Source organism: Pseudomonas antarctica (assembly GCF_001647715.1).
In the GTDB taxonomy this organism is placed as follows: domain Bacteria; phylum Pseudomonadota; class Gammaproteobacteria; order Pseudomonadales; family Pseudomonadaceae; genus Aquipseudomonas; species Aquipseudomonas antarctica_A.
In genome coordinates this window covers 2,502,866-2,558,961 of record NZ_CP015600.1, presented here as the reverse complement: position 1 = coordinate 2,558,961, position 56,096 = coordinate 2,502,866, and the positions used below count along the sequence as shown (strand labels likewise).

53 protein-coding genes and 2 pseudogenes (2 of these 55 running past the window's edge) are annotated in these 56,096 nt (G+C 60.5%); 28 read left to right on the top strand and 27 right to left on the bottom strand.

Annotated elements, in window-relative coordinates; all coding sequences use genetic code 11:
* On the bottom strand, positions 1-141 hold the start of the coding sequence (gene rpiB / locus A7J50_RS11880; protein ID WP_016969738.1) for a ribose 5-phosphate isomerase B. It extends 321 nt beyond the left edge of the window; 141 of the gene's 462 nt are visible here — the first part of the coding sequence; it begins with the start codon at positions 139-141; the stop codon falls past the left edge of the window.
* Positions 142-424: 283 nt separating this feature from the next.
* On the opposite strand from rpiB, the gene A7J50_RS11875 reads away from it, so the two are divergent.
* From A7J50_RS11875 to dhaL, 7 genes are all read left to right on the top strand, one after another.
* A complete protein-coding gene (locus tag A7J50_RS11875; RefSeq protein WP_064451961.1) occupies positions 425-1,912 on the top strand; it encodes a sugar ABC transporter ATP-binding protein in 1,488 nt (495 codons plus the stop codon).
* Entirely contained in the window at positions 1,909-2,886 is a 978-nt protein-coding gene (locus A7J50_RS11870) for an ABC transporter permease (RefSeq protein ID WP_064451960.1), read from the top strand. The genes A7J50_RS11875 and A7J50_RS11870 overlap by 4 nt, the downstream gene beginning before the upstream one ends.
* Before the next feature lie 58 nt (positions 2,887-2,944).
* Positions 2,945-3,952 (top strand): substrate-binding domain-containing protein, encoded by a 1,008-nt coding sequence (locus A7J50_RS11865; protein ID WP_064451959.1) that lies wholly within the window; start codon positions 2,945-2,947, stop codon positions 3,950-3,952.
* A gap of 146 nt (positions 3,953-4,098) precedes the next feature.
* Positions 4,099-4,854 carry an SDR family oxidoreductase gene (locus A7J50_RS11860; RefSeq protein WP_064451958.1) on the top strand — a complete coding sequence of 252 codons (756 nt, stop codon included), beginning with the start codon at positions 4,099-4,101 and terminating at the stop codon, positions 4,852-4,854.
* A 26-nt stretch (positions 4,855-4,880) separates the two neighbouring features.
* The gene (locus A7J50_RS11855; protein ID WP_064451957.1) at positions 4,881-5,996 is read left to right on the top strand and encodes an MDR/zinc-dependent alcohol dehydrogenase-like family protein; all 1,116 of its coding nucleotides are present in this window, start codon (positions 4,881-4,883) and stop codon (positions 5,994-5,996) included.
* 156 nt (positions 5,997-6,152) lie between these two features.
* Positions 6,153-7,154: a dihydroxyacetone kinase subunit DhaK gene (locus tag A7J50_RS11850; protein WP_064451956.1), complete on the top strand. Its 1,002-nt coding sequence runs from the start codon at positions 6,153-6,155 to the stop codon at positions 7,152-7,154.
* 3 nt (positions 7,155-7,157) lie between these two features.
* A complete protein-coding gene (dhaL, locus tag A7J50_RS11845) occupies positions 7,158-7,805 on the top strand; it encodes a dihydroxyacetone kinase subunit DhaL (RefSeq protein ID WP_064451955.1) in 648 nt (215 codons plus the stop codon).
* Here dhaL and A7J50_RS11840 read toward each other — a convergent pair.
* Positions 7,762-8,658: a LysR family transcriptional regulator gene (locus A7J50_RS11840; RefSeq protein WP_064451954.1), complete on the bottom strand. Its 897-nt coding sequence runs from the start codon at positions 8,656-8,658 to the stop codon at positions 7,762-7,764. The two genes, dhaL and A7J50_RS11840, sit on opposite strands and share 44 nt — an antisense overlap.
* 150 nt (positions 8,659-8,808) lie before the next feature.
* On the opposite strand from A7J50_RS11840, the gene A7J50_RS11835 reads away from it, so the two are divergent.
* The gene (locus tag A7J50_RS11835; protein WP_064451953.1) at positions 8,809-10,344 is read left to right on the top strand and encodes an MFS transporter; all 1,536 of its coding nucleotides are present in this window, start codon (positions 8,809-8,811) and stop codon (positions 10,342-10,344) included.
* 114 nt (positions 10,345-10,458) lie between these two features.
* On the opposite strand, the gene sohB is transcribed toward A7J50_RS11835, so the two are convergent.
* On the bottom strand, positions 10,459-11,484 hold the full coding sequence (gene sohB / locus A7J50_RS11830; RefSeq protein ID WP_064451952.1) for a protease SohB: 1,026 nt from the start codon (positions 11,482-11,484) through the stop codon (positions 10,459-10,461).
* Between the two features lie 194 nt (positions 11,485-11,678).
* Here sohB and A7J50_RS11825 point away from each other — a divergent pair, with 194 nt between their 5' ends.
* Positions 11,679-12,389, top strand: a complete 711-nt coding sequence (locus A7J50_RS11825) for a histidine phosphatase family protein (RefSeq protein WP_064451951.1) — start codon at positions 11,679-11,681, stop codon at positions 12,387-12,389.
* A 56-nt stretch (positions 12,390-12,445) separates the two neighbouring features.
* A complete protein-coding gene (locus A7J50_RS11820; protein WP_003215671.1) occupies positions 12,446-12,760 on the top strand; it encodes an SCP2 sterol-binding domain-containing protein in 315 nt (104 codons plus the stop codon).
* An 81-nt stretch (positions 12,761-12,841) separates the two neighbouring features.
* On the opposite strand, the gene A7J50_RS11815 is transcribed toward A7J50_RS11820, so the two are convergent.
* The 3 genes from A7J50_RS11815 to A7J50_RS11805 form a co-directional block, all read right to left on the bottom strand.
* Positions 12,842-13,462 (bottom strand): hypothetical protein, encoded by a 621-nt coding sequence (locus A7J50_RS11815; RefSeq protein WP_064451950.1) that lies wholly within the window; start codon positions 13,460-13,462, stop codon positions 12,842-12,844.
* A gap of 43 nt (positions 13,463-13,505) precedes the next feature.
* Complete coding sequence (locus tag A7J50_RS11810; RefSeq protein ID WP_064451949.1) at positions 13,506-16,148, bottom strand: MGH1-like glycoside hydrolase domain-containing protein; 2,643 nt, start codon at positions 16,146-16,148, stop codon at positions 13,506-13,508.
* A 145-nt stretch (positions 16,149-16,293) separates the two neighbouring features.
* Positions 16,294-17,703, bottom strand: coding sequence for an OprD family outer membrane porin (locus A7J50_RS11805; protein WP_064451948.1), 1,410 nt, complete (start codon positions 17,701-17,703; stop codon positions 16,294-16,296).
* 287 nt (positions 17,704-17,990) lie between these two features.
* On the opposite strand from A7J50_RS11805, the gene A7J50_RS11800 reads away from it, so the two are divergent.
* Positions 17,991-19,379, top strand: coding sequence for a VOC family protein (locus A7J50_RS11800; protein WP_064451947.1), 1,389 nt, complete (start codon positions 17,991-17,993; stop codon positions 19,377-19,379).
* Between the two features lie 124 nt (positions 19,380-19,503).
* On the opposite strand, the gene A7J50_RS11795 is transcribed toward A7J50_RS11800, so the two are convergent.
* Positions 19,504-19,743, bottom strand: a complete 240-nt coding sequence (locus tag A7J50_RS11795; RefSeq protein ID WP_064451946.1) for a YdcH family protein — start codon at positions 19,741-19,743, stop codon at positions 19,504-19,506.
* A 175-nt stretch (positions 19,744-19,918) separates the two neighbouring features.
* Between A7J50_RS11795 and tkt the strand changes: the two genes are divergently transcribed.
* Positions 19,919-21,979 (top strand): transketolase, encoded by a 2,061-nt coding sequence (gene tkt, locus A7J50_RS11790; protein WP_064451945.1) that lies wholly within the window; start codon positions 19,919-19,921, stop codon positions 21,977-21,979.
* Positions 21,980-22,090: 111 nt separating this feature from the next.
* Here the strand turns inward: tkt and uvrA are convergent, their stop codons facing one another.
* The 8 genes from uvrA to A7J50_RS11750 form a co-directional block, all read right to left on the bottom strand.
* A complete protein-coding gene (uvrA, locus tag A7J50_RS11785; protein ID WP_064451944.1) occupies positions 22,091-24,610 on the bottom strand; it encodes an excinuclease ABC subunit UvrA in 2,520 nt (839 codons plus the stop codon).
* Positions 24,607-26,319, bottom strand: a complete 1,713-nt coding sequence (locus A7J50_RS11780; RefSeq protein WP_064451943.1) for an ATP-binding protein — start codon at positions 26,317-26,319, stop codon at positions 24,607-24,609. The genes uvrA and A7J50_RS11780 overlap by 4 nt, the downstream gene beginning before the upstream one ends.
* Positions 26,320-26,439: 120 nt before the next feature.
* Positions 26,440-29,532, bottom strand: a complete 3,093-nt coding sequence (locus A7J50_RS11775) for an error-prone DNA polymerase (RefSeq protein ID WP_208604453.1) — start codon at positions 29,530-29,532, stop codon at positions 26,440-26,442.
* Complete coding sequence (locus A7J50_RS11770) at positions 29,508-30,923, bottom strand: Y-family DNA polymerase (protein ID WP_064451941.1); 1,416 nt, start codon at positions 30,921-30,923, stop codon at positions 29,508-29,510. The genes A7J50_RS11775 and A7J50_RS11770 overlap by 25 nt, the downstream gene beginning before the upstream one ends.
* Positions 30,924-30,930: 7 nt before the next feature.
* On the bottom strand, positions 30,931-31,545 hold the full coding sequence (imuA, locus tag A7J50_RS11765; protein WP_064451940.1) for a translesion DNA synthesis-associated protein ImuA: 615 nt from the start codon (positions 31,543-31,545) through the stop codon (positions 30,931-30,933).
* On the bottom strand, positions 31,545-32,162 hold the full coding sequence (lexA, locus tag A7J50_RS11760; protein WP_064451939.1) for a transcriptional repressor LexA: 618 nt from the start codon (positions 32,160-32,162) through the stop codon (positions 31,545-31,547). Before lexA ends, imuA begins: the two co-directional genes overlap by 1 nt.
* Positions 32,163-32,386: 224 nt before the next feature.
* A complete protein-coding gene (locus A7J50_RS11755; protein WP_082895866.1) occupies positions 32,387-33,568 on the bottom strand; it encodes a lipase family protein in 1,182 nt (393 codons plus the stop codon).
* A gap of 6 nt (positions 33,569-33,574) precedes the next feature.
* On the bottom strand, positions 33,575-34,162 hold the full coding sequence (locus tag A7J50_RS11750) for an NUDIX domain-containing protein (RefSeq protein ID WP_064451938.1): 588 nt from the start codon (positions 34,160-34,162) through the stop codon (positions 33,575-33,577).
* A 116-nt stretch (positions 34,163-34,278) separates the two neighbouring features.
* On the opposite strand from A7J50_RS11750, the gene A7J50_RS11745 reads away from it, so the two are divergent.
* Both A7J50_RS11745 and A7J50_RS11740 read left to right on the top strand, forming a co-directional pair.
* A complete protein-coding gene (locus A7J50_RS11745; RefSeq protein ID WP_064451937.1) occupies positions 34,279-35,430 on the top strand; it encodes a sensor domain-containing diguanylate cyclase in 1,152 nt (383 codons plus the stop codon).
* Positions 35,431-35,552: 122 nt separating this feature from the next.
* Positions 35,553-36,479: an alpha/beta hydrolase gene (locus A7J50_RS11740; RefSeq protein WP_064451936.1), complete on the top strand. Its 927-nt coding sequence runs from the start codon at positions 35,553-35,555 to the stop codon at positions 36,477-36,479.
* A 192-nt stretch (positions 36,480-36,671) separates the two neighbouring features.
* Here A7J50_RS11740 and A7J50_RS11735 read toward each other — a convergent pair whose 3' ends face one another.
* Complete coding sequence (locus A7J50_RS11735; protein WP_064451935.1) at positions 36,672-37,832, bottom strand: alpha-hydroxy acid oxidase; 1,161 nt, start codon at positions 37,830-37,832, stop codon at positions 36,672-36,674.
* Positions 37,833-37,953: 121 nt separating this feature from the next.
* Here A7J50_RS11735 and A7J50_RS11730 point away from each other — a divergent pair, with 121 nt between their 5' ends.
* Positions 37,954-38,739, top strand: a complete 786-nt coding sequence (locus A7J50_RS11730) for a DeoR/GlpR family DNA-binding transcription regulator (RefSeq protein ID WP_064451934.1) — start codon at positions 37,954-37,956, stop codon at positions 38,737-38,739.
* Here A7J50_RS11730 and A7J50_RS11725 read toward each other — a convergent pair.
* Genes A7J50_RS11725 through A7J50_RS11715 form a run of 3 tightly spaced genes read right to left on the bottom strand, consistent with a single transcriptional unit; the run spans position 38,704 to position 40,087 of the window.
* Positions 38,704-39,432 (bottom strand): DUF72 domain-containing protein, encoded by a 729-nt coding sequence (locus A7J50_RS11725; RefSeq protein WP_156526272.1) that lies wholly within the window; start codon positions 39,430-39,432, stop codon positions 38,704-38,706. The genes A7J50_RS11730 and A7J50_RS11725 overlap by 36 nt on opposite strands.
* Positions 39,429-39,860 (bottom strand): hypothetical protein, encoded by a 432-nt coding sequence (locus A7J50_RS11720; protein ID WP_064451932.1) that lies wholly within the window; start codon positions 39,858-39,860, stop codon positions 39,429-39,431. The genes A7J50_RS11725 and A7J50_RS11720 overlap by 4 nt, the downstream gene beginning before the upstream one ends.
* Positions 39,861-39,862: 2 nt before the next feature.
* Positions 39,863-40,087, bottom strand: coding sequence for a hypothetical protein (locus tag A7J50_RS11715; protein WP_064451931.1), 225 nt, complete (start codon positions 40,085-40,087; stop codon positions 39,863-39,865).
* 202 nt (positions 40,088-40,289) lie between these two features.
* On the opposite strand from A7J50_RS11715, the gene A7J50_RS11710 reads away from it, so the two are divergent.
* Both A7J50_RS11710 and A7J50_RS11705 read left to right on the top strand, forming a co-directional pair.
* Positions 40,290-40,793: a DUF4142 domain-containing protein gene (locus tag A7J50_RS11710; RefSeq protein WP_064451930.1), complete on the top strand. Its 504-nt coding sequence runs from the start codon at positions 40,290-40,292 to the stop codon at positions 40,791-40,793.
* A gap of 29 nt (positions 40,794-40,822) precedes the next feature.
* Positions 40,823-41,383 carry a type 1 glutamine amidotransferase domain-containing protein gene (locus A7J50_RS11705; RefSeq protein ID WP_064451929.1) on the top strand — a complete coding sequence of 187 codons (561 nt, stop codon included), beginning with the start codon at positions 40,823-40,825 and terminating at the stop codon, positions 41,381-41,383.
* Positions 41,384-41,443: 60 nt separating this feature from the next.
* Here the strand turns inward: A7J50_RS11705 and A7J50_RS11700 are convergent, their stop codons facing one another.
* Positions 41,444-41,650, bottom strand: a complete 207-nt coding sequence (locus tag A7J50_RS11700) for a hypothetical protein (RefSeq protein WP_064451928.1) — start codon at positions 41,648-41,650, stop codon at positions 41,444-41,446.
* Positions 41,651-41,810: 160 nt separating this feature from the next.
* Here A7J50_RS11700 and A7J50_RS11695 point away from each other — a divergent pair, with 160 nt between their 5' ends.
* From A7J50_RS11695 to A7J50_RS11685, 3 genes and pseudogenes are all read left to right on the top strand, one after another.
* Positions 41,811-42,368 carry an ATP-dependent Clp protease proteolytic subunit gene (locus tag A7J50_RS11695; RefSeq protein ID WP_064451927.1) on the top strand — a complete coding sequence of 186 codons (558 nt, stop codon included), beginning with the start codon at positions 41,811-41,813 and terminating at the stop codon, positions 42,366-42,368.
* Positions 42,369-42,543: 175 nt separating this feature from the next.
* Positions 42,544-42,651, top strand: a pseudogene (locus A7J50_RS31910) (general stress protein); the annotation flags it as partial.
* Positions 42,652-42,711: 60 nt separating this feature from the next.
* Positions 42,712-42,999, top strand: coding sequence for a hypothetical protein (locus A7J50_RS11685; protein ID WP_064451925.1), 288 nt, complete (start codon positions 42,712-42,714; stop codon positions 42,997-42,999).
* A gap of 110 nt (positions 43,000-43,109) precedes the next feature.
* Here the strand turns inward: A7J50_RS11685 and A7J50_RS11680 are convergent, their stop codons facing one another.
* A complete protein-coding gene (locus A7J50_RS11680) occupies positions 43,110-43,655 on the bottom strand; it encodes a putative natural product biosynthesis protein (RefSeq protein ID WP_064451924.1) in 546 nt (181 codons plus the stop codon).
* A gap of 62 nt (positions 43,656-43,717) precedes the next feature.
* Positions 43,718-44,101 (bottom strand): DUF2946 domain-containing protein, encoded by a 384-nt coding sequence (locus A7J50_RS11675; RefSeq protein WP_064451923.1) that lies wholly within the window; start codon positions 44,099-44,101, stop codon positions 43,718-43,720.
* A 194-nt stretch (positions 44,102-44,295) separates the two neighbouring features.
* On the opposite strand from A7J50_RS11675, the gene A7J50_RS11670 reads away from it, so the two are divergent.
* Entirely contained in the window at positions 44,296-44,904 is a 609-nt protein-coding gene (locus tag A7J50_RS11670) for an SCO family protein (protein ID WP_053255622.1), read from the top strand.
* A complete protein-coding gene (locus A7J50_RS11665; RefSeq protein ID WP_064451922.1) occupies positions 44,904-45,380 on the top strand; it encodes a copper chaperone PCu(A)C in 477 nt (158 codons plus the stop codon). The genes A7J50_RS11670 and A7J50_RS11665 overlap by 1 nt, the downstream gene beginning before the upstream one ends.
* A gap of 238 nt (positions 45,381-45,618) precedes the next feature.
* Here A7J50_RS11665 and A7J50_RS11655 read toward each other — a convergent pair whose 3' ends face one another.
* A complete protein-coding gene (locus A7J50_RS11655; protein ID WP_064451920.1) occupies positions 45,619-45,948 on the bottom strand; it encodes a DHCW motif cupin fold protein in 330 nt (109 codons plus the stop codon).
* Positions 45,949-46,088: 140 nt separating this feature from the next.
* Here A7J50_RS11655 and A7J50_RS11650 point away from each other — a divergent pair, with 140 nt between their 5' ends.
* A complete protein-coding gene (locus A7J50_RS11650) occupies positions 46,089-46,571 on the top strand; it encodes an HIT family protein (protein WP_064451919.1) in 483 nt (160 codons plus the stop codon).
* 136 nt (positions 46,572-46,707) lie between these two features.
* Here A7J50_RS11650 and A7J50_RS11645 read toward each other — a convergent pair whose 3' ends face one another.
* Both A7J50_RS11645 and A7J50_RS11640 read right to left on the bottom strand, forming a co-directional pair.
* Entirely contained in the window at positions 46,708-47,181 is a 474-nt protein-coding gene (locus A7J50_RS11645; protein ID WP_064451918.1) for a GNAT family N-acetyltransferase, read from the bottom strand.
* Between the two features lie 12 nt (positions 47,182-47,193).
* Positions 47,194-47,628 (bottom strand): GNAT family N-acetyltransferase, encoded by a 435-nt coding sequence (locus A7J50_RS11640; RefSeq protein WP_064451917.1) that lies wholly within the window; start codon positions 47,626-47,628, stop codon positions 47,194-47,196.
* A gap of 601 nt (positions 47,629-48,229) precedes the next feature.
* Between A7J50_RS11640 and A7J50_RS11635 the strand changes: the two genes are divergently transcribed.
* From A7J50_RS11635 to A7J50_RS11620, 4 genes and pseudogenes are all read left to right on the top strand, one after another.
* Positions 48,230-50,917 carry a phosphoenolpyruvate carboxylase gene (locus A7J50_RS11635; RefSeq protein ID WP_064451916.1) on the top strand — a complete coding sequence of 896 codons (2,688 nt, stop codon included), beginning with the start codon at positions 48,230-48,232 and terminating at the stop codon, positions 50,915-50,917.
* A 64-nt stretch (positions 50,918-50,981) separates the two neighbouring features.
* Positions 50,982-52,037, top strand: a complete 1,056-nt coding sequence (locus A7J50_RS11630) for an NAD(P)-dependent oxidoreductase (RefSeq protein WP_064451915.1) — start codon at positions 50,982-50,984, stop codon at positions 52,035-52,037.
* Positions 52,038-52,064: 27 nt separating this feature from the next.
* Entirely contained in the window at positions 52,065-52,718 is a 654-nt protein-coding gene (locus A7J50_RS11625; RefSeq protein ID WP_064451914.1) for an RraA family protein, read from the top strand.
* A 38-nt stretch (positions 52,719-52,756) separates the two neighbouring features.
* Positions 52,757-53,140 (top strand): annotated as a pseudogene (locus tag A7J50_RS11620) (cytosine permease); the annotation flags it as partial.
* Positions 53,141-53,583: 443 nt separating this feature from the next.
* On the opposite strand, the gene A7J50_RS11615 reads toward A7J50_RS11620, so the two are convergent.
* Both A7J50_RS11615 and A7J50_RS11610 read right to left on the bottom strand, forming a co-directional pair.
* A complete protein-coding gene (locus tag A7J50_RS11615) occupies positions 53,584-54,660 on the bottom strand; it encodes a GTP pyrophosphokinase (protein WP_064451912.1) in 1,077 nt (358 codons plus the stop codon).
* A 747-nt stretch (positions 54,661-55,407) separates the two neighbouring features.
* Positions 55,408-55,842: a hypothetical protein gene (locus A7J50_RS11610; RefSeq protein WP_064451911.1), complete on the bottom strand. Its 435-nt coding sequence runs from the start codon at positions 55,840-55,842 to the stop codon at positions 55,408-55,410.
* A gap of 132 nt (positions 55,843-55,974) precedes the next feature.
* Here A7J50_RS11610 and A7J50_RS32085 point away from each other — a divergent pair, with 132 nt between their 5' ends.
* Positions 55,975-56,096: the 5' portion of a hypothetical protein gene (locus A7J50_RS32085; protein WP_257784303.1), read on the top strand. The gene runs 4 nt beyond the window's last position; 122 of the gene's 126 nt are visible here — the first part of the coding sequence; the start codon lies at positions 55,975-55,977; its stop codon lies off the right edge, out of view.

The window sequence follows — 56,096 nt, the reverse complement described above, 5'->3', positions numbered from 1 at the left end:
CGGATACAGCACCGGCGCCGTGGAGTGAGTACCGAAGTCGGTCACCGGATAGCCGAGCGCCTCGATATGGCGCTTCAACAGCTCTTTGAGCTCAAAACCCGCTTCATCGCATCCGATAGCCACCGGGAAAGGTGTGTTCATGGCGTCTGGCTCCACTGCCGAGAGGGCATTTAAGGCCGATCAAATGATCAGCAGATGAAATTTCTCTCAGTCATTTCGCGGGCATTAAGCCCTTTCTGTCAAGTGAGTTTTAACTGACTCGACAGTCAAAGCCCTATAACAGGGCACCATTACCACTCAGGATGAGATTCCTACGTTTTAAGTGAAAGAGATTGACTGATCAGAATTTCATTTGATACACATATGATCACAGCGAAACATGACTGTGCGACCTAATAAGAATTCACAGCACGAGGACACGCCGATGGCCACGCCATTACTGCTCCAGGCTGAACACGTCGCCAAGGCTTACGCCGGGGTGCCTGCCCTGCGTGACGGGCGCCTCTCTCTGCGGGCGGGCAGCGTCCATGCGTTGTGCGGCGGCAATGGCGCAGGCAAGTCGACGTTCCTGAGCATCCTGATGGGCATCACCCAACGCGACGCCGGGACCATTGCGCTCAACGGTGCCCCCGTTCAGTTCAACCGCCCGAGTGAAGCCCTGGCGGCGGGGATCGCGATGATCACCCAGGAACTGGAACCCATCCCCTACATGACCGTCGCCGAAAATATCTGGCTGGGCCGCGAACCGCGCCATGCCGGCTGCATTGTCGACAGCAAGACCCTCAACCGCCGCACCCGCGAGCTGCTCGAAAGCCTGGAGTTCGACGTCGACGCCACCCGCCCCATGCACCGCTTGAGCGTGGCGCAGATCCAGCTGGTAGAAATCGCCAAGGCGTTCAGCCATGACTGCCAGGTGATGATCATGGACGAACCCACCTCTGCCATCGGCGAGCGCGAGGCAGAAACCCTGTTCAAAGCCATCCGCCGCCTCACTGCCCGAGGCGCCGGTATCGTCTATGTGTCGCATCGTCTGAGCGAACTGGCGCAGATCGCCGATGACTACAGCATCTTTCGCGATGGCGCCTTTGTGGAAAGCGGACGCATGGCCGATATCGACCGCAACCACCTGGTGCGCGGCATCGTCGGCCAGGAGTTGACGCGCATTGATCACAAGGTCGGCCGCGAATGCGCCCCCACGACCTGCCTGCAAGTCGACAACCTGAGCCGCAACGGCGAATTCCACGACATCAGCCTGCAACTGCGCCAGGGTGAAATCCTCGGCATTTATGGCCTGATGGGTTCGGGGCGCAGCGAATTCCTCAACTGCATCTACGGCCTGACCGTCGCGGACTCCGGCAGCGTGACCCTGCAAGGCAAACCCATGCCGATCGGCTTGCCCAAAGCCACGATCAACGCCGGCATGTCGCTGGTCACCGAGGACCGCAAAGACAGTGGCCTAGTACTCACCGGCAGCATTCTTTCCAACATTGCGCTGTCGGCCTACAAACGCCTGTCGAGCTGGTCGCTGATCAATGCGCGCAAGGAAACCCAACTCGCCCAGGACATGGTCAAGCGCCTGCAGATCAAAACCACATCCCTGGAACTGCCGGTGGCCTCCATGAGCGGTGGCAACCAGCAGAAAGTGGTGCTTGCCAAATGCCTGTCGACCGAACCGGTGTGCCTGCTGTGCGATGAACCGACCCGGGGCATTGATGAAGGCGCCAAGCAGGAGATTTACCACCTGCTCGACCAGTTCGTGCGCGCCGGTGGCGCCGCCATTGTGGTGTCATCCGAAGCCCCCGAGTTGCTGCACCTGAGTGATCGTATCGCCGTATTCAAGGGCGGCCGGCTGGTGACCATCAGCACCGACACCGCCCTTTCCCAGGAAGCCTTGTTGAGTCTTGCCTCATGAATGCCAAAACCATCGCTGCACCCATGACTGCCGCGCCGCGCAATCGACTGCGTTTATCCCTCGACCGCTTCGGCCTGCCGCTGGTGTTTATCCTGCTGTGCGTGGTGATGGCGTTTTCCAGCGAATATTTCATGACCTGGCGCAACTGGATGGACATCCTGCGCCAGACCTCGATCAACGGCATCCTCGCCGTGGGCATGACTTACGTGATTCTGACCAAGGGCATCGACCTGTCGGTGGGCTCGATACTGGCCTTCGCCGGACTGTGCAGCGCGATGGTCGCGACTCAGGGCTACGGCCTGCTGGCGGCGGTCAGTGCCGGGATGTTTGCCGGGGCCATGCTCGGCGTGGTCAACGGCTTTATGGTCGCCAACCTGTCGATCCCGCCGTTCGTGGCCACCCTCGGCATGCTCAGCGTCGCACGGGGCATGACCTTCATTCTCAACGACGGCAGCCCCATCACGGATCTGCCCGACGCCTACCTGGCGCTGGGCATTGGCAAGATCGGCCCGATTGGCGTGCCCATCGTCATCTTCGCCGTGGTCGCGCTGATCTTCTGGATGGTGCTGCGCTACACCACTTACGGCCGCTATGTGTACGCGGTGGGCGGCAATGAAAAGAGCGCACGCACCTCCGGCATCGGCGTGCGCAAGGTGATGTTTTCGGTGTACGTGGTGTCTGGCCTGCTCGCAGGGCTGGCCGGCGTAGTGCTGTCGGCCCGCACTACCTCCGCCCTGCCCCAGGCCGGGGTTTCCTATGAGCTGGATGCGATTGCCGCGGTGGTCATCGGCGGCACCAGCTTGTCGGGCGGCACCGGCAGCATTGTCGGCACGCTGTTTGGTGCGTTGTTGATCGGCGTGATCAACAACGGGCTGAACCTGCTCGGCGTGTCGTCCTATTACCAGCAGGTCGCCAAGGGCCTGATCATCGTGTTCGCAGTACTGATAGACGTGTGGCGCAAGAAAAAACGCTAGTCGCTTTTCCTCCAAAAAATGAACTGAACGACCTACAACAATAAGCGGAGTTCTCACCATGAAACCTGGAATGACGTTGGCCGCCGTTGCGGCTCTCTCCCTGCTCGCCAGCAGTATTGCCCTGGCCGCCGATGGCAAGACCTACAAAATCGGCGCCGCCGTGTACGGCCTCAAGGGCCAGTTCATGCAGAACTGGGTCCGCGAGCTGAAGGAACATCCGGCGGTCAAGGACGGCACCGTGCAGTTGACCGTGTTCGACGGCAACTACGACGCCCTGACCCAAAACAACCAGATCGAAAACATGGTGACCCAGCACTACGACGCCATCCTGTTCGTGCCGATCGACACCAAGGCCGGTGTCGGCACCGTAAAACAAGCCATGAGCAACGACGTGGTCGTCATCGCCTCCAATACGAAAGTAGCCGATGCCTCCGTGCCTTATGTGGGTAATGACGACGTGGAAGGCGGCCGCCTGCAAGCCCAGGCCATGGTCGACAAGCTCAACGGCCGTGGCAACGTCGTGATCATCCAGGGCCCGATTGGCCAGTCGGCGCAGATCGACCGGGAAAAAGGCGAGCTGGAAGTGTTGGGCAAACACCCCGACATCAAGATCATCGAGAAAAAAACCGCCAACTGGGACCGCGCCCAGGCCCTGACCCTCACCGAAGACTGGCTGAACGCGCACCCCAAAGGCATTAACGGCGTGATCGCCCAGAACGACGACATGGCCCTCGGCGCCGTGCAAGCCCTGAAGTCCCATGGCTTGTCGTCCAAAGACGTGCCGGTCACCTCGATCGACGGCATGCCGGATGCGATCCAGGCGGCGAAGAAAGACGAAGTCACCACCTTCCTGCAAGACGCCCAGGCCCAGTCTCAGGGCGCGCTGGACGTGGCATTGCGCGCATTGGCCGGCAAGGACTACAAGCCGCAGTCGGTGATTTGGGAACGCTATGCCAAGGACGTGAAATGGGGTGACGGCACCGCCAAGAACTACATCCTGCCGTGGGTGCCGGTGACCAATGCCAATGCGGATGCGCTGTACAAACAGGTCAGCGGCGGTAAGTAGCTTTCACCTTGAAATACGGTCAAGTGTGGGAGCTGGCTTCCCTGCGATGGCATCACCTCGGTTTGACTAAAAGACCGAGTCGCCTGCATCGCAGGCAAGCCAGCTCCCACATTGGATCTCCAACGCTTTAGACAGAGGAGTCATGCATGTCTGGATTCTGGAACCAAGCCTTCGACCTCACCGGCCGTTGCGCGGTGATTACCGGCGGCGCCGCCGGCATCGGCCTGGCCTGCGCCAGCCTGCTGGTGGAGCGCGGCGCACGCGTGGCGTTGCTGGACCGTGACCCCGCCGTGGTGGAAGTGGCCGCGAGCCTGGGCGCCGGGCATCTGGGTATTGCGGTCGACCTCAGCCGGATCGACCAGGTGCAGCACACCATCGACCACGTATTCGAACACTTCCAGCGCCTGGATTACCTGATCAACAGCGCCGGCATCGTCCTGCTCGACAAGGCCGTCGACGTCAGCGAAAGCGCCTGGGACAGCACCCTGGATATCAACCTCAAAGCCAGCTTCTTCGTGGCCCAGGCGTGCGCCAGACACATGCTCGCCAACGGCGGCGGACGCATCGTCAACCTCGCCTCCCAGGCCGCCGTGATCGGCCTGGACCGCCACGTCGCCTACTGCGCGAGCAAGGCGGCCATCGTCGGCATGACCAAGGTATTGGCTATGGAGTGGGCGCCACAGATCAACGTCAACGCCATCTCCCCGACCATCGTCGAGACCGCCCTGGGCAAGAAAGCCTGGGCCGGTGAAGTGGGTGAACGGGCCAAATTGCAGATCCCGGCGGGCCGTTTTGCCCAGCCGCAAGAAATCGCCGGGCTGGCGTTGTACCTGCTCAGCGATGCCGCGCAGATGATCACCGGCGCCAACATGGTGATCGACGGCGGCTACAGCATTCAGTAATTCATCTTTTGTCGTGAGGTTTTGTCATGTCCACCGTCACCGAACGCACCCCTGAACAGCTCGCCCCCAGCATCCCGAAAACCATGCAGGCCGTGGTCTGCCATGGCCCGGAAGACTACCGCCTGGAAACCGTCGATGTGCCCACACCCGGGCCTGACGAGATTCTCACCAAAGTCGAGCTGTGCGGCATCTGCATGGGCGACATCAAGACCTATCGCGGCGCACCGTCGTTCTGGGGCGACGCCGAGCAACCGCGCTACGTGAAACCGCCGATGATCCCCGGGCATGAATTCGTCTGCCGCGTGGTTGCCCTCGGCCCAGGCGCCGAAAAACGCGGCGTGGCGGTGGGTGACCGGGTGATCTCCGAGCAGATTGTGCCGTGCTGGGGCTGTCGCTTCTGCAACCACGGCCAGTACTGGATGTGCCAGAAGCATGACCTGTATGGCTTCCAGAACAATGTGCAGGGCGCCATGGCCCAGTACATGATCTTCACCAAGGAAGGCATCATCCACAAAGTGCCGGAATCCATCGCCCCCGACGAAGCGATCCTGATCGAACCGCTGGCCTGCTCACTGCATGCCGCCGAGCGCGCGAATGTCGACCATGACGACGTGGTGGTGGTGGCCGGTGCCGGCACCCTGGGCCTGGGCATCATCGGCGCCGTGCGCCTGCGCAACCCGAAAAAGCTGATCGTGCTGGACATGAAGCCCGAACGCGCCGCCCTCGCCCTGCGCATGGGCGCCGACGAAGTGTGGAACCCGGCCGACGTCGACGTCCTGGCAAAAATCCGCGCGATCACTGACGGTTATGGCTGCGACATTTATATCGAAGCCACCGGGCACCACAAGGCGGTGAACCAGGGCCTGGCGATGTTGCGCAAGCTGGGGCGCTTCGTCGAGTTCAGCGTATTTAATGACGAAGCCACGGTAGATTGGTCGATCATCGGCGACCGCAAGGAACTGGACATATTGGGCTCGCACCTGGGGCCATACATGTACCCGCGCGCCATCGACTTTATCGGCAACCGCAAGATCGACATGCGCGACGTGGTGACCCATAAATTCGCACTGGCGGATTTTAAGGAAGCGTTTGCGGTGATGGAGCGCGGGGACAAGTCGCTCAAAGTGGTATTGGAGCCCTGATCCCAGCAGCAACACACCACCCTGTGGGAGCTGGCTTGCCTGCGATGGCGGTATATCAGTCAACACATCTATCAACTGAACCACCGCTATCGCGGGCAAGCCCGCTCCCACATTGAATTGTTGTTGCCCTTTAGAACAAGAACAGGAACCCGCGTTATGAATCGAGTCATCAACGATCCGGACCAAGTGGTCGAGGACATGCTGCACGGTATTCTGGTCGCCCACCCCGAACTGCGCCAATACGAGAGCAACCCTCGGGTCATCGTCAAAGCCAGGCCATCGGGGCAAGGCCGGGTTGGCATCGTGACCGGCGGCGGTTCGGGCCATGAGCCGGCCTTTCTCGGCTACGTCGGCCCGGGCCTGGTGGACGCCGTGGCCGTCGGCGAGATTTTCTCCTCGCCCACCGCCAAGAGCTTTTTCGATGCCTTCCGCGCCGCCGACCATGGCGCCGGCGTAGCCTGCCTGTACGGCAACTATGCCGGCGACAACATGAACGTAAAGCTGGCAATGAAAATGGCCGCCAGCAAAGACATGCGCATCCGTACCGTGGTCGCCAACGACGATGTGGCCTCCGCCCCCCAGGCCGATATCGCCAAGCGGCGCGGCGTGGCCGGGGAGATCTTCATGTGGAAGATCGGCGGTGCCGCGGCTGCCCAGCATTACGACCTCGATGGCGTGATTCGCGTCGCCCAGAAAACGGTCGATCACTGCCGTTCAATTGGCATCGGCCTCACGCCCTGCACCATTGCGGCGGTGGGCAAACCAAACTTCCAGATCCCCGACGGCCAGATGGAACTGGGCATCGGCCATCACGGCGAACCGGGCATTGAAGTCGTCCCCATCGAACCCGCCGCTGCCATGGCCGAACGCATGCTCGCGCCGATCCTGGCTGACCGTGATTTCAGCAAGGACGACAGTGTGGTGGTGCTGGTCTCGGGCCTGGGCGCCACGCCGGTGATGGAGCTGTATATTTTTTACGCCGAGGTTGAGCGACAGCTCAAGGCCAAGGGCTTGAAGATTCACCGTTGCTACGTGGGCAACTACTTCACCTCCCTGGAGATGATGGGCGTCACCCTCACCCTGCTCGGCCTCGACGCCGAGCTGAAAACCCTTATCGACCAACCGTGCCGCTCCATCGGCATGACCCAGGCGGAGTGAACCATGAGCCAGCATTTTTCCACCCGCGACGGCAGCGCCATCGTCGCCGACCTGGTCAGCGTGATCGTGGCCAACCGTGAATACCTCAGCGAAGTCGACGGCGCGATTGGCGACGGCGACCACGGCATCAACATGGCCAAGGGGTTCGCCCATTGCGGCCGCATGATCGAAGGCCGCCAACTGACGCTGGCCCAGGCCCTGGATGAACTGACCCTGAGCCTGATGGAAGGCATCGGCGGCTCCATGGGGCCGTTGTATGGCAGCCTGTTTATCGGCATGGCCGACGAAGTGCGCAGCAGCGAGAATATCGACGCCGCAACCTTTGCTCACTTGCTGCGCGGCGGTTTGACCTCACTGCAGGACATCACCGAAGCGGGCGTGGGTGACAAGTGTTTGATGGACACGCTGATCCCGGCGGTTGAAGCCTTCGAACGTGCGCATGCGGGAGGCGCTGGTTTCAACGATGCGCTGGATGCGATGAAAGCCGCCGCGTCACAAGGCCGCGATTCAACCAAAGACCTGGTCGCCAAAATCGGCCGGGCCAGCCGTTTGGGCGAGCGCTCCCTCGGCGTGCTGGATGCCGGCGCCGTGTCGTGCTGCCTGATCCTCACGCGCCTGGCGGACTCGGTGCAGCCCCGACTGAGCGTTTGATTTGCTGGATATACCGCGCCACTGCCGGCGCTTGCTCAAAGCGCCGGTGAATCAACGACAGCCAGGACGCCGCCTCGCAGCCGTGGATACTGCGGTAGACCACACCCGGCAAGCTCACATGCCCGACCATCGACGCCGGCACCACCGCGACGCCCTGCCCTAACGACACCAGCGCCACCACCGCCACCAAGCCGCCCGGTTGCGGCCCGAGGCGCGGCGCATAACCGCCCTGCGCCGCCACGTGCAACGTCCCGCTGATTTGCTCCGGCAAGATAAAGATCTCGTTTTGCAGGTGTTCACAGCCGATGGCCTTGAGCCCCAGCAGCCAGGAATCCTGCGGCAGCGCCAGCACAAAACCTTCGCTGTCGAGGCGCACTGCCTCCACCCCATCGGGCAGCGTCATCGGCGAGCGGATGTAGCCGATGTCATAGCGCCCGTCCGCCACCGCCGTCGGCAATGTGGCCATCGCGCATTCGCGCACATTCACGCTCACATCCGGAAACGCCTGGCTGAACGCCTGCATTTGCCGCTGCAACAGCCCCGAGTATACCGCCGAGGCCACGTAGCCCAGTTCGACATGCCCGATATCCCCACGTCCGGCGCGCTGGGCGTTGCGCTGGGCAAACTCAAACTGACGCACGGTGGCTTCCGCCTCGATCAGTAACGCAGCGCCCGCCTCGGTAAGGCTGACTTCGCGCTGCTGACGGATAAACAAACGCGTGCCCAGGGCGGTTTCCATGTCCTGTATCTGCCGACTCAGGGTGGGCGGCGCGATGCCCAATTGCTCGGCAGCGCGGGTGAAATTGCGCTGGCGGGCGACCGCCAGGAAATAGCGGAAGTGTCGGATTTCCATCGCAGGATTAGCTCAAAGGTAATGAAGTGCTTCAGCCCAGCTAACAACTCAAGCAAGCGCCAGGGATAAGCTCACAAGACCTCAACACTAGAGAGCCCTTGCGATGTACGTCAACTGCCTTTTCCATATTGCCCGTAAGGTAATTCAGCCATGAGCCAGGTCAGTCCGCGCTTGACGTTGCTGACCGCCTCCGGCGTTTGTTCGCTGATCGTGCTCGACACCAATATCGTCGCCGTGACGCTGCCGAGCATTGCCCGCGACCTGGGCGCCAACTTCGCCGATATCGAGTGGGTGGTCAGCGCCTATATGCTCGCGTTCGCTGCACTGCTGTTACCGGCCGGCAGCATCGCCGACCGTTTTGGGCGCAAGAAGACCCTGGTCTGGGGCTTGAGCCTTTTCATCCTGGCGTCCATGGGGTGTGGCGCGGCGCCGAATGCCGTGTTTCTGGACATTGCCCGCGCCATCAAAGGCGTCGGCGCAGCTTTGCTGCTGACGTCGGCCCTGGCCTCCATCGGCCATACCTTTCACGATGAAGTGGAACGCGCCAAAGCCTGGGCGTTCTGGGGCGCATGCATGGGCGTGGCGATGACCGCCGCGCCAACGTTGGGCGGCCTGATTACCCAATACCTGGGCTGGCGCTGGATTTTCTACCTCAACCTGCCCGTGGGCCTGGGGTTGATGGCGCTGGTGCTGCGTGCGATTCCAGAGTCCCGCGACACTCAGTCAGCACGCCTGGATCCATGGGGCAGCCTGGCATTCAGTGCCAGCCTGTTGTGCCTGATCTGGGGGCTGATCGAGGCCAATCGCATCGGTTGGGACAGTCCGTTGACCTCTGCGCGCCTGATCGGCGGGGCTGTGTTGCTGGGTGTGTTTGTACGGGTCGAGCGCGCGCAACAACGGCCCATGGTGGACCTGCAACTGTTCCGCCACCCACGGTTTATCGGCGCCCTGCTCGGGATGTTTGCCTATGCCGGCTGCGCCCAGGTGATGATGACGTTGCTGCCGTTCTACTTGCAGAACGGCCTGGGCTTCTCGGCCATTGCTTCGGGCCTGGGCATGTTGCCGTTTGCCCTGACCATGCTGATCTGCCCACGCATCGGTGCACGCCTGGCGGTGCGCTTTGCGCCAGCGACTATGATGGCCGCGGGTTTGACCCTGGTCGGCTGCGGCAACGTGTTGAGCGCCTGGGCGGTCAATGTCGGCGGCTACCTGGCCTTCGCGCTGGCGATTGCCGTCACGGGCGCCGGGGCCGGCCTGCTCAATGGCGACACGCAGAAAAACATCATGGCCTGCGTGCCACGCGACCGGGCGGGGATGGCGTCGGGCATGAGCACCACCATGCGCTTCAGCGCGATCCTGTTGGCCATTGGTGTGTATGGGGCATTGCTGAGCAGCCACAGTGAGCAGTTGCTGCGCGCGAGTATCGACACGCAATGGCAGGACCAGGTGGCGGGTATCGCCTCGCGGGTAGTGGCCGGGGATATGCCGGCGGCGATGGGCTTGTTGCCGGAGCCCGCACGGGCGCAAGTGCAACCGCTGGCGCGGCAGGCATTTGTGGGCGGGTTCAGCACGGTGTTATGGGTGGCGGGATTGTTGGGGCTGCTGGGGGCGTTGGTGGTGGGGATGTTGATGCGAAAACCAATTCCCTCAGTACAACAACAGTCTTCCAGACTGACTCAGAACTAAATGTGGGAGCGGGCTTGCCCGCGATGGCAGCGGGTCAGTCGGTAGATGTATCGACTGGGACATCGCTATCGCGGGCAAGCCCGCTCCCACATTGGGATCGGCTACCTTCTGGACTTACCAGAAGCGCTGCTGGGTCAACCGGCTCCACCAGGTCAACAGCACACGGTCTACCGAGCCGCTGGCCGCCAGGCCTACCCGCTCTTGCAGGCTTTTACGCTCGGCATAGTGCAGATGGAACACCTCGGCGGTCTTGGCCTTGGTGGCCAGGTATTCGTCGCTGGTTTGCAGCTCGTCGACCAGTTGTTTGTCGAGGGCGGCAACACCCAGCCACACTTCACCGGTCGCCACTTCGTCGATTGCCAACTGTGGGCGATAGCGCGACACGAAGTTCTTGAACAATTGATGAGTGATGTCCAGGTCTTCCTGGAATTTCTCGCGACCCTTCTCGGTGTTTTCGCCAAACACGGTGAGGGTGCGTTTGTATTCACCGGCGGTCAGCACTTCAAAATCGATGTCGTGTTTTTTCAGCAGGCGGTTCACGTTAGGCAACTGCGCCACCACGCCAATGGAGCCGAGGATGGCGAACGGCGCGCTGATGATCTTCTCGCCAATGCACGCCATCATGTAGCCGCCGCTGGCCGCGACCTTGTCGATGCACACGGTCAACGGCACGCCGGCCTGACGAATACGCGCCAGTTGCGAAGAGGCCAAGCCATAGCTGTGTACCATGCCGCCGCCGCTTTCGAGGCGCAGCACCACTTCGTCCTTCGGCGTGGCCAGGCTCAGCAGCGCGGTGATTTCATGGCGCAGGCTCTCGGTGGCCGAAGCCTTGATGTCGCCGTCAAAATCCAGCACGAACACCCGTGGCTTGGCCTCGGGTTTCTTCTTGCCTTTCTTCTTTTCGGTTTTGCTTTCGGACTTGCGCAAGGCCTTGAGCTGGTCCTTGTCGAGCAGGCTCGATTCCAGGCGCTCACGCAGGCCTTTATAGAAGTCATTGAGCTTGCTGACCTGCAATTGGCCGGCGGATTTGCGACGGCCCTTGCTGCGCAACGCCGCGAAGCTGATCAGTACCACCAGAATAGCGACCACCAAGGTGACGGTCTTCGCCAGAAAACTCGCGTATTCGGCCAGAAAATCCATGTGACTCCTTACAAGTTGCAGTGCGCCAGGCGCGGATGGTCTCAGCATACCGATGGCACTGCCTTCGGACCAGTGCTCAAACCGCCAGCAGCGGCCCTCTAACGCGCTTTTAAAACAAGCGTATGTTTTTTCATTGACAGCTCGCAGGCATCCTCATAACCTCGCCAGACTTTCAACGTACCGGGAAAACGGACGTGGGCAGCATTTATCTGATTCGACATGGCCAGGCCTCCTTCGGTGCAGACGACTATGACGTCCTGTCGCCCGTCGGCGTGGAACAAGCGCAAGTGCTCGGTCGCCACCTGGCGGACCTGGGCATTACGTTTGACCGCTGTGTCTCGGGTGACCTGCGTCGCCAGCAACACACCGCCACTGCCGCATTCGAACAATACAGCGCCCTCGGCCAGCCAATACCAGCGCTGGAAATCGACACTGCCTTCAACGAATTCGACGGCGAAGCGATCATCCGCGCCCTGCTCCCTGACTTGCTCGCCAGCGAACCCCACGCTGTGGATGTGCTGCGCAATGGTGCGCAGAACCGCAGCGAATTCCAACGCATCTTCGCGCTGATCATCGAGCGCTGGCTGGCCGGCACCTATGATCCGCCCGGGCTGGAGAGCTGGCTGGGGTTTGTCGAACGTGTACAAGGTGGCCTGCAACGCATTCTTGAAGCGGCCGATAACGCGCACAAGATCGCCGTGTTTACCTCCGGCGGAACCATCACTGCCCTGCTCCACCTGATTACCCGAATGCCTGCTGCCCAGGCTTTCGAATTGAACTGGCAAATTGTTAACACCTCGCTCAACCAGCTGAAATTCCGTGGTCGCGAGGTGGCACTGGCTTCCTTCAACAGTCATACCCACTTGCAACTGTTGAAGGCGCCGCAGCTCATCACTTTCCGATGAATTGCGGCCAACCGTGACCCCAAGGTCACTGGACTCACCCATAAAGGATCGAAACCATGACTGACGTAGCCAAAGCTGTAGAAGCAATGAAAGCCAAATTCAACCCAGCCGCTGCCGACGGCCTGGACCTGGTGTTCGGTTTCCGTATCGACGACACCCAGAACTTCTCGCTGGTGGTCAAGAACAACACCTGCGAACTGCTGGAAGGCGAAAACCCGGACGCCCAGGTGACACTGGTCATGGACGGCGAAACCATGAAAGGCATCGTTGACGGTTCCACCGACGGCATGCAGGCTTTCATGGGCGGCAAACTGCGCACCGAAGGCGACATGATGCTGGCCATGAAGCTGAGCGAACTGTTCCCGGCCTGATAACGCCGTTCGCAAAACGCGCCTCAACATGAAAAATCCCGCCAATGACGGGATTTTTCGTTTCTGGCTCAAGGCGGGTTATCAACGCCCAGCGCTGGCCTCGACTTTTTTAAACTGCTCCAGATCCTCTGGCGAACCCGGGTTGCCATATTCGTTGATGAGTCGCCACTTGCCCGGCCTCATCGCGAACTCGCCGGTCTCCACGTCCCGGCCAATCACAACCACATATTGGTTTCGACCAACCCGCACATAGACTTTATAGAAATCTGCGGGCTGATCTTCAGCCGTAAAAAGACTGTACGCGTAACGCGCCCGTCGAGTCAGGTTGGGCCACTGCGTTTGCAGCAAAATCTCATCGCGCCCAGAGTTTCCCATCGCGCCGATAGCGTTGACGCTTGCCTGGACCAACGCATCATTTTCATCGGCACCCAGCACCAACGGTTTGATCCGGGTCATCTTGCGTTTCTCATCAGCTTCTACGCCCATCTCCCTCTCGTCATCCGTAAGCGTCACGGCGTCAAGACGGTACATGCCGTTTTTGACCCATTTCGTCGCATCGGCAGTAAAGCCGTCACTGCACGCCAGGCACATTGCTCGCAAATCCTGCGCACTGGCGCTGCCAACAGACAGGCCTGCGACGAATACGCCGGCGCTCACCAGCAGTGCGCGCAACAGGTTGGCCGGGCTTAAAGCGGTAACCATGATTTACATCCTTGTAAGGGCTGGGCCGGCGAATCTACCTGATTCAGGCCTTGACCGGAACATGCAACAACAACGCGACCAACGCGCTCCACCCCGTCTGATGCGAAGCCCCCAACCCTCGCCCGGTTTCACCATGGAAATACTCATGGAACAACACCAGGTCACGGCTGGCCGGGTCCGCCTCCAGCTGCGCATACCCCGCCATCGACGGCCGCAGCCCCTCCTCATCCCTTAAAAACAACCGAGTCAGGCGTTGACTGAGGCCGTCAGCCACTTCCTCCAGGGACGCCAGATAACCACTCCCAGACGGGTACTCCACAGAGAAATTGTCCGCGTAGTAGCGGTGAAATTCGCGCAACGATTCGATCAGCATGTAATTCACCGGCATCCACAGTGGCCCACGCCAATTGGAGTTGCCGCCATACAAGCGTGAGTCGGATTCGCCAGGCTGATAGCGCGCGCACAACGTGTCGCCATTCATCTTCAGTGCCAACGGCTGCTCGGCAAAGGCCTTGGACAATGAACGCACGCCAAAGGCCGACAAAAACTCAGTGTCATCGAGCATGCGCCGCAGCAAATCCTTGGTGCGCTCGCCGCGCAACAACGCCAGCAGCAGGCGATTGCCCTGCCCGGGTTCGTTCCAGCGCGACACCAGCTTCGCCAAATCCGGCCGGTGCTTCATGAACCCCAGCAACCGTTCACGCAACCCCTCAAGGCCTTCATGTTCGCGCTGCTCCAGCACCAGCACCGCGAACAACGGCATCAGGCCGACGATGGAACGCAGGCGCACCGGCTCGTTCTGGCCGTCGGGGCGGTGCAGCACGTCGTAGAAGAATTGGTCGTGCTCATCCCATAGGCCCTCGGCGCTGTCGTCGACGCGGTTGATCGCACCGGCGATATACAGGAAGTGCTCGAAAAATTTCACGGCGATATCGACGTAGACCACATTGCGTTTGGCCAGCTCCAGGCCAATGCGCATCAGGTCCAGCGCATAGGCGGCCACCCACGCCGTGCCGTCGGCCTGATCCAGCTGGTAGCCCGGTGGCAATGCCGCGGAGCGGTCGAACAAGGCAATGTTGTCCAGGCCCAGGAACCCGCCCTGGAACAGGTTGCGGCCCTCGGCGTCCTTGCGGTTGACCCACCAGGAAAAATTCAGCAGCAACTTGTGGAAAATGCGCTCAAGGAAATCCATGTCGCCGACCCCGGTCAGCGCCTTGTCCTGCTGATACACCCGCCAACTGGCCCAGGCATGCACCGGCGGGTTGGCGTCGTCGAAACGCCATTCATACGCCGGCAGTTGGCCATTGGGGTGCATAAAGCGGTCTTTCACCAACAGCAATAACTGTTGCTTGGCATACTCCGGATCAATCAGCGCAATCGCTACCGCCTGGAAGCCCTGGTCCCAGGAGGCGTACCACGGGTATTCCCAGGTGTCAGGCATGGTGAGAATGTCGAAGTTGGACAGGTGCCGCCAATGGGTATTGCGGATATGCAAGCGCTCGGGCGGTGGCGCCGGTTGGGCCGGGTCGCCGTCGAGCCACTGGTTTACGTCAAAATAGTAAAGCTGTTTGGACCACAGCAAACCGGCCAGTGCCTGGCGCTGCACGTTGCGCGCATCTTCATTGGTGATCCCCTGTTGCAGGGCGGCATAGAAGTCGTCAGCCTCCTGACGGCGAAGCTCAAACAGCTTGCGCGCGTTGACCTCGGGTGCATCCGTAGGCGCAAACCGCAGGTACAGGGTTTTGCTCTCCAGGCCCGCCAGTTCAAGGGTGAAACGCGCAGCGACTTTGGTGCCCGCGTCACGGCGAATCGCCGACTGAACGCCGTCCACCACGTAATCATTGATGCCATCCTTGAACGGCCCAGGCGCCGGCTGCCCATCCAACCGGGGAATATTGCTCTCGTTTTCGCAGAACACCCACTCGAGCCCGTCCTGCCCCCAGGCGCTGAAATGGCGATCGGGCAGTTCATGATGAAGGGCCAGCACCTGCTCGCCGTCCAGCCGCAATTGCGGCTTGGGCGCGTCAAAGGTCCAGCTCCAGTCATTGCGCGCCCACAACTGGGGCAGCACCTGCAGCTGCGTCGGCTGGTCCGAACGGTTATGCACGGTGACCCGCATGAAAATATCGTCGGGATGATGCTTGGCGTATTCGACGCTGATATCGCAATAGCGGTTGTCTTCAAACACGCCGGTGTCGAGAATTTCGTACTCGGCATCTTCAAGCCCACGGCGGGCGTTCTCGGCGATCAGGTCAGCATAAGGAAAGGCGGCATGCGGGTATTTGTAGAGCATGCGCATATAGGCATGGCTCGGTACGCCGTCAACGAAAAAGTACAGTTCCTTGACGTCTTCACCGTGGTTGCCCTCGGCGTTATTCAAGCCGAACAGACGCTCCTTGATGATCGTGTCGCGCCCGTTCCAAAGCGCCAGGCCCAGGCACCAGCGTTGTGCCTTGTCGCTGAAACCGGCCAAGCCGTCTTCGCCCCAACGGTAGGCGCGGCTGCGGGCGTGTTCATGGGGAAAGTAGGTCCAGGCGTCACCGTCGGCGCTGTAGTCTTCGCGCACCGTGCCCCATTGGCGTTCACTCAAGTAAGGGCCCCAGTCGCGCCAACGCTCGGGCTCTTGGGTTGCCAGGCGCTGGCCTTCAATCGTTGCGCGGATGTTGGTTGCAGGCGTGGCCGTCATCGGGTCCTCCATCACTGACACAGTGGGGGCAGTGTAGAACCCATCCATGCGCGGATGCACATGAAGTCTCATCCGCCCGCGCAAAAAAAGAGGCCGCTGATTAGGCGGCCTCGGTTTTTTTGGTTCTGCAAAAGCACGCGCGTTCTTAGAAGATCGCGTAGGTATAGTTGAAGATCAGACGGGTTTGGTCCTGATCCGCAGTACCGGTGTTATGCCCCTTGTAGGTACCGGTACGGAAGGTGGTACCAAAGCCTTTGAGCGGGCCTTGCTGCACGACGTAATCCAGGCGGAAGTCGGTTTCGTTTTCTTTCTGGTCAGGACCGCCAGCGACTTTGGACTTGATGCCCGTGCCGTCCAGGTAAGCCACGGACGCTTTCAGGCCAGGTACGAACGCCTTGAAGTCATACGAGTACTGACCAAAATTGACCTGCTCGCCCGCGCGGGAGAACTGGCCCACCACGGCATCGGTAAACAGGTAGAAGTCGCTGCCGCCCGCGCCTTGTGCGTTTGGATCGGCGATGCTGCCCTGGTTGACCCAGACGAAGCCGCCGTCATCGCTGACACCGATGTGGCCAAGCATCAGGCTGCTGCCGCCCAACTGGTAGGTGAACGCGGCGCTGTAGGTTTTGTTATCCACTTCGCCAGCGTGCTTGGCGTAGCCACCGTTGTTGTTGAACTGGTAGCCGGCCTCACCGTTTTTGCCATCGCTGGTGCTGTCGAAGTAACGCAGGTCAGTCTTGAACGACTGGTCGTTGCCCAGCGGCAGTAGGTGAACCAGGCCGAAGTAGTTCTGTTTGTAGAAGTCCTGCAGGTCGGCGTAGTAGTACTGCAACGTCAGGTTTTTAGCGATGGCGTTGTCGGACGAACCGAACGGTTTGTAGTCCACACCGCCGAACTTGAAGCTGTCGCTGTCGCGAGTACCGCCAGCGACGCTCAAGCCTGTGGAGTTGCTGGAAGCACGGCCTTCGGCCTTGTTCAGCTCACCACCGGTAAAGGTCACGTTAGGAATGTCACTGGACGTGAGGATGCCGCCGTCAAAGGTCTGCGGTGCAACACGGCTGTCGTTGGAGACCAGGATAGGCAACACCGGGGCCAAAGCACCGCCGACGTGCAACTCGGTCTGGGAAATGCGGAATTTCACGTTACCCGCAGCGCGGCCGAAACTGTCGGCAGGCTCGGTGCCGTTGTTTTTGGTCGGGAAGAAGCTGTTGCCGTTACCCGACAGGCCTGGGCCTGCGGCGTGGCCATCGCCACCGTCCAGGCGCAGGGCACCGAACGCCATCACGTCGAAACCGACGCCAAGGGTGCCTTGGGTGTAGCCGGATTTGTAGTCGAACCGCAGCAATGTCGCAGCTTCGCGCAGATCGTTGCTGGTGCCCGAGCGGTTGTCCGCACTGTAGTACATCGTCCGCGAACTGACCGCCGCGTGGCTGTCTTCAAGAAAGCCACTGTGCCCCGTGCCAGTGCCCAGAGCGCCGAGCCCGAAATCATCCGCGCAAGCTTGTTGCGCGAGCAATGCAGCGGTGATGGATAACGCCAGTGTAGAAATTTTCATGTGTGGCAGCCCCTAAACATTTTTTTATGTGCGTTGTGTGCAAACGGCGTTTTCATCCCTACAAACGTGACGATTGTTTCATGAGGACCGGGGCGCGCCTCGTGAAGAATTTGTTAGAAAAGCCGCTGAAAAATGAAATTTTTCAAACGCCAGTTTTTGTCATATTCGCGTCATATCAGTCATTTGCAGAATGAAGTCCTGAGGATTCTTCGTTTGCAAGCCTAGCGCCAGCCCAACAAAATCCAGAGAAATGCCAAGCCTCCTTTACAGTGTTCAGGAATTTTTCTATGCCAAGCGCCGCCTATGTCAGCCCCGACGAGATACGCAAAGACTTTTCCAGGGCCATGTCCGACATGTACCGAGATGAAGTTCCACTGTATGGCGCGCTGATGGAGCTGGTAGCCGAGACCAATGCGCGGGTGCTGGGCAGTGATTCAAGCCTGGCCCGGCAGTTGCGGCGCACTGGCGAAATAGAGCGCCTGGACATGGAACGTCACGGCGCCATCCGCCTGGGCACCGCCCTTGAGCTGGCAACCATCAGCCGCCTGTTTGCGGTGATGGGCATGCAACCGGTGGGCTATTACGACCTGACGCCGGCCGGCGTGCCCGTGCACTCCACCGCCTTTCGCGCGGTGCACGAACGTTCATTGCAGGCCAGCCCGTTCCGGGTGTTTACCTCACTGTTACGCCTGGAACTGATCGAAAACCTTGAACTGCGCGCCTTCGCCGAAAACGCCCTGGCCAGGCGCTCGATCTTCACCCCCGGCGCGCTGGCGTTGGTCGAACAAGCAGAACGGGACGGCGGCCTGAGTGCGTCTGATGCCGAAGCATTTATCCACCAGGCCCTGGAAACCTTTCGCTGGCACCACACCGCCACCGTCACCGGCGCGCAGTACCAGCAGTTGAGCGACCAACACCGCCTGGTCGCCGACGTGGTGGCGTTCAAAGGCCCACACATCAACCACCTGACACCGCGCACCCTGGACATCGACCAGGTGCAGGCCGCCATGCCGGGCAAAGGCATTACCCCCAAAGCGGTGATCGAAGGTCCGCCACGCCGCGAGTGTCCGATCCTGCTGCGCCAGACCAGCTTCAAGGCCCTCGACGAGCCCATCGCCTTCACCGACGCCCAAGGCAGCCACAGTGCTCGTTTCGGCGAAATTGAACAGCGCGGTGTGGCGCTGACGCCCAAAGGCCGCGCCCTGTACGACCAACTGCTGAACGCGGCGCGCGACGAACTGGGCGCATTCCCGAATGAGGGTAACGCGGCACGTTATGTGGCGTTGATGGAGCAACACTTCCAGGCCTTCCCCGATAACCACGCGCAGATGCGTGAACAGGGCCTCGCGTACTTTCGCTACTTCGCCACGGAGCGAGGCTTGGCGGCACGGGGCCAGGCCGATCAACCGCAAACGCTGGAGGCGTTGATTGCTGCCGGGCACGTGGATGTGGAGCCGTTGGTGTATGAAGACTTTCTGCCGGTGAGTGCAGCGGGGATCTTCCAGTCAAACCTGGGCGATGCCGCGCAAAGTCACTATGCGGCCACATCGAATCAGGCCGAGTTCGAGACGGCGCTGGGCCGCCAGACGATTGATGAATTGAGGCTGTATGGCGAGACGCAGCAACGCTCGATGGATGAATGCATTCAAGCGCTGGCGGGTATGAGGCGGGTGTGAAACAGGTTGCCCACCCGGCTCAGCAGCGCAATCCTTGCGCCGCAACAGTCCCCAGAGCCGGGTGGACGGCGGGCATCATAATCAGTGAAACGCCGCCTGTCCCTCAGACAATTCTGAACAAATATTACCGCCCCGTTGTAGGAGCGAGTTGCAGCACAATCTTGTCTTTGACCGACAGCCGTTTCTTCTTCAACTTCTCCAGTTCGTCATCCGCTCCGCCTGACGATTCGAAAACGACTACCTCCTTGTCGGCGGCATCGTATTGTTCGAGCAGCGAATTCAAGCGGTCATCGCTCCTCCTGCGTTCGTGAACGACTTCCTTGCTCAAACCCAAATCCTGATACAGGTCGTGTTTCACTGGCATGGAGTACCTCCGCAAGTTGATCAATGGCCTACGCTCTTGAAGCTAGCCCATTCCAAGGGGTCTTGTCATGTCTTGGGTCAATGCAGCCCCGTTCGTCGCAGCGCGACCGATGGGATCAAACCTTTGCCGCCCCCTGCCCTCCACTGTAGATCGCCACCTGAGGGAGAACGGTTTCATGACTCATGCTGCCACTGCTGTCGACACCCAATGCATCAACACGATTCGCACCCTGGCCATGGACGCCGTGCAGAAGGCCAACTCCGGCCACCCCGGCACGCCCATGGGCCTGGCGCCGGTGGGGTACACGCTGTGGAGCCGGTTCCTGCGCTATCACCCGCACCATCCAGATTGGCCCAACCGTGATCGTTTTGTGTTGTCGGTGGGGCATGCGTCGATGCTGTTGTATTCGCTGCTGCACCTGGCCGGTGTGGTCGAGATTGATGCCCACGGCAAACGCTCGGGCCAGCCGGCGATCAGCCTGGACGATATCAAGCAGTTCCGGCAGATGGGTTCCAAGACCCCGGGCCACCCCGAGTACCGCATGACCACCGGCGTAGAAACCACCACCGGCCCGCTGGGCCAGGGTTGCGCCAACAGCGTCGGCATGGCCATGGCCGAGCGTTGGCTGGGCAAGCGTTTCAACCGCGACGGCAAAGTGCTGTTCGATTACAACGTCTACACCCTGTGCGGTGACGGCGACATGATGGAGGGCATCAGCAGCGAAGCGGCGTCCATGGCCGGGCATTTGAAGCTGGATAACCTCTGCTGGATCTACGACAACAACACCATCAGTATCGAGGGCCACACCGAACTGGCGTTCAGTGAAGACGTGGCCAAGCGTTTTCAGGCCTATGGCTGGCACACCGTGCACGTCACCGATGCCAATGACCTGCAGGCCTTGAGCGCAGCGCTGGAAACCTTCAAGACCAACACCGGCGCGCCGACCCTGATTGTGGTCGACAGCGTGATCGGCTACGGCTCGCCCCACAAACACAACACCGCCGCCGCCCACGGCGAACCCTTGGGCGTTGAAGAAATCCGCCTGACCAAAGCCGCTTACGGCTGGCCGCAGGATTCCAGCTTCCTGGTGCCCGATGAAGCCCGCGCGGTGCTGCGTGATGTACTGCTGGAGCGTAGCGAGCCGCTGTATGAAGAATGGAACCGGCACTTGGCGCAGTTGGCACAGTACGAGCCTGAACTGGCGGATGAACTGAGCCGCATGCGCGCCGGCGAAATGCCGGAGCATTGGCAGGATGAGTTGCCCACCTTCGACGCCGACGCCAAAGGCGTGGCCAGCCGTGCCGCCGGTGGTGAGGTGCTCAATGCCTTCGCCCAGCAAATCCCCTGGCTGCTCGGCGGCTCGGCGGATCTGTCACCTTCGACCAAGACCAACCTCACCTTCGACGGGGCCGGGCGTTTCAGTGCTGACGACTACAGCGGGCGCAACCTGCACTTTGGCATCCGCGAGCACGCCATGGGCGCAATCGCCAATGGCATGGCGCTGTCCTACCTGCGCCCGTATACCTCGACGTTCCTGGTGTTCAGCGACTACATGAAGCCGCCGATCCGCCTGGCGGCGATCATGGAATTGCCGGTGGTGTTCGTGTTTACCCATGACTCGATTGGTGTGGGCGAAGATGGGCCGACCCACCAACCGATCGAACACCTGACTCAACTGCGTGCCACGCCGGGGCTGCTGACCCTGCGCCCGGGCGATGCCAACGAAACCCTGGAACTGTGGAAAGTCGCCCTGGCGCAAACCCATCGGCCAAGTTGCGTGGTGTTGTCACGTCAGGCGTTGCCGACGCTGGATCGTACCAAGTACGCACCAGCCTCCGGTGCCGCCAAAGGGGCTTATGTGTTGGCCGGTGCGGACAAGCCTGAAGTGCTGCTGTTGGCGACGGGCAGTGAAGTCAGCCTCGCAGTGGCGGCGTATGAACAACTGACAGCCGAAGGGGTTGCCGCGCAGGTGGTCTCGATGCCGAGCTGGGAGCTGTTTGAAGAGCAGGACGCGGCTTACCGCGACAGCGTGCTGCCGCCAGCGGTCAAGGCGCGGGTGGTGGTGGAACAGGCAGGCCCCTTGGGCTGGGACCGCTATGTCGGCCAGACCGGCGCCAAAGTGGTGATGAACAGCTTTGGCGCGTCGGCGCCACTGGCCAACTTGCAGGAGAAGTTTGGGTTTACGCTTGAAAACGTGGTGAAGCTGGCCAAGCAACAGCTGGCTGAACACGGGTAATCCTGTGGGAGTGGGCTTGCTCGCGAATGCGCTGGATCAGTCGATAGCTATTTAGACTGACACTCGCGATTCGCAAGCAAGCCCGCTCCCACCTTTGTTTGGCGCTGACGCTTAGGGCAGCTCTCGCGCCAGAAACGGAGCGGTCCGGCTGGTCTTGCTTTTCGCGACTGTCTGCGGCGTGCCACAGGCCACCACCTTCCCGCCCAAATCCCCGGCCCCGGGCCCGATATCAATCACCCAGTCACTCTGGGCCACCACGCGCATTTCGTGTTCCACCACAACCACCGTATGCCCCGCGTCCACCAGCTGATTAAGCTGGCTGAGCAAGCGGTCCACATCCCGCGGGTGCAAGCCGGTCGTCGGCTCATCCAACACATACAACGTGGCGCCCCGCGCATTGCGTTGCAGCTCGGTGGCGAGCTTGATCCGCTGCGCCTCGCCACCGGACAGTTCGGTGGCCGGCTGGCCCAGGCGCAAATACCCCAAGCCGATATCCCGCAGCACCTGCAACGAACGCAACACACCGGGCTGTTCGGCAAACACCTCCACCGCCTGCTCCACCGTGAGCCCCAGCACCTGGGCAATGCTCAGGCCTTGCCAGGTGACCGCCAACGTCTCGGGGTTATAGCGCGCACCATGGCAAGTCGGGCATGGCGCGTACACGCTGGGCATGAACAACAACTCGACGCTGACAAACCCTTCCCCTTCGCAATTGGGGCAGCGGCCCTTGGCGACGTTGAAGGAGAACTGCCCGGCGTCATAGTGGCGCTTCCTGGCCGCGGGTGTGGCGGCGAAGAGTTTGCGCACGTTGTCGAACAGCCCGGTGTAGGTCGCAAGGTTGGAGCGCGGCGTGCGGCCGATGGGTTTCTGGTCCACCTGCACCAGACGGCGGATGTGCTCCAGCCCGCTGCTGATCCGCCCACCACTGCTTTGCGGGGTGTCGTCTTCCAGGCTGGGTTCTTCGTCGCTTTGCACCACGCGGCCCAGGCCGGTACCCACCAGTTCCAGCAGCGCCTGGCTGACCAGGCTGGATTTACCCGAGCCGGAGATACCGGTCACCGCCGTAAAGCAGCCCAGCGGAAAGTCCACACGCACCTCATTGAGGTTATTGCGCGTCACGCCTTCGAGCTTCAGCCAGCCAGCGGGCTCACGTCGCGCCGGAGGCGACGGGCGTCGCTCAGCGAACAAATACTCGCGCGTCTGCGAGGCCTGCACATCCGCCAAACCGGCTGGTGGCCCACTGTAGAGGATTTGCCCGCCGTGCTCACCGGCCGCAGGCCCCACGTCGATCAGCCAGTCGGCGCGGCGCATGGTTTCCAGGTCATGCTCCACCACAAACAATGAATTGCCTGCGGCTTTCAATCGATCAAGCGCGGTGAACAGTGCCTCGCCATCCGCCGGGTGCAAGCCCGCGGACGGCTCATCCAGCACATAGATCACCCCGAACAGTTGCGAGCCCAATTGCGTCGCCAGGCGCAGGCGCTGCAGCTCCCCGGAGGACAACGTCGGCGTACTGCGCTCCAGGGACAAATAGCCCAGGCCCAGCTCGGTCAGCGTGCTGACGCGCTCAAGCAGGTCCTGGGCAATACGCTGGGCGGCGAGGCGCTTTTCCACCGACAGTTTCAGGGTGTCCTGCCCCGCCGCCACCGGACGCAACAACTCGGCCAGTTGCGCCAATGACAGCTGCGACAATGCTCCGATATCCACCCCGGCAAACTTCACCGACAGCGCCGCCTGGTTCAACCGCTTGCCCTCGCACGCCGGGCAGGCGCTGCCCTGCATGAATTGCGAGACGCGCTTTTTCATCAGCGCACTTTGGGTATGGGTGAAGGTGTGCAGGATATAGCGCCGCGCGCCGCTGAACGTGCCTTGGTAGCTCGGCTCCAACTTGCGTTTCAACGCGTCGCGGGTCTGTTCGGGGGTGAAGCCTGCGTACACCGGTACGGTCGGGGTTTCTTCGGTGAAGAGGATCCAGTCACGCTGCTTTTTCGGCAGGTCGCGCCAGGGGATGTCCACGTCATAGCCGAGGGTCACCAAGATGTCGCGCAGGTTCTGTCCTTGCCATGCCAACGGCCAGGACGCCACCGCGCGCTGGCGAATGGTCAAGGAAGGATCAGGCACCATCAGCGCCTCGGTCACCTCATACACACGGCCCAAACCATGGCATTGCGGGCAGGCCCCTTGGGGCAGGTTCGGCGAAAAGTCCTCGGCATACAGCATCGCCTGCCCCGGCGGGTAGCTGCCGGCGCGGGAGTACAGCATGCGGATCAGGCTCGACAAGGTGGTGACGCTGCCCACCGAAGAACGCGCACTGGGCGTGCCGCGCTGCTGTTGCAGGGCCACGGCCGGTGGCAGGCCTTCGATGGAGTCCACATCGGGCACGCCGACCTGGTCGATCAGGCGCCGCGCATAGGGCGCCACCGATTCGAAATAGCGGCGCTGGGCTTCGGCATACACCGTGGAAAACGCGAGGGATGATTTGCCGGAACCCGAGACACCGGTGAATACCACCAGGGCATCCCGGGGAATGTCCACATCGACGTTACGCAAGTTATGTTCGCGGGCACCCCGCACACGGACAAACCCGAGGTGTTGGGCCGTGATCGGGGGGGTGTTGCGCTGTGAAGTCATGAGCAGCCTTGTCTTGCGGTGAGCACGCTGCGCACCCTATGCGTAAGCGCTTCGGGGCTATAGGGTTTGCTCAGCAGATGAATGTCGGGGCTTAACAGGTGATTGGTGGAGAGAATGTCGCGGGTGTGGCCGGAGGTGAACAGCACCGCGACAGGCGGCTGCTGCACGCGCGCCCAGTCGGCCAGGTCAGTGCTTTTGACCCGACCCGGCATCACCACGTCGGTAAAGATCAGGTCCGGCTGCACCCCGCCTTGCAACGCTTGCATCGCTCGGTCGCCGTCCTCGGCCGTGAGTACGGTGTAGCCCGATTGCTGCAGCAGTTCGACGACGGTCAGGCGCACGCCCTCATTGTCTTCAACCACCAGAATGGTTTCCTGGCCACCGCTGTGGGGCGCCATCTCGCTGTGCTCATCGAAGCTTTCCGGTTCCAGGCTGCGGGGGAAATACATCTGCACCACCGAACCGTTGCCCTCCTCGCTCCACACCTCCACATGCCCGCCACTTTGCCGCACAAAGCCGAACACCATGCTCAGGCCCAGGCCGGTGCCGTGCCCTTCACGCTTGGTGGTAAAGAACGGCTCGAAGGCGCGCTTGAGCACCTCCGGCGTCATACCGACGCCCGTGTCGGTCACCGCCAGGCGCACGTATTCACCCGGCTTGATACTTTTACCGATGCAATCGCCAGGGTTAAGAATGATGTTTTCGCCGTTGATGCGAATCACGCCCTCGCCTTGCATGGCATCCCGGGCATTGATTGCCAGGTTGAGCAGCGCGTTTTCCAGCTGGTTGCGGTCGACATTGATGCACCAGGAGTCCTGAGGCAGTTGCACGTCGAGATGAATGGTTTCCCCCAGCGCCCGTTGCAGCAGTTCACCCAGCCCTGCATAGATGCGTTGCGGGTTGTACACCGCCGGCGACAACGGTTGGCGACGCGCAAAAGCCAGCAGCTGCGATGACAATTTGGCCCCACGCTCCACCGCTGCGATGGCCGCTGAGACACGGCGTTGCACCTGGGCATTGTCCGGCTCATGCCGGGCCAGCAAGTGCAGGTTGCCGGCGATCACTTGCAGCAGGTTATTGAAGTCATGGGCCACGCCGCCGGTCAGGCCGCCGATGGCTTCGAGCTTTTGCGATTGACGCAGTTGGTCTTCAGCGGCGGAACGCGCCTGCACTTCGGCGGCCACGCGTTGTTCGAGGTTGTGGGTCAGTTCCTGACGCACCCGTTCGGACTTCACGTGCTCAGTGGTCTCGGTAACGATCACCAGGACCCCGGCCGGTTGCTGGTTATCATCGGCCACGGGGCTGTAGGAAAGATCCATCCAGACTTCTTCCGGCATACCGTTACGCAGCAACTCCAACGGAAAGTTGCGGTACGACAAGGTGCCACCCGCGAGGCACGTATCCAGCACATTGCGGTTGAAGTCAGCGACTTCCGGCCAGCCCAGCTCCACGGGTGTGCCCAACAGGTATGGATGCCGGCCACCGGCAAACACCGAATAACTGTCGTTGTAAATCATGTACCCCAACGGCCCCCAGAGCATCACCATGGGCATGGGCGATGCCAGCAGCATCTGTACGGCGCAGCTCAAGCTGTAGGGCCACGCGTCAATCGGCCCCAACTCGGTTGATGACCAGTCGAACGCACGGATCCGCTGGGCCATTTCACCGCCCCAGCCTTGGCAGCCATGGGTGTTGGATAAAAAATGCATCGGTTGGCTCTTGGCGAACAAAACGGTGGGTAGGTGGCGCAGCTCCGCTTATTAAAGCTTGGAGCCTGGCTGCAATAAATCGTTTCATTCCATATAGCTTATCCATGAAGACATGGGCAACTAGTGAAAATCCCGACTGCGCACATTGATCCCTTCCAACAACGGCGTCAGGTCAGTCAAACGCCCAGCGATCAGGTGCCGTACTTCGCCCACCGCCTCCCAGCGCCCGTCGACTTTCAGCAGCCGCGAGCCGACCAGGGCCTGGCGCTGACGCTCAGCCAGGTCGCGCCAGACCACCACATTGAGATTGCCGAACTCATCCTCCAGAGTGACGAAGGTGACGCCACTGGCAGTGCCTGGGCGTTGCCGGCCGGTGACCAGGCCGGCAACGCTGACATTGCGCCCATGCGCCACCGCCATCAACTCCAGGGAGCTGCGACAGCGCCGCTTACGCAGTTCATCGCGCAACAACGCCAACGGGTGCGGGCCAAGGGTGGTACCAACCGTGGCGTAGTCAGCCTGCAAGTCCTCACCGACCGTGGGCTCCGGCAGTTCTACCACGGCTTCGTCAGGGCTGGGCAGGCCGGCAAACAGCCCGAGTTGCTTGTGTACGCCAGCGACTTCCCAGCGCGCGGCGTGTCGATTGCCGGCCAGCGCGCGCAACGCACCGGCATCTGCCAGCAACGCTTGGGCCCGGGCATCCAGCCCGGCGCGCGCGTCGAGGTCGGCGATGTCACTGAAGGCCCGGTATTGGCGCGCCACTTCGATGCGCCGCGCGTCCTCTTCGCGAAACCCCGAGATCATGCGCAGGCCCATGCGAATCGCCGGTTGCTGGCCGTCGATGGGCTCCAGGCTGCAATCCCAGTCACTGGCCAGCACATCCACCGGGCGCACCTGCAACCGATGGCGTCGCGCGTCCTGCAGGATCTGGTCCGGGCTGTAGAAGCCCATGGGCCAGCTGTTGATCAACGCGCAGGCGAAGGCCGCCGGTTCATGGCATTTGAGCCAGCAACTGGCGTAGGTCAACAAGGCGAAACTGGCCGCGTGGGACTCGGGAAAGCCATAGCTGCCAAAGCCTTTGATCTGCTCGAAGATCTGCGCGGCAAAGGCCTCGCTGTAGCCGTTTTTGAGCATGCCGGTGCGCAGGCGCTCCTGATGCGGTTCAAGCCCTCCGTGGCGTTTCCAGGCAGCCATCGAGCGCCGCAACTGGTCGGCTTCGCCGGGGCCGTAGTCGGCGGCCACCATGGCGATTTGCATCACCTGCTCCTGAAACAGCGGCACCCCCAAGGTACGCTCCAGCACCGCCTTGAGCTGCGGGGAAGGATAGGTGGTGGGTTCTTCCTTGTTCCGCCGACGCAAATACGGATGCACCATGCCACCCTGGATCGGCCCGGGCCGTACGATGGCGACTTCAATCACCAGGTCGTAGAACGTTTGCGGCCGCAGCCTCGGCAACATCGACATCTGCGCCCGCGACTCGATCTGGAACACGCCGATGGTGTCGGCCTTGCTGATCATCGCGTAGGTGGCGGCATCTTCCTTGGGTATGTCCGCCAGTGACAGGTTCAGGTTGCGATGGCGGCGCAGCAAATCGAAACAGCGGCGGATCGCGCTGAGCATGCCCAGCGCCAGGATATCCACCTTGAGCAGGCCGACGGCGTCGAGGTCGTCCTTGTCCCACTGGATGATGGTGCGCTCGGCCATGGCGGCGTTTTCCACCGGCACCAGGGTGTCCAGCGGGTATTCGGAAATCACAAAGCCGCCGGGGTGCTGGGACAGGTGTCGAGGGAAGCCGATCAATTGCTGGGTCAGCGTGAGCACCCGGCGCAGGATCGGGCTTTGCGGGTCGAAGCCGCCTTCACGCAGGCGCTCAAGCGGCGGCGCGTCTTCGCTCCAGCGCCCGCAGCACTCGGCCAGGGCATTGATCTGGTCCGGCGGCAAGCCGAGGGCCTTGGCCACATCGCGCACCGCGCCGGCCGCGTGGTAACAACTGACCACCGCCGTCAATGCCGCGCGGGTGCGGCCGTAGCGCTGGAACACGTACTGCAGCACTTCTTCGCGGCGTTCGTGTTCGAAATCGACATCGATATCCGGCGGCTCGTTGCGCTCCCTGGACAGGAAGCGCTCGAACAACATATTCATCAGGCTCGGGTTGATCTCGGTGATGCCCAAGGCAAAACACACCGCCGAGTTGGCCGCCGAGCCCCGGCCCTGGCACAGGATCGAGCGGCTGCGGGCGAAGCGCACGATGTCATGCACCGTGAGGAAATAGCTTTCGTAGCCCAGCTCACTGATCAGCTCCAGTTCATGGTTGATCTGCTGCAAGGTCTTCGCATCGACGCCCTGCGGCCAACGCTGCGCGATGCCTTCTTCGGTCACGGCGCGCAACCAGGATTTTGCGTTATGGCCGTCGGGCACCAACTCGCGCGGGTAGTGGTAGCGCAATTGGCTCAAGTCGAAGGTGCAGCGACGTGCGATGGCCAAGGTCTCGTCAAGCAAGGCTTGCGGGTACAGTGCGGCCAGGGCCTGCAGGCTGCGCAAGTGCCGTTCGCCATTGGGATGTAAACGCGTGCCGGCTTCGGCCACCGGCACGTGATGGCGGATAGCGGTCATGGTGTCTTGCAGGGCGCGGCGGCCACGCGCATGCATGTGCACATCGCCGCACGCCACCGCCGGAATCTGCAGGCTGGCGGCCAAGTGCAAGCGCTGCTCCAGATGGCGCGTATCGTCCTGGCCGCAGTGCAGATGCACCGCCAGCCACAGGCGTTCGGCGAAGGTGTGGCGCAGCCATTGGATCGAGGCCTGGATGTCGCTGTCTTCGGCCACCCACAGCGCCAGCAGGCCGGGCAGCGGTTGTGCGAAGTCCTCGTGCAGCAGGCGATAGCGGCCTTTTTCGGCGCGGCGACGGGCCACGGTAATCAAGCGGCACAGGTGCTGGTAGCCGGTAAGGTCCTCCACCAGCAACACCAGTTTCGGGCCGTTCTCGATGCGCATCTCGCTGCCGATAATCAACGGCAAGTCCACCGCCTTCGCTGCCTGCCAGGCACGCACGATGCCCGACAACGTGCATTCGTCGGTGATCGCCAGGGCGCTGTAGCCCTGACGCTTGGCGCGCTCGAACAACTCCAGCGCACTGGAGGCGCCGCGCTGGAAACTGAAATTGGACAGGCAATGCAGCTCGGCGTAGCTCATGCAAACCAGCCTTGCAGCCACAGCCCATCGCTTTGCCCCACGGTGCGATAGGCCCAGCCTTGCTGGCCGGCGCGGGTCTGGATCAGGTAATAGTCGCGGCGGATATCGGCGCCATCCCACCAGCCGGATTCGATGCGTTCCGGGCCCATCAAAATCTGTACACCGTGCTCGGCCAGCAAGGTCGGTTCATGCAGCAACCAACCGGGGCGTTGCACCTTGTTCAAGGTCGGGCACGCGCGGTTGTCGGCGGCCGCTTGCCAGGCGCATTCGGGGCGGTGGTCGGCGTGAAAACGCAGGCCTTGCACCGCCTCATCGCCCAGACGCGCACGCAGGCGTTCGCGCAGTTGCGCCCAGGGCAAGGTCTGTTGCGGACGATCGTCGAACAGGTCCTGGCGTTGCGGCACAAACACCGGCAAGTCCTGGGCCACCAAGCGAAAGCCGCGTACCGGCGCGGTGACTTGCACCTGCTCAAGGCGCCCTCGGGCCAGCTCAAACAGCATCGCCGGCTCACGTTCGGCGCTGAGCAGGCCGACCTTGATCACGCTGTCGGGCGCCTGGGCGTGTTCCAAATGCAGGTCGAAACGCTGCACGCCACTGTCGCGCCCACACAGGAAGGCGGACAGGTCGCCAGTTAAACGACGCAAGGGGAACAGCAGCGCCTGGTGGGACTGCACGTCGAAATTCAACTCGATGCGCACATCGAAGCGGTCCGGCGGCTGATAGAACGCCAGGGCCAACGGCCGCTGCCCGCTCAGCGCATCCAGGTGCTTGAGCAAATCGGCGTCAAAGCGCCGTGCCAGGGTATGCCGGGGCAACGCCTGCACCTGGGCCAACGTACGCAGGCCCATGCGCGACAAGGCCGTGGCAGCCTGCGGGTCGAGACCGGCGCGGTCGATGGGCAGTGGCGCCAACGCCTGCATCAAGGCGTGATCATCGGCCACGGCCAGGCCATCGTAACTATTCGCCAGCACCCGCGCCGCCGCCGGGTTGGGGGCGGCAACGATACGGTGGCGAAACCCCAGCTCGGTCAGCTCCTGGCGCAAACGCGCCTCGAGCTGCGGCCACGGCCCGAACAGCCCAAGGCTCGATTCGATCTCGAACAACAAGGCACGCGGGTAATACACGCTGACCTGGGAACTGAAACGGTAGGCCCAGGCGGCGAGAAACTGCTGCCAACGCTCGATCTCTGCGGGATCGTATTCGGCGCTGGCAAAGGTCTTGGCCAGGGCATGCGCCGCCGTCAGGGATTGGCCGGGGCGTAAACCCAAGGCGCGCGCGGCGTCATTGACGGTTTGCAGCACACGGCGCTGCGGCGTACCGGCCAGCAGCGCCAGCGGTTGGTCGGGTTCGGGATGCACACGCTGCACCCCGTCCAGCGCCAATTGCGGGAAGACAATACACACCCAGCGCATGGCAACCTCAGTGCCCCGCCAGCGCAATCGGCGCCGGATGGGCCAGCCCACCGCGGCACTTGAGCACCCGCACCTGGGCAGGCCTGGCTTCGACCGCCAGGCGCAAGGCGGCGGGCGACGCGTTGACCGCCTCATTCAAGGATCGCCAGGCAAACGCCAGGGTCTGCCCGGTTTCCGCCGCCACCTGCAAGCGGCGCAAGGCCCGGTCATCGGCCTTGCGCGGCCAGCACAACACCGCGCCGCAGCTGCCGGAACGCAGGCACTGCTCCACCGCCCACAATGCATCACGTTCCTCGGCCTGGATCACCGAGAGCTGGCGCAAATCCACCCCGGCGTTCTGCCAGGCGTGAGGGTACGGGGTGTAGGGCGGTGCCACGAGCACAATGCGCTCCCCTGCCGCCGACAAGCGCGCCAGGGTCGGCAGTACCAATTGCAGTTCGCCGACACCCTCCTTGGCCATCAGGATTTCACTCAAGGCCGATTCTGGCCAGCCGCCGCTGGGCAGCACCGCATCCAGCGCCGCAAGCCCTGTGGGATGCACGCTGGCCGCTGGTGCGGCAGGCCGGCCCTTCCAGACTCGGCCGCCATTGAACAGCGAGTCCAGTGCAACGACGGCGCCCATCAGCCTTGCCTCACCAGGCCGCAGAACACCCCTTCGATAGCCAGGTCCTGATCAGGGCCTACCACGATGGGTTGATACGCGGGGTTGCGTGGCAGCAGGCGTACATGGTCGCCGTGACGTTCGAAGCGTTTGATGGTGACTTCGCCGTCCAGGCGCGCCACTACAATCTGCCCATTCAAGGCCTCGGCGCTGCGGCGTACGCCCACCAGATCGCCATCGAGGATGCCGTCTTCGATCATTGAGTCGCCCTGCACACGCAGCAGGTAGTCAGGGGTTTTCGCGAAGGTGCCAGGGTCGAGTTGCAGGCGGCTGTGCACTTCGGCGTCGGCGCCGATGGGCAAGCCTGCCGCGACGCGGCCGAGGACGGGGACGTCCAGCCATTCGGGGCGTGCCGGTTGGTTGAGCAGGCGGATACCGCGCGCCTGATTGGGGTTGACCTCAATGAAGCCGGCTTCGGTCAGGGCCACCACATGCTTGCGAGCGACACTGCGCGAGGCAAAGCCAAACGCCTCGGCGATCTCGGCGAGGCTGGGGGGTTGGCCTTGTTGCGCGATACGGTCGCGGATAAAGGTCAGGATGGCAGTACGGCGGGGGGTTAAAGTCGTCATGGAGTACATTTGTACTCCTGTGCGAATTTTCTGACAATAGCCGGTAGTCGGGAGTGGGTGTTGTTGGTTTTTGAAAGCGAGGCGGCCTGGCAGCCGACCTGATCATGGAACGGATTCGGTCAAATGTGGGCGCTGGCTTGTCGGACCGCCGAACCGCTGCGATGGCATCGGCTGAGTGTCACTGATAGACCGAGGCGCCCGCATCGCATCGGTGCAGGGCGCCGACACACACATCAGCGCCCACAATTCCCGCCAATCACCGCCCCCGCAAACGCCCGCCGAACAAACCCGGTCGAATCGCCCAAAGACCCATTAACAGTCGCGGAGTGATCCAGCTCCGGATAAAAATGCCATTCAACCCGGTCCCCAACCTTGCACGCATCCCGCACCAACGCCTTCTGCCCCGGCACAAACACATCAAGGTCCTTGCCCCCCGTGCCGAGAAAAATCGGAATTTCCGTTTTCAACGAGGGGTAAGCCGACGCCCGATTAACCCGCTCCAGCGCCGCCTTGGGCGACTGCTTGAAGCTGGTGTTAAAGGTCAGCCCGTCCGCCACCACCCGCTGCTCGATGGCATGCAGGCACTCATCCTGACTGGCTTTGAACGCTGGCAGCGCCTGCTCTGCCAAGTAATCGGCCGGCACAAAGGCGGGGTCCAGCAAACTGGCCGTGCTCAGCCGCAACAGGTTATAGGCAAACGTGGGCACCACCGAACGGCGGGCGTTTTCAAGCTCCGGGCTTTGGCCTTGGGCGTGTGCGTGTGCGTGTGCGTGTGCGGTGGCATACGGCGTCCCCGTCGCCACCACCCCCACAATATCCAGCTCTGGCGCATAGCCTTTGGCCAACACCGCCGTGGCAAATGCCGCCCGGCCGCCCTGGGACTGCCCGAACACCACCACGCGCCTGGACAGTTTGAAATCCGCCGCACCCACAGCACGAATACTGTCCAGCACGCCATAGGCCAGCGGCCGAGTGAGCCCGTAAGGGTGCAGGCCCGGCGTGCCCAAGCCCTGATAATCGGTGGCCACAATCGCGTAGCCCTGGTCGAGCCAATAATTGAGGTAGCGCGTATCCCTTGGGCTGCGCTCGTTAAGCGACGGTGCACAACGGTCAGCGCTGCCGACCGTGCCATGGGCCCAGGCCATCAGCGGCCAGCCACCCACTGGCGGTGTGCCCTTGGGCAGGAACAGCGCACCGGACACCGCGATGGGTGTGGTGTCGTCGAGGCCATCAGTGGAGGCATACAAAATCCGCAGGTTCTGCGCGGCCGAGGCCAGGCTTTGCTGCGGCGTCAGTGCTTCGCTGCGCAACAATGTCCCCGGCGTTTTCGGCACAGGGTCAGCCCAAAAATAGAAGGCATCGGCCGCCTGGCTAGTGCCCGCCGCCAGCACACACAGCAATGCACACCAGCGCATCAAGCGTCACCACCCTTCTTTCAACATGCGCAATTCAAGGTGCTGCAACAGCATGATGGTTTTGCCATCCACAATCTCACCGCTCTGCACCATCGCCAGCGCCTGTTCAAAACCCCGTTCCAGCACCTCGATGTCTTCGCCCTCCTCCTCCAGGCCGCCACCCGTGCCGACCTGGTCCGCCGGCTGGTACTCGCCGATAAAGAAGTGAATCCGCTCGGTCACCGACCCCGGACTCATGAACGCCGAATAGATTTTTTCCACATGGCCCACGCGGTAGCCGGTCTCTTCCTCGGCTTCCAGGCGAATGCGCTCTTCGGGGCTGGCGTTGTCCAGCAAACCGGCCGCAGCTTCGATCAAGTAACCCGGGTAATCATTGACGAACGTGGGCATGCGAAACTGCCGGATCAGCAGCACCGTGCGCCGCTCACGGTTGTACAACAGGATGGTCGCCCCGTTGCCTCGGTCATACACTTCACGGGTCTGGGCTTGCCAGGTGCCATCTCGGCGGCGCAAGTCAAAACTGTATTTTTTCAGAAGGTACCAGTTGTCCGAGAGGGTCTCTTCGGCGGTGATGCGAACGGGGCTGTTTTCCATGGTCAGGTCTTGGCTCAAAGGAACAGGAGCATGTCGCGGCGGCAATACCAGCGTCAAGCGGATGAGTTGCCGCTACAATCGCGCCCCAAGAAGGATCTCTCTGCGGGTTCAAGGAAATGATGCTGCACATCCCGACGCTACTGATAGTGGCCGTGTTCGTATTCTGCCTGATGGGCCTGCTCACGGCGCATGCCTGGAGCCGTGGCCGCGAGCCGACCCTGGGCTACCTCGGCATCATGCTGCTGCTCGCCTCCCTGGGCACGGGGCTGATCGTGGTGCGCGGCATGGGCATGGACTTCGTCGCGCTGATCATCGGCAACGTGGTGCTGTTGCTCAGTGCCGCGATGAACTGGACCGCCATGCGTACCTTCGTGCAGAAACCACCCAGTGTGCCGGGCATCTTTGCCGGTGCCGGGCTGTGGCTGCTGGTGTGCCTGGTGCCGCAGTTCTATGCCTCGTTATCGGCGCGGGTCACCCTGTATTCGCTGCTGGCGGCAGGGTATGGAGTGCTGTCGGTCCTGGAGCTGTGGCGCAAACGCGATAGCCTGGAAGTGGCCTATGTACCCGCGCTGGTACTGACCCTGTCGCACACCGGTTTCTATGCTATCCGCGCATTTACCGACACCGGCCTGCCCATCAAGAGTGCCCAGCTATCGGGCGGCGAAGGCGTACCGTTTTTCTCGCTCATGCTGTTTGAGTCCATGCTGTACGCCATCGGCATCGCCTACGTCACCCTGGCGATGGTCAAGGAGCGCGCCGAGCTGCGCTTCAAGGCCGCCGCCTTCAGTGACGCGCTGACCGGTGTCGGCAACCGCCGCGCCTTTATGCTCAAGGGGGAAAAACTCTTGGCGGACAGCGCCCGTCGCAACCAGTGCGCGGCCCTGCTGCTGTGCGACCTGGACCACTTCAAGCGCCTGAACGACAGCTTTGGCCACCCAATGGGCGATAAAGTGCTGATCGCGTTCAGCCGGGTGACTGAAGCCGCGCTGCGCAACGCCGACGTGTTCGCACGCATTGGCGGTGAAGAGTTCGCCTGCTTGCTCGCCGACAGCGATGAAACCGGTGCCTTTCACGTCGCCGAGCGGATTCGCCAGGCATTTGCCGAACTCGACCTGCTGGCGCCTGGCTATTTGAGCGTCAGCATCGGCATCGTCACCACCGATGCGGCAGGCCACGACCTCTCGCACTTGCTCTCCCAGGCTGACCAGGCGCTGTACCTGGCCAAGGCGCAGGGACGCAATCGGGTTCAGGGGATGGCAGCAGCCTGAACCGGCGCCTGTTCAATGCGGTAACACTTTGCAAGCAAACCCCTGGGTCGACTGTCGAATTAATTCCTGCGGTCTTGCACCATCTGGTAAAACGCGTGCTTCGCCTTTGTCCTGGAACCTTCATGCCATCTCGTTTTCTGTCTCGCCTGGGCCTGCGCTGGTTTCCCCTGCTGTGCATGGCCATTCTGATCATCGGCCTGCCGGTAGGCTGCGCCGTGCTGCAACACAAGGAACGCGAGCTGGTGTTTCGCATCGAGCCGGGCACCGCGGGTTGGTACACCGGCCTGCCCAAGGCCGTACAGGAATTCGATATCAAGCCCGCCAGTTTCAAACCAGGGCAGAACCTCCACGGCTGGTGGTACCCGGCGGACAAGCAGGATGCGCCGGCGATCCTCTACCTGCACGGCGTGCGCTGGAACCTCACCGGGCAACTGTTTCGCATTGAGCAATTGCACGCGCTGGGCTTCTCGGTTCTGGCCATCGACTACCGGGGTTTTGGCCAAAGCCACGGTGACCTGCCTTCGGAAACCACGGTGTATGAAGACGCGCGCATTGCCTGGGAGCGCTTTCAGGTGTTGCAGCCCGACCCCGGCAAACGCCTGATCTACGGGCACTCACTGGGCGGTGCGGTCGCCATCGACCTGGCCGCGCAGTTGAGTAAACAGACGCCGGTTCCCGTGCGCGGGCTCGTGATCGAGTCCACCTTCACTTCACTCGGGGACGCGGCCGCAGCCGTGGCCAATACCTCGCTACCGGTGCGCTGGTTGCTGTCGCAGAAGTTCGATTCCATCGACAAGATTGCCGACGTGCACATGCCCCTGCTGGTCGTGCATGGCCTCGCCGACCAGTACGTGCCACCGCGTTTCAGCCAACAATTGTTTGAAGCCGCCCAGGAACCCAAGCGGTTATTGCTGGTGCCTGGCGCCACCCATAACAACAGCATGAGCCTGGCTGGCCACAGTTATGGCCAGGCGCTGGACAACCTGATGCGATCAAAGGGGCCGGCGCAGGTGGTCACGCACTCCACAGGCCGTAGTGACGACTCATAAAAATGCTTTTCGGCACTGGGTTCGCGCTTGGCTGTCAAGCGTAAACCCTGCCCATACTGGCCCGCGCCGAAAATTGATCAAATATTAACCGAGGGTTAAATCGCCAACCCTGCCGGGCCTTCGCAAAGTTATCCACAGAGATACCCACGGTTTCCGTGGACAACTCTTTTTACTTTTTTACGATTTTTTTGCTCAATAAACGCCTGTGGGAAAGGTACCCGGCAGCAAAATCTCGCGATTCACATTGCGTATATCGTTATAGCCGCACAGTGCCATCGACACATCCAGCTCACGGGCGATGATGTCAAGGGCCTTGGTCACGCCCGCCTCGCCCATCGCCCCCAAACCATACAAATGCGGGCGGCCGATCAGGGTGCCTTTCGCGCCCAATGCCATGGCTTTCAGTACGTCCTGGCCGGAGCGAATGCCGCCGTCGAGCCACACTTCAATCTGATCGCCCACCGCCTCGACAATCGCCGGTAACTGGCTGATGCTCGACGGCGCCCCATCCAGCTGACGGCCACCGTGGTTGCTCACCACCAACGCATCCGCACCGGAATTGGCCGCCAGGCGCGCGTCTTCCACATCAAGGATGCCCTTGATGATCAGCTTGCCGCCCCAGCATTTCTTGATCCACTCCACATCATCCCAACTCAGGCGCGGGTCGAATTGCTGGGCGGTCCACGACGACAGCGAACTCATGTCCGCCACGCCTTTTACATGCCCGACGATATTGCCGAAGCCGCGACGTTGGGTGCCGAGCATGCCCATCACCCAACGCGGTTTGGTCATCATGTTGAGGATATTCGGCAGGGTCAGTTTGGGCGGCGCCGACAGACCGTTGATCAAGTCCTTATGGCGTTGCCCGAGAATCTGCAAGTCGAGAGTCAGCACCAGCGCGTCCACCCCGGCGGCCTTGGCGCGCTCGATCAACTGCTCGATAAACCCGCGATCACGCATCACATACAGCTGGAACCAGAACGGCTGGCCTACGTGTTCGGCAATGTCTTCCAACGAGCAGATGCTCATGGTCGACAAGGTATAGCGCAGGCCAAAAGCGGCGGCGGCGCGGGCGGTCAGGATCTCGCCATCGGCATGCTGCATACCCGCCAGACCAGTGGGTGCGAGGGCGACAGGCATGGCCATGTCCTGGCCGATCATGGTGGCGCGGATCGAACGCTCATCGATATTGCGCGCCACCCGCTGGCGGAATTTGATGCGGGCAAAATCGCTTTCATTGGCCCGGTAGGTACTTTCAGTCCAGGAGCCGGAATCGGCGTAATCGTAAAACATCCGGGGGACACGTTTCTGCGCCAGTTTGCGTAAGTCTTCGATGGTTGTGATCAACGACATCTGGGTCACCTCTCCCTGAACTGAGCGCAGAGAGTAACCGCCGATCGGCTGCGCAACCAGCCATTGCGTTTACTTCAGCAGATGATTAATCTCGCATAAACCCGCAAAAAGAAGCACAAACATGCACAACACCCACCAAGCTGTCGACCTGCCTTCTTTGCGCAAACAAAAGATCCTGTTGCTGCTGGAGCGCGACGGTAAAGTCACCGCGTCTGAGCTGGTTGAACACTTTGCCGTGTCCCAGGACACCATTCGCCGCGACCTCGGCGAACTCGCCGCTGCCGGCTTGTTGCAACGCGTGCACGGCGGCGCCCTGCCCCGGCCCAAAGACACCGGCAAGGACTTCTTCACCCGCGTCGGCGAGACCAACGAGGTCAAGCGCCACCTCGCGCAACTGGCGGCTGACCTGGTGGAGGATGGCCAGATCGTGCTGTTCGATTCCGGCTCCACCACACTGCAGATTGCCCAGTCGTTACCGCGCTCGATCCGCCTGACCGTGATCACGCCGTCGCCGATGATCGCCATCGCCCTGGCGGATCATCCCGAGGTAAAAGTGATCCTCGCCGGTGGCCAGCTCAACCCTGCCACCTTGTCCACCAGCGGCCAGGATGCCGTGCGCCTGATCCAGAGCATCAAGGCCGACCTGCTGTTTACGGGCGTGTGCGCGTTGCATCCACAGGTCGGTATCACCTCGCTGCATTTCGATGAAGTGGCGGTCAAACAAGCCTTGCTCGACAGCGCATCCCATGTCGTGGCCGTGACCCTGGCCGATAAGCTCGGCGCGGTGGAACCCTTTGTGGTCGCGCCGTGCAACCGAATCCATACGCTTATCACGGAGTGGCATGTGCCGAGTGTCGAGGCGTATGAGCAGTTAGGCCTGGAAGTGCTGCGCGTGGAGGTCGAGTAACAACAACGCATCGGTCACTGCGTGGCCGCTGGCGGTGTTATCGAAGATGCACCAGGTGGGAACGCCGGATTCGACAGCGTGGTTCAACTGTCGCGCGAACGCCTGCACCCGTTGCGGGCCATAGGCGCTGTGGTAGATACGCGGCGAACCGTGCAGGCGCCAATACTGTACGCCCTGCCAACCCACGCCGGCGTCGATCACCGCTGGGTCGGCGACCACGCGCCCCATCTGCATCTCCACCAACAACGCTTGAGCCTCAAGCCACGTGGCATGGCGCGGTTCCAGCACCACGGCACCGGCAAAGCGCTGGCGCACTGCACTGAAAAATCCCGCGGCCACAACGGGGTCATAGCTCAGCGAAGGCGGTAGTTGAACCAGCAGGCAGCCGAGCTTTTCCCCCAGATGCAGGCACTGCCCAAGGAACTCATCCAGCGCCGCCTCGCAGTGCTGTAAACGCAGTTCATGGGTGATGCGCTTGGGCACCTTGACCGAAAACCGAAACGCCGGCGGCACCGATTCCGCCCAGCGCTGGTAAGTCTTGGGCTGGTGCGGGCGGTAAAACGAACTGTTGATTTCCACCGCATTGAAACGCGCTGCATAACGCTGCAAATGCGTGCCCTGGCCGGCAAAGTCCGGCCAGCGTTCGCATGGCAAACTCCAGCCGGCACACCCCACATACAGCCGTGCCGTCAAAACAGCACCGTGGCCGCGTCGCGCATGAAAATCTCGATCGTCTTGGGCCCGACGCCATCGAATTCGCCCAGGCGCTTTTCAAAAGCCTGACGGTCCTGGCTGGCGCTGCGAATATGGGTGATTTTGCCGGCGTACTCGGCGTTCAATTTGGCGCTGAGGTCGAGCAAGCGCTGCGCCGTGGTTTCGTCGTAACGCACGTAATGGGCGCGCCCGAGCATGCTGACCAGTTCACGCGATGTGCAGTGCTGCAACTTACGCGCAGTATCACGGCCCTGCTCTTCCACGATCACCTTGTAAGCCTGCGCCGCAATGGGCGCCTGGATACGCTTGCCCATCAGGAAGCTGGCGATAAACCATCTGAACAGGCTGGCGTCATCCCCGGGCTTGAGCTCGATGCCCAGTTCAGACGCCGTAATGGACCGAGCCATGCTCAGTGGCCCAACTTGCGCTCAGCCTTGGCGGCCTGCTCGTTGATGGCGTCGGTCTGGCGCTCGGTGTCCTTGATCGACGTAGGCGTCAGCACCTTGTCCACGGTTTCGGTATGCGGGTTCGCACGTTCCAGCGTCTGCCCTTTGGCAGGTTTTTCGGTGCCTTTCTGCGCGTCTTCCGAGCTGATGGGCGACGGGGTTTTATCGACGGTTTTGTGATCGGTCACGGCGTATCTCCAGGCAGTTGAACGCCCACCTAAATCGGCAGGCACTTATGCAGCAGAGCCCTGCGAAGTGGGTTAGTTCAAGGAAATTGCCCGCCAGTGCCACCGGCGAAATAACTGCGAATTAATTTAAACCTTTTGCTCCAGCACTCGCTCAACCATCAGGTACGGCATCACGCCATTGTCGATTTCAAGGAGATTCACCATGACTACTCTGCTGATGAAACAAATGGGCCTGACCTTTGTGCTGGTTGCGGGCTCCATGACCACGGCCATGGCCGCTACGTCCAACAGCTTTGTCGACGACGCTGCCCAAGGCGGTATCACCGAGGTGGAAGCCGGCAAGCTGGCGCTGGAAAAAAGCAGCGCGAGCGACGTGAAGACTTTCGCCCAACACATGGTCACCGACCACACCAAAGCCAACCAGGAACTGGCGGCACTGGCGAAGAAGCTGGACATCGAAGTCCCCGATGACGCCGCGCTGACCGACAAAGCCAAGAAGGCCATCCTGGAACTGCGCGACGAATCGTTCGACAAGGCCTACGCCAACAACCAGGTGGCGGCCCACGAAAAAACCGTCGAGTTGTTCAAGAAAGAAGCCGCCTCTTCGGACAACGCCGAGTTGAAAGCCTTCGCCACCAAAACGCTGCCGACCCTTGAAGCCCACCTGAAAATGGCCAAGGAGCTGCAAGCCAATCACGCCCACTGATCCTTCCCTGACTTAGGAGACACTCGACCATGAGTTCGCAACTCAACGGCAAGAACATCCTCATCATCACCTCCAACACCGGTATCGAGCGCGATGAACTGCTCAAGCCGCTGCAAGCCCTGCGCGGTTACGGTGCGACTGTCACTCACGCCTCCAGCAAAGGCGGCACGACCCAGACCTTCGTCGGCGATACCGAGAAGGATCAAACCGTGGAATCCGACGTGCAGCTCGCGGATGTCGCCAGCAGCGACTTTGACGCCCTGGTCATCCCTGGCGGCACCGTCAATGCCGACACCCTGCGCCAGGATGCGGCAGCGTTGAAACTGATCAACGACTTCGTCAACGCCGGCAAAACCATCGCAGCAATCTGTCATGGACCCTGGGCGCTGATCGACGCGGGGGTGATCAAGGGCAAGACCTTGACCTCCTACAAGAGCGTACGCATCGACCTCGAAAATGCCGGCGCTGCCGGCTGGGTCGACGCCGAAGTCAAAGAGTGCACCGCCAATGGCTGGACCTTGATTACCTCGCGTACACCGGATGACTTGCCGGCGTTCAACGAGGCGATTGCCAAGGCCGTTGCAGGTTAACGCAGGGCCTGGAATGCAAACAGGCGCCCCTTGGGCGCCTGTTTTCAGTCGGGTTCAGCGTCAGTTTTTTCGAACTTCAGGCATCTCGCGTTTTGGCCCGAACATGGCCCAGGCGATCAGCCCGAACAGCGGTACGAAGATCAGAATGATCAACCACAACCCTTTGGTCTCCCAGCCACCGGTGCTGCGCAAAACGACGTTGATCGCCCACAATTCCAGAATCAGCAGAACCACTGCCAAAATGATCCAGATATATTCTAATTGCATGATTCACCTCCTGAGGTCTATGCGTTAGGTCAAGCAGATCGCTTCAGGGTTCCATCTGATTTTCAGCCAGCACTCACGCCCAATCATCGCGGCGCATCTTGAGCAACCTTCTAGACTCAACCCCAGTTACCTCTTTTGCGTTGGACTACGGAGGTTCAGGATGACCGAGCACGTTATTCACTTTCACTGCCAGATCGACCAGGGTACCAGCGAACGCTTTCGCGACTGTTGCCTGGATGCGATTGACGAAGGCGCCAGTTCCCTGCTGCTGAACCTCTCGACCACCGGTGGCAGCACCAACTTCGGCTTTACCCTCTACACCTTCCTCAAGGCGCTGCCGGTGCCGTTGTGCGCGATTAACGCGGGCAATATCGAATCCATGGGCATCATCATGTTCCTGGCGGCGAACCGTCGCATCACCACACCGCACTCGCGTTTTTTGATCCACCCGATGAACTGGTATTTCAGCCAAAGCTCGGTGGACCACCAGCGCCTGCGCGAGTACCTGTCGAGCCTGGATAACGATTTGGCGCGCTATGTGAAAATCTATGAGCTGGAGACCACCCAGGCCGATACCCAGCTGGATATTTTCAAGTGCCTGTCGGCCGAGGAAAAAGTCATTGCCGCCCATGAATCACTGGCTTACGGGATCGCCCATGAGGTCAAGCAGGTGGTGTTTTCCGAAGACATCAAGCATTGGAAAGTCAGCGGCGGGTAATAACCGCTCGTCGCATGCTCGCGAACTTTTTCAAACTTTGATTTGGATGGCGCATTCCCAATTAAGCGACACCATTGAATTGATTCACTCATTGATGAGGAATTTGGAAATGGCTACTAACGGAAAAACCACGACAGGCGCAGGCGGCAAAGGCAAGCCGGACACCCCGCACAAAAGCGGTGGTCAAGGCTCCGGCGGCAATTTTGCCAATGACCGTGAAAAGGCTTCTGAAGCCGGTAAAAAAGGCGGCGCGCACAGCGCCGGCGGCGGCAAGAAGTCTTGATTGAAACACCACCGGGGCCCGGTTTTTTCCGGGCTTCGGCCTAATCAAGGGGAAAGCGTCATGAAGACCAGTACTTCCCAAAGGATTTTGCTTATCGTCGGTTTTACGGCCCTGCTGGCAAGCCCAGCCTTTGCCGCTTTTGGCGATAATGTCGCTCCGGCAAACTCGCTTAACGGCAACCGCGTCGCCGGCTCCGCATTGCCTCCGGGCACCTATCCCAGCAGCCCTTCGGACTCCACCAAAAAAGCTGACACACCGCCGAAAGAAAAGGCCTCCACCAGTGGCTCGTCAAACAAGCAGCCCACCAGCAAGAAGACCAAGAAGAAGGCAACGCGCAGCGGCAGCTAGCCGCCCGCATCGCCTTCAAGCCGTGACGAAACGCTTCGCGATTGAGGCCGCCACCGGCCTGCGCTCAAGGCATCGCCGTGGCCAGCGTTGCGAATGGGTTCGCCTTAACCCTACGGCACCGGCAACCAGCCGCTGAAGCCCGCCTGCCGGGTCAGCGGGCACCAGGCAAAGTCGCCGGTCGGGGCTGGCAGTACCTGCTGTTCGACACCGACCACCGCAGCGCCCTTCCAATCGAACACCGTCGAATCGCGCCAGCCAAGAACCACGCCCTGAGCCTGGCTTTCATCGGTATTGATCCAGCGGGCTGCCGCTGCCGCCATAAACGCCTCAATGGGTTCGTCGTCGATCTGTACTCGATACGGCGACGTGAGCAGCCAGCGGCAGACATTCAGGTGATAGGTCCAATCCTGCGGCGTCTGGTTGCGATAGGCCCAGGTCATGAAGCTGCGAAACAGGTTCAAGCCCTCCGGCGGATCAAGCTTGAGCAGTGCCGGGCAAATATCGAACAAGGCATGCCAATGCGGCAACAAGCGTGCATCCAAATGCACGAAGCAGCGGGAATTGCTGGGGTATTCGGGCCGCAACGGCTCCGCGCGCAAGCGACGGGACGCCTTGCTGACCAGGCGGCTGGCGCCGGCAGGCAATAGAGGGTTCATGAAACGCACTCACAGTCGTGACGATAGAACGTCTCCTGATCACAGGAGACCCAAGGCACACGTCAGAATGCGGGGGAAGCGCGAGGGTTGGCCGAGGGCCATGAGTAGCGCGGAGGGGCTTTGTTGCGGCGCTCGTGGGTAGGGCGCGGGGTTTGCTTAAGGCTCAGCAACCAGGCCAGGCCGATGAGGAACACGATGGCCACCGTCACGGCAGCGCACACCGGGCAGGCAAAGTAGTTCGAGATGTTGCTGGAGGCCGGGATACCTGACCCTTTGTCGGAAACTGGCGCCTGGCTACCGCCCACCGAACAGAACGCCCCCCCGATGCCATTGAGCTGCTGGCCCAACATTTGCCCATGCCCCAAACCGCAGGCGAACACGTTCATCAGCACGCAAAAGTACAGGGCCCAGGCGATCAGCGAACGGTCAGGGTGGCTCAATTTCATGGCGGCGACTTTACCATCGAAGCCGCAAAAGGATGAAGCGCCACGCGCCCCTGTGGCAGAACGTCGCAGATTACGCGGGCTGGCCAGGGTTGGTAGACTGGGCGCCCTCCTCGTTTCTACGTTTCAATGCCTGGCTGTCAAAGCCTGATGTGTAGATCCAGAGCAATGCAGGCGTTTCACAGGATGCACAGTTGATGAGTACGTTATTCACCCGCCGCAAAGTGCTGACCGGTATGGGCCTGCTGGGCCTCGGCAGTTTACTGGGCGGCTGTGACTACAGCCCCAAGCTGAACTTCAAGTACGGCAAGGACCTCAGTGACAAGATCATGGGCCGCACCTTCAAGCTCAAGAATACTGACGGCGAAACCGTCACCCTGAGCTCGTTCCGTGGCCTCATGCCGGTGGTGTTCTTCGGTTTCACCCAGTGCCCGGCCGTGTGCCCGACCACCCTGGCCCGCGCCGCCCAGGCCAAGAAGCTGATGGGCCGCGACGGCGAGATCATGCAAGTGGTGTTTATCACCCTCGACCCCGAGCGCGACACACCGGAACTGCTCGACCGCTACGTCAAGGCCTTCGACCCCAGCTTCGAAGCGCTGTACGGCACTCCGGAAGAAATCGCCGTGGCCGCCAAGGAATTCGGGATCTTTTATGAAAAGATCCCCGCCGGTGACACCTACACCCTGTCCCACACCTCGACCAGTTTCGTCTTCGACACCCGTGGCAACCTGCGCCTGGGCCTGTCGGCATCCCTTACCGCTAAAGAGTGCGCAGAAGACCTGCTCACCGTCATGGAGGTCTGCTAATGACTGCCGTTCAACACCTCAAGCGCATCACCTTCGGCCTGACCCTGCTGGGCCTCGCGGCACACGCCAGCGCCCAGGTACAAGTGACCGACGCGTGGGTCCGCGCGACCGTGGCGGGCCAACCGTCCAGCGGCGCGTTCATGACCCTCACCGCCGACAGCGACAGCAAATTGCTCAGCGTGGCGTCGCCGGTGGCCAAGGACGTGCAGATCCATGAAATGAGCATGAAAGACGACGTGATGCGCATGGGCCCGGTGAACGCGGTCGCCCTGCCCGCCGGCAAAGCGATCAAGCTCGACCCGGAGGGCTACCACGTGATGCTGATGGGCCTGACCGGCCAGATCAAGGAAGGCGACCAGGTGCCGCTGACCCTGACCGTGGAAAACGCCAAGGGCGAGAAACAGTCGATCGACGTGAAAGCGCCGGCCCGTGCCTTGAACGACATGGGTGGCATGGACCATAGCAAGATGCATTAAGCCGCAACAGTAAGCAAAAGCCCGGCACCGCGCCTGGCCCTGAGTGGTTAGATCAACAGCGAATTTGCGTACGCCGCAGATTCGCTTTTTTGTGGGCGCTGGCTTGCCTGCGATGCGGCAACCCGGCCCATCAGTGACACACCGTCGATGCCATCGCAGGCAAGCCAGCTCCACCGTTGATTGAGTTCAGCATTGGCTTGGCGCGGGAGTTGGGTAGGATGTTTCGCAAGGGTGAGGCTCAATCCACAATAAACAGCTTCGCCCCCACGCCTGTGGATGAGCGATGCCCTTCCATGTCATTGCCCACCTGGTAACTCATCCCGGCCGTCAGCGTGAACTGGCGGCCATCCTCCAGCTCCGTGTGTAACTCGCCCTCGAGGCACAGCAGGACGTGGCCGCGCCAACACCAGTGGTCGGCCAGGTAGCCGGGGGTGTACTCGACCATGCGCACACGGGTGGTGCCAAACTGGCAAGTGCGCCACAGGGCATTGCCGGTAACGCCGGGATGGATCACGGCGTCGAGGCTGGACCAGTCGGTGATGCCAAACGGGACGGCAGTCAGTTCCATCGTGTGCTCGCAAATCAGTGAACGGGGCTCGACACTATCCACTCGGCAGACGCAGGGGTAGACACAGATCGCGCGCTTTTGCGGGATACAGGCGCCCGTGCTTGTTATCCTGCCCGCCCTGCTCTCATGGACGCGTGTTTATGCAGATCGACCCGGCTTTCATCCTTCATCAAACCGAGCACTGGTTACTCAACCATCACCTGGCCTCGAAGCTGCCGGGTTACCTGATGCTCGGCGCCAAAGCCCCCATCGACACCCTCGCCGATATGCCCGAGGCCGCACTCGCGGAGCTGGGTGGCTTACTGGCTCACACCCAACGGGTGATGGAGGCACAGCTGCAGCCGAAATGGCTGTATATCAGCCGCTATGGGCATATGCCGGGCTTTCCACTGCATTTTCATTTCATCCCGGTGTATGACTGGGTGGAACAGGCGTTTTGGCGGGATGAGCGGTATCGGATGCTGCAAGGTTTTGGCGCACCGGAACAGGCGCTTACCGATGGGGCGGAGTTGACGTTGTTTGTGTGGCGCGAGTTTGGCGAGAGCCTGACGCCGCCAATGATTCAGGGGGCTTCGGTCGAGCAGGTGATTGAGCGGCTGCGTGCGGCCTTCAGCGTCGAGTGAAGATCAAGTGTGGGAGCTGTCGAGCTTTAGCGAGGCTGCGAGAGCGGTGTATCAGGCGGCAACTATTTTGACAGTGCCGCCGCCATCGCAGCCTCGCCGGGGCTCGACAGCTCCCACAGGGGTTCGGCGGTGTTCGTTACATCGCAGACAGCCGCTTTACCATCGGGATGCACGCCAACGTTAATCCCGACGGCGAGTGATACACCGCCTGCTCATCGCCCACATACCCGCACGCTCTGTAAAAGCTCGCTGCGTTCAACGTGGCGTCCAGCACCACCTGTTCAATCGCTGATTCCCGCGCGACCTTTTCCAGATGGTCCAGCATGTTCTTGCCGTACCCGCGACCGGTGAACGCCGGCAGCACAAACAGCGCGCCCACTTCGTTGTTGTCGAGGTCGAGCATGCCGGTGGCGACCGGTTCACCCTGTACCCAGCCCAGGTAAAACGGCTTGTCCATCAGCACGCTGTAGCCGTCCTCAGCGGAGCCACGCGTCCACAGCGCCATTTGTTCAGCGGTGTAGGCGCCGATGCATTGGCTACGAATGGCTTCGCGGCGGATGTTAAACGCGGCGTTGGCGTCGTCGGGCGTGGCCCGTTTGATCTCGAGCATTGCGTTGTCCTTTCATGCGTTTTCATTGCCCTTTCGGGTGAATGAATAACGGTCGATATCCGTTCGAAGTGTCCAGCCCTGCCCTTGCCAATACTCGGCCGCGTGGGTGTTGGTTTTGAAAACGTCGAGGTGGCATTTATGGATGCCCTGCTGCTCCAGCGCAGCGAGGCAGCGTTGCACTAACACTTGGGCGATGCCTTGGCGACGATAGTCCGGCAACACCAGCAAGTGTTGCAAATACCCGCGACGCCCATCATGGCCGCACATCACACAGCCGATCAACCGGCGCTCGGCTTCGGCGACAAAACTCATCTGCGGGTTGCGCGCCAGATAACGCTGCGTGGCCTCGCGGGAGTCGGCGTCACGCAGGGAAATACCGGGGGTGTTTTGCATCAGTTCGAGCACAGCGTCGTAGTCGGTTGGGGTCATGACGCGGATCGTAGGCATGGCATGAAACCTTGTGGGAGCGGGCTTGCCCGCGATGGCGGTGGGTCAGGTAAAAACGAGGTCAGACCACCCTAATTTTTAGTGCCAAGGCGCGCACTCCTTGGGTAAAACGCTTAATACGAAAAATGACTCTAACGGGCTGGCAATAAGCCTGCTCTGCTTTTTCATAACTTCGAGTTTATGAAGAATTGTTTAGGTTGTGCTCGCAGGTTGCGCCTTCGCGAAATTCTTCCCGAGGCGAGCGTTTTTTGAGCGCGTGGATTTAATTTCGAAGAATCAGGGTTTTATAAAAGCGCTCGGCACTGAAACAGAACTCAGCGCTGTGATTTTTATTAGCTCCCTATCATTTTTTCCTAGCGTTCTATTCCAAAAAGGTCTTTTGTCGAAAAATTCGGAGCATGTTTTATTGCCCACAGATGTAACAAGTTGTTTCATTTTTTTGCCGTTTTTCGGTACCGACAAGGGGGGCTTTCTGTCGGCGAACAGGTGAGTTCCGTTCGTTACGACGCAGTGGGTTAAGCCTGGGACATTGATGATTTTGCGTGTGCCTGTTCTGCGCAATGCAAACAAGGGATTTGTACAATTATCGAGGCTCGAACCCATGAATCATGTGATCAACTCCATACTGGAAAATGCATCAACTCGCCCGTCACTGCGCCATACCAACCCCGCGTTACTGCATGACGTTCTATGGCGAGCACTGGAGCACGCACTCAAGGCCAACACGGATGACGCTTCCCAAACCCCGCACACCCGAGCCTGCCTGAGGATCTACGCCGAAATCGATACGCTGTCGTATCTGGACAAGGCTGATGCGAAATTGGCGGCGGCTTTGGGCAAGGCGTTCTTCGAGTCCCGCTCCAGCAAAGACGTCGAGGCGTTCTGGAAGTTGTTGCTGATCAAGCAGCTGCTGTTCGAATTGTCAGTCAGAAGCGTGGCGACCCAGATTGCTTCGCAAGCCAGCCTGCCCCGTCAGTTGCTCACGCTCGACTCGCAGTTGATTGCTGCACCGGCCGGGGTAAATATCAGCCTGGGGCTGCTGTGCAAAGAGACCGACCAGCTCAAGCATTCCGTCGTGCTGGTCTTGCAGAAACTGGCGCAGCACGTCGAGGACCGTGGTCTCAAAAAGCCCCAAGTCACTGCGCAGCTGCTGCTGGAGTTGTACAACGCCGTGTGGTCGGGCAGTAATGGCACCGATATCGAGTCGCAGATTTTTTACGCCGACAGTGTGTATGACGCGTTGCCCGACGTGCATCACGCCCTGGGCCTGGCGACGCAGGAAAAATGGCTGAGCTTGTTTACCTGGTTATACGGCGACAAGGATGGCCGCCCCTATGACACCAACCAGCACACCGAAACCCTGGTCGTGGCGCTGGAAACCGCGCTGCGCAACCGCTACATCGCTGATATCGACAGCCTGATCAAGGCCGGCGGCGCACAGCACCGCCTGGAAGAGATTCGGGCACGCCTGGGCAAGGATCACCCCGCGCATTTCGAGCAGCCCGCCGAGCTGATCGAGGCACTGGGCAGCATCCGTTTTACCCAGCCGGCTGCCATCGACCGCCTGCTGCTGCGGGTGCATGCGTTTGGCTTTCACTACCTGGACATCGAGTTTCGTGAAAACGCCGAGATGTTCAGCAGCGTGGTCGATGAAATTCTGTCCAGCCAATGGCTGGAATCCATCGGCCTGGGCCAGGGCCTGCACTATCGCGAGCTGGATGAACGTGCGCGTCAGGCTGCGCTTGAGGTCGCACTGGAAGGCGAGGCAGCCCAGACGCCCGCTGCCCTGTGGCAAGGATATCTGCAACGCACCACGCCGATTTATACCAGGAAAGTCCAGCAATACGCCGGCCAGGATTACATTGCGCTGATGGAGCAGGACCCGAGCTATATCCGCATGCACGATGCGCGCAACGCGGTCGAGCGGTTTGAAATGATCGACCGTTATCGCGACAGGATGAAAATCCACGGGATCGCCGAGTACACCTCGGCCCTCAGCGCGCTGGAGGTGCTGTTCTTGATGAAGGCGGCCCGAGTGCGCGACGGGATCGACATCGCCCTGCAACCCGAAGACCTCGCCGGTGCCGAGCGCACGCTTGCCACGGTGCATGAGGTGTACGAAAACCCGGTGTACCGCCAGCATCTGGCAACACGCGGCAACCGCCAATACATCACGTTTGGCCCCAGCGACACGGGCAAGCAAGGCGGCAAGGCCATGCACAAACTGAATATGGCGATTGCCAACCGGCACAAGTCGATCGCGGCCCGCTACGGAATCGAGGTGGTCGTCCACGTCATCATGGGTGGGGAACACGCACGGTGTAACGGGGTGATCGCAGAGACCTTGCAGGAGTTCGGCGCGCTGGAGGGTCCGGAAACCCGGTTCATGCTGGCCGGGTGCGCGGAGATGCGCGCTCATCTGCTGACCCGCAACCAGTCCGTCAACTTTCTCAGCCAGTTGTACCGTATGCACGCCGAGCCCCAGCCGCAACCGTCCGAGGACGTCATTGCCGGCAGGATTCAACGTTGGGGGGACGTGGTGCGCCGTTACCAGGCGACGTTCTTCGAGCACCCCGCGCTGCCCTCTCTGCTGCGGGACCTGGCGCGATTTGACGTGGTCAGGGCCACCGCCAAGGGCACCCGGCCGCCTTCGCGTATCTTCAACATCAAGGTTTTCGAGTCGCGCCCCGATGCCATTCGTGCGATTCCCTGGACCCGTGCCTTGCTGGCCGGTGGGTTGCACAGCGAACTGATCGGCGTCGGGCAGTTCGCGCAAGAACCGGCAACGCACTTGGCGAAGGCCTTCAACGAGGATGAGAGCTTTCACACCTACGTCAAAGGCATGGCCTACGCCATTGCGCGAACCGACCTCAAATGCGCCTGGCTGACCTTGACCGGCAGCCTCCCGGAAAAGGCCCACATCCTGGCGTTGGCGCAAGCCTTGAAGACCGAAGCCGTCGGCACGGCCGAGCAACTGCTGGCCAGCCTGCACCTGGAAGTCATTGAAGGTAAGCGCTTTGTCCACAAAGCCACCACCGGCACCGAGCCGGCGGACCCGTGGAAAATCAAGGAAAGCAGCTTGCTCAATCTGTGGCCGAGCCTCAAGGCAGAGGTCTACCGCAAGGAAAAGAACCTGCGAATCTATCGGTTGTTTCTTATCTACGCCAAGCGCAATCCCGAGTTCATCCAGTCTTCATCGCTGAATGATTTCTACAGCGGGTTCCTCGCGGCCGTGAGTACCGACGCGGGCCTGGTCGATCCCGCAAGCGCGCACCATTTCACCTGGTGATTAACCCCGGTACCCAGGGCAACCTGGGTATCGGCAGGCGCTACCCTCCAAGAGGATCAACTGTATGGCATTTACCACCCTGATACTGGATGCCCCCGGGCCGCCGTTACTGTTTGAGGAAGTCGATCGCTTTCTTGAACTGGGCCTGGTCGTCACCCTCAACCTGCACTACTTCGCCGACAAAGACCGCATCCGGCAGCACTACGCCACGCGCATTCACTATGCCGAGATCAACTGCCATGACGAGCCTGCCTTTATTGCCGCGGTGAATCAGGCCGGGGGTTATAGCGTGTTCAAGACGCGCCTGAACATCCCCTTCGGCGCCAGCCTGATCCGCGCCGCCACCTCGCCCGCGCTGGCCACACCCTTGCGCGCCATTGCCCAGGCCGGCACCGGGGTTAACCATATTGATCGGCTGGCGTGCGAGCAGTGTGGTGTGGCGATACTCAACACGCCGGGTTCCAACGCGGTCGCTGTTGCCGAATACGTCGTGGCCCAGGCGCTGTTTCTGTCTCGCGACCTGGATGACTACAACGCCGAAACGCACAACGGCCATTGGGCAAAAGGCAGCTTGGCACCTGCCCGCGAATACGCCGAACTGACGCTTGGGCTGGTGGGCACCGGCAGCATTGCCCGGCAGGTGGCGCGCAAGGCTGCGGCGCTGGGCATCAAGGTGATCGCCACCGGGTCCGAGCGCTTCACCGAACCGGTGGCGCGCACCCTTGAGCTTGAACGACGAGCAAGCCTTGAACAGTTACTGGCCGAGGCGGACCTCGTCTCGATCCACGTACCGCTCACCCCACAGACCCGAGGTTTGTTCGGCACTGCCGAGTTCCGGCAGATGCGCCAGGGTTCAATCCTCATCAATACCGCTCGCGGCGGGATCGTTGACGAGCACCAGTTGGCAGCCTTCATGCGCCAGTTTCCCAGGCATATCAAAGCGGTCGCCATCGATACCTTTGCCCTGGAAAAAGACCGGTTCGACTCGCCACTGACCGGCATTCCCAACGCGCAACTGACGCCACATATCGCCGGCAATACCACCACGGCAATCAGGACGGCGTCGCGCCAGATCGTCGACAAGATCCACGCATTCAGTGCCGCCGCCAGCGCGCGTTAACCTACCGGACACAAGGAAGGCCACATCATGCAAACCTCTATTTTTACCCGTCTCAACGCCCTGAGTTGCACCGACCTCAGCGATGCGATGGACCGCCTGAAAATCGTTTGCCAGTGCACCGGCATCATGCCTCTGGACCGCTCATTCAACCTCACAGGCAAAGCCTGGACCCTGCGCTACGGCCCTACTGGCCTGGACGGCGGCTCGGTGGGTGACTACATCGACGACCTTGAGGCCGGCCAGGTGGTAGTGATCGACAACCAGGCGCGGCTCGACACCACCGTGTGGGGCGATTTGCTGACCTCCACCGCCGCCCGCAAGCAGTTGGCCGGGACGGTGATTGACGGTATCTGCCGCGATGTCGACCGTGCGCTGGCGCTTAACTACCCGATCTTTGCCCGGGGTAACTGGATGCGCACCGGCAAGGATCGCGTGCGTGTCGAAGCGATCCAGGCGCCCGTTACGCTGGGCGGCGTGCGGGTACAGCCCGATGATTGGTTGCGCGGCGACGGTGATGGCCTGGTAGTGATTCCGGCCGGTTCACTGAGCGAAGTGCTGGCGGTGGCCGAAGAAATCCACCAGGCCGAAGCGCATATTCGTGCGGCTATCGAGGCGGGCGTTCCTTTACGCAAAGCCCGCGCCGATTACGGCTACCACGCCTTGCAGACCCCGCGCCGCTGACTGGCCGACGACTGAAGCCGCAGCGGGTGCGGCTTCAGTTGATGCCGGTGCTGTTTATGCTCAGCGTGATCAGCCACAACGCCCTCAACCTGCACGGCGCGGCACTGTGGATCATCACCTTGGTGCAGACCTTCGCGTATCGCTGGATTCCAACCGCCAAGAGCCGCGCGGTGATCTCCATCCTCGTATTCGCCGCCTGCGCGATTGCAGCGGTGTTAGCCGGCAAAGACTTCATCGGCCACTTCATCGACATGGTGCTGGCATATGCAGTGGGGATTGCGGTGCAGATTGCGTTTATGAACACGCCGCTGTATGTGGGGCCGATTTCCGAACACCTTAACGGGGCGGATTTGTCTTGGGTGGTGGGGTTGGTGGTGACGTCGCCGTTGTATTTTTGGTTGGCGAGTCGGGGTAGTGCTTAAAAGCGACGGATGGATAGGGGAAGTTGGTGGGTGGAGTTTGAGTGAACCGAATGTAGTGTCTTGAGAGTGATGGGTGGAACCATCCATATCGTGGCTTTGCGGCTGGGGTGTGGGTGGTTTTTTTGTTTTTGGTGGCTAGGCTGCGGAATTGAATGCCCTTCGGAGACATATTTGTGTTGCGTCTGAGCGACTAAAATAAGGTGCTGTGACAAAAACTCATAGAGATTCGATCATTAGGAAGCGTGGTCGGGTCAGCGGGCAGCAGTTGCAAAGCCACGGATGAATCGGTCTGCTTTCGGCCAAAAGCAGAATTCTAAAGCGTCTACTCAACTCGGGGCGATTCAGCAAGTGGGGATGGGAATCGAACCCTCGTAGTTAGCTGGGGGCGCTTTGCTAAGTTTGCGCATGAAAGCGTGGCAATGAGGGTATCGTTTATGGAATCGTCATAGCTTTTTATCAGCTTGAATAAATGCGTTAATCCAAAAGCTTCCCCAAGGAAACTTACTTCGCCATTCAGGATTGGCAGATATTGCGATAGGTATCTTAATCGGCTCCCAAATAGAGCGATCACCCTCTGGGAACTCTTCCTGACAGATTTCTAAGTAGGCTTCTGTAGCTAGATCAATAAATTTTTCGTTTTTTTCGAGTACGATTTTAATGTCTTTTAATTTTAATATTCCGATTTCGGTGAGCGCATCGAGTAGTGTCGATACCATTTCTCGCTCATCCTCTTCGATCACTTCGTCGTAGCGCCACTGCATGAACTCAACTAGGCTGTCATAATTAAGTTCGTTTTCTAAGAAGTCGTTTGGTTCGTTTTTACTCACTCGAACGCTATCCAGATATATATCGCGCTGCATTCTTATGAATTCGAATTGATCGTCTACAGTTTCAAATAAGCCCGCAAGCCCATTAAGTTTTCGAATTAGATTGGATGGTACTTGTGACTCTTTTTTGTAGACCATGTGATGTTGGATTATGGACCACGCATCCTGTACAACGGTGCGAACTTGAATTTCGCATCTCAAAGTCCGAAGGTCATCGTATCGGGTTCCTGAGTAGTTAGTGCCTAAACGTACTATGAAGTGGTTCCCGATATATCCAAACTTGTTCGCTTCAAGTTCTTCTCGCTTATCAATCTCTTGGACTATATCAAATTCATTGCGTATTATGTCAATGATATTGGGAATGTCGCTACTGTAAAGGCATACAATCCTTACTCCTGCTAAATCATCTAACTGGTTGAAAGGGTCCGTGTAGTTTTTACGGTTCAATTTTTCTAGAAAGCTATTAAGGGTCTTAGCCCTAGCCCCCAAAAATGAGGTCTCAATGTGCGCTGCCGAGACCTTTTTTTTCAGAATGTATTCGACCTCGGTGCACAGCTGCTCGAACTCCGGCCTTGCGTCCAGAAACTTCTTTATGATTGCAGGGTTTTTCGTCCACATGTCATCGGTGCGAACAGAGGATGTTGCAGTACCTTTTTTTTCCGCTGGTATGCGGTGCGCGGCTTTCCTTCCCAAAACGGTACTCCTTGTTTAAGGCAACTGACAATAAGTGGAGACATGATTCCGCCAAGTCTACGCCCGAGGAAAAAAAATGCACTGATAATCCGGGCCTTTCTTCATTACGTTGAAGCCAAGGGAGACTCGTGTATGTCGTATAAGTCGTGATTTGTAGACGTATAGGTAGGGATACACCCTGACGAGCGCTAGCTCAGACCGCTCTGTCGACGGCGGCTCAATCCACCAGTGCATTCGTCCCCATTTCGCTGATCTGTCCCCCCACCAACCGTATGAGTGCACGGGTGCAAGTATCCGAGGATTGTATCTTGGACCGTCTCTCAGGTTAATCGGCTGACAGCAGCGAGTTTAACGATATGTCGGCTTTTGGCCGATTGTCGCCTGTCATGAGGAGCTGTGCGTCAATTATTGGAAGTAGTGCTATTACGAAAGTGGTACAGGTGGGTTGCGAGGGTGCTGTAGTGCCCATTTTGTAGCGGCTGTAGGATTAGTTTTTCCAATCCATCATGGATGCGGCGGAGAAGCGACGGGAGAGTGGGCGGTTTGTAAGGACATGGGGGATTTGAGATAGCAGGGCGAATGCTGCGCCGTTTATCAGGGATGGATCGTAGGTGTCGGAGAGGTGTGTTCCGCGTTGCTCACTACTTATTGTCGTTTGGATAACACCGTGGATCTCAAGGAGATCATCGTGCCGTATGTCGTGGTCTGACCCCGATATCCCGAGTGCTCATACTCTTACCTAAATGTTCAGCTGAATTTGCGTAGGTAGTCGCGCAATGGCTCACCGATAGTGAAGCTTTTCATGGCTACCAGCATGAACACGCCAATCATTCGCGCTTCTGATTTTTCAATCTCATGAGCGCCAATTTCCTGCTTGACGATCGGCAGGGCGTGTTCGAACCATTGGTTCAGAATCTCCTTGGGATCTTCCTTCATCCAGCCAGCATCAAGCTCCACCCTTTCTTGTGGTGTCAGGGCATGCAGATCTACGGCAAGGTGAAACGTCTGGAGGATGAGTGCCCGAGACATGCCGTGCTTTATGTGTGTTTCTGCATAGTGGTACTGGGTCATCCAGTCCGTGAAGCAGAGCCGGGTAAGCTTATTGAGTTTGTCGGTCTTGCTGTAGACGGACACGCCGAAAATGACAAGGCAGGTAACGATAACGCCAATCAAAAAATCCATGTTCAGATATATCCGTTTTTTCAGTGTGTGCCAGCCGCATGACGATCTAATGCGCCTCTGACGTTTGATAAGGCGCACATTATACGTTGTGAGTAGATCTACTAGCGACATTCTCCCGTACAAGGCGTTCCCATGCGTGAGGACGTCTTGATGGTCGATCACTTCACCGCCATCTTGCCCTTAACAACAGGCTGTCTGAATCGCACCGTTTTTTTAGACGCGCTCGCATGGCTGCTTTTGGCCGACTTCTGCCA

What these genes read in the sequence shown, in the direction of transcription:
- A7J50_RS11625 (WP_064451914.1), top strand. Translation starts at nt 52,065, where the DNA reads ATGCAAACCTCTATTTTTACCCGTCTCAACGCCCTGAGTTGCACCGAC.
- A7J50_RS11745 (WP_064451937.1), top strand. Translation starts at nt 34,279, where the DNA reads ATGATGCTGCACATCCCGACGCTACTGATAGTGGCCGTGTTCGTATTC.
- A7J50_RS11850 (WP_064451956.1), top strand. Translation starts at nt 6,153, where the DNA reads ATGAATCGAGTCATCAACGATCCGGACCAAGTGGTCGAGGACATGCTG.
- A7J50_RS11835 (WP_064451953.1), top strand. Translation starts at nt 8,809, where the DNA reads ATGAGCCAGGTCAGTCCGCGCTTGACGTTGCTGACCGCCTCCGGCGTT.
- A7J50_RS11800 (WP_064451947.1), top strand. Translation starts at nt 17,991, where the DNA reads ATGCCAAGCGCCGCCTATGTCAGCCCCGACGAGATACGCAAAGACTTT.
- lexA (WP_064451939.1), bottom strand. Translation starts at nt 32,162, where the DNA reads ATGTACTCCATGACGACTTTAACCCCCCGCCGTACTGCCATCCTGACC.
- A7J50_RS11795 (WP_064451946.1), bottom strand. Translation starts at nt 19,743, where the DNA reads ATGCCAGTGAAACACGACCTGTATCAGGATTTGGGTTTGAGCAAGGAA.
- A7J50_RS11780 (WP_064451943.1), bottom strand. Translation starts at nt 26,319, where the DNA reads ATGCATTTTTTATCCAACACCCATGGCTGCCAAGGCTGGGGCGGTGAA.
- A7J50_RS11870 (WP_064451960.1), top strand. Translation starts at nt 1,909, where the DNA reads ATGAATGCCAAAACCATCGCTGCACCCATGACTGCCGCGCCGCGCAAT.
- A7J50_RS11805 (WP_064451948.1), bottom strand. Translation starts at nt 17,703, where the DNA reads ATGAAAATTTCTACACTGGCGTTATCCATCACCGCTGCATTGCTCGCG.
- A7J50_RS11740 (WP_064451936.1), top strand. Translation starts at nt 35,553, where the DNA reads ATGCCATCTCGTTTTCTGTCTCGCCTGGGCCTGCGCTGGTTTCCCCTG.
- A7J50_RS11720 (WP_064451932.1), bottom strand. Translation starts at nt 39,860, where the DNA reads ATGGCTCGGTCCATTACGGCGTCTGAACTGGGCATCGAGCTCAAGCCC.
- A7J50_RS11770 (WP_064451941.1), bottom strand. Translation starts at nt 30,923, where the DNA reads ATGCGCTGGGTGTGTATTGTCTTCCCGCAATTGGCGCTGGACGGGGTG.
- A7J50_RS11640 (WP_064451917.1), bottom strand. Translation starts at nt 47,628, where the DNA reads ATGCCTACGATCCGCGTCATGACCCCAACCGACTACGACGCTGTGCTC.
- A7J50_RS11810 (WP_064451949.1), bottom strand. Translation starts at nt 16,148, where the DNA reads ATGACGGCCACGCCTGCAACCAACATCCGCGCAACGATTGAAGGCCAG.
- A7J50_RS11710 (WP_064451930.1), top strand. Translation starts at nt 40,290, where the DNA reads ATGACTACTCTGCTGATGAAACAAATGGGCCTGACCTTTGTGCTGGTT.
- A7J50_RS11820 (WP_003215671.1), top strand. Translation starts at nt 12,446, where the DNA reads ATGACTGACGTAGCCAAAGCTGTAGAAGCAATGAAAGCCAAATTCAAC.
- A7J50_RS11665 (WP_064451922.1), top strand. Translation starts at nt 44,904, where the DNA reads ATGACTGCCGTTCAACACCTCAAGCGCATCACCTTCGGCCTGACCCTG.
- A7J50_RS11650 (WP_064451919.1), top strand. Translation starts at nt 46,089, where the DNA reads ATGCAGATCGACCCGGCTTTCATCCTTCATCAAACCGAGCACTGGTTA.
- A7J50_RS11700 (WP_064451928.1), bottom strand. Translation starts at nt 41,650, where the DNA reads ATGCAATTAGAATATATCTGGATCATTTTGGCAGTGGTTCTGCTGATT.
- A7J50_RS11610 (WP_064451911.1), bottom strand. Translation starts at nt 55,842, where the DNA reads ATGGATTTTTTGATTGGCGTTATCGTTACCTGCCTTGTCATTTTCGGC.
- A7J50_RS11645 (WP_064451918.1), bottom strand. Translation starts at nt 47,181, where the DNA reads ATGCTCGAGATCAAACGGGCCACGCCCGACGACGCCAACGCCGCGTTT.
- A7J50_RS11855 (WP_064451957.1), top strand. Translation starts at nt 4,881, where the DNA reads ATGTCCACCGTCACCGAACGCACCCCTGAACAGCTCGCCCCCAGCATC.
- A7J50_RS11860 (WP_064451958.1), top strand. Translation starts at nt 4,099, where the DNA reads ATGTCTGGATTCTGGAACCAAGCCTTCGACCTCACCGGCCGTTGCGCG.
- A7J50_RS11735 (WP_064451935.1), bottom strand. Translation starts at nt 37,832, where the DNA reads ATGTCGTTGATCACAACCATCGAAGACTTACGCAAACTGGCGCAGAAA.
- A7J50_RS11875 (WP_064451961.1), top strand. Translation starts at nt 425, where the DNA reads ATGGCCACGCCATTACTGCTCCAGGCTGAACACGTCGCCAAGGCTTAC.
- A7J50_RS11630 (WP_064451915.1), top strand. Translation starts at nt 50,982, where the DNA reads ATGGCATTTACCACCCTGATACTGGATGCCCCCGGGCCGCCGTTACTG.
- A7J50_RS11635 (WP_064451916.1), top strand. Translation starts at nt 48,230, where the DNA reads ATGAATCATGTGATCAACTCCATACTGGAAAATGCATCAACTCGCCCG.
- A7J50_RS11705 (WP_064451929.1), top strand. Translation starts at nt 40,823, where the DNA reads ATGAGTTCGCAACTCAACGGCAAGAACATCCTCATCATCACCTCCAAC.
- A7J50_RS11670 (WP_053255622.1), top strand. Translation starts at nt 44,296, where the DNA reads ATGAGTACGTTATTCACCCGCCGCAAAGTGCTGACCGGTATGGGCCTG.
- imuA (WP_064451940.1), bottom strand. Translation starts at nt 31,545, where the DNA reads ATGGGCGCCGTCGTTGCACTGGACTCGCTGTTCAATGGCGGCCGAGTC.
- dhaL (WP_064451955.1), top strand. Translation starts at nt 7,158, where the DNA reads ATGAGCCAGCATTTTTCCACCCGCGACGGCAGCGCCATCGTCGCCGAC.
- A7J50_RS11750 (WP_064451938.1), bottom strand. Translation starts at nt 34,162, where the DNA reads ATGGAAAACAGCCCCGTTCGCATCACCGCCGAAGAGACCCTCTCGGAC.
- A7J50_RS11840 (WP_064451954.1), bottom strand. Translation starts at nt 8,658, where the DNA reads ATGGAAATCCGACACTTCCGCTATTTCCTGGCGGTCGCCCGCCAGCGC.
- A7J50_RS11685 (WP_064451925.1), top strand. Translation starts at nt 42,712, where the DNA reads ATGAAGACCAGTACTTCCCAAAGGATTTTGCTTATCGTCGGTTTTACG.
- A7J50_RS11655 (WP_064451920.1), bottom strand. Translation starts at nt 45,948, where the DNA reads ATGGAACTGACTGCCGTCCCGTTTGGCATCACCGACTGGTCCAGCCTC.
- A7J50_RS11755 (WP_082895866.1), bottom strand. Translation starts at nt 33,568, where the DNA reads ATGCGCTGGTGTGCATTGCTGTGTGTGCTGGCGGCGGGCACTAGCCAG.
- A7J50_RS11680 (WP_064451924.1), bottom strand. Translation starts at nt 43,655, where the DNA reads ATGAACCCTCTATTGCCTGCCGGCGCCAGCCGCCTGGTCAGCAAGGCG.
- A7J50_RS11675 (WP_064451923.1), bottom strand. Translation starts at nt 44,101, where the DNA reads ATGAAATTGAGCCACCCTGACCGTTCGCTGATCGCCTGGGCCCTGTAC.
- A7J50_RS11695 (WP_064451927.1), top strand. Translation starts at nt 41,811, where the DNA reads ATGACCGAGCACGTTATTCACTTTCACTGCCAGATCGACCAGGGTACC.
- A7J50_RS11730 (WP_064451934.1), top strand. Translation starts at nt 37,954, where the DNA reads ATGCACAACACCCACCAAGCTGTCGACCTGCCTTCTTTGCGCAAACAA.
- sohB (WP_064451952.1), bottom strand. Translation starts at nt 11,484, where the DNA reads ATGGATTTTCTGGCCGAATACGCGAGTTTTCTGGCGAAGACCGTCACC.
- A7J50_RS11815 (WP_064451950.1), bottom strand. Translation starts at nt 13,462, where the DNA reads ATGGTTACCGCTTTAAGCCCGGCCAACCTGTTGCGCGCACTGCTGGTG.
- A7J50_RS11865 (WP_064451959.1), top strand. Translation starts at nt 2,945, where the DNA reads ATGAAACCTGGAATGACGTTGGCCGCCGTTGCGGCTCTCTCCCTGCTC.
- tkt (WP_064451945.1), top strand. Translation starts at nt 19,919, where the DNA reads ATGACTCATGCTGCCACTGCTGTCGACACCCAATGCATCAACACGATT.
- uvrA (WP_064451944.1), bottom strand. Translation starts at nt 24,610, where the DNA reads ATGACTTCACAGCGCAACACCCCCCCGATCACGGCCCAACACCTCGGG.